The following is a 42,083-nucleotide window of genomic DNA, read 5'->3' as shown; positions in this document are numbered from 1 at the left end:
GGCATCAGCGGCACCAACGCCCACCTCATCCTCGAAGAACCACCCCCCACCACCAGCACGAACACCGAACCGGCGGCTCCTGACCGCCCCATGCCGTTCGTCCTGTCCGCCAAGACCCCCGAAGCCCTGCGGGCCCAGGCCACCCGGCTGCTCGGCGTGCTGGACCGCGAGCCCGACCCCGCCGCGCTCGCCTTGTCGCTGGCCACCACCAGGACCGTCTTCGAGCACCGCGCCACCGTCGTCGCCTCCGACCTGGACGAGCTGCGCGACGGCCTGGCCGCGGTGGCCGCGGGCGAGATCGCGGACTCGTCCGCCGGCGCCGGAGCGCCCGTGTTCATGTTCACCGGCCAGGGCAGCCAGCGCGCCGGGATGGGCAGCGGGCTGTACCAGGCGCACCCGGCCTTCGCCGAGGCCTTCGACGAGGTCTGCGCCCACCTGGACCCCTATCTCGACCGGCCGTTGCGCGAGGTGGTGCACGCCGAGGCCGGCACGCGGGACGCCGAGTTGCTGCACGAGACCCGCTACACGCAGGCCGCGCTCTTCGCGCTGCAGACGGCCATGTTCCGGCTGGTCACCCAGCTCGGGGTGACCCCGGCCACGCTGATCGGCCACTCCATCGGCGAGGTCAGCGCCGCGCACGCGGCCGGGGTGCTCTCGCTCGCCGACGCCTGCGCCCTGGTCGCGGCGCGCGGCCGGCTGATGCAGGCGGCGCCGGCCGGCGGGGCGATGATCGCGGTGCGCGCCGCGGAATCGACGGTGCGGCCTCTCCTCGACGCGTACGCGGGCCGCCTCGACCTGGCCGCGGTGAACGGCGCGCGGGCCGTGGTGATCTCCGGCGACGCCGACGCGGCGGAGGAGGTGGCCGAGCGCCTGCGCGCGGACGGCGTCAAGACCCGCGGGCTCAAGGTCAGCCACGCCTTCCACTCGCCGCACATGGACGGCGTGCTCGCCGAGTTCGAACGGGAGCTGGCCGGACTGACCTTCCACGAGCCGGCCATCCCCCTGGTCTCCAACGTCACGGGCCGCCTCGCGGAACCGGGCGAGCTGACCTCGCCGGCCTACTGGGCCGGGCACATCCGCGCGGCCGTGCGCTTCCACGACGGCATCACGGCCCTGCGCGAGCAGGGCGCCGGGGTCTTTCTCGAACTGGGTCCTGACCCGGTGCTCGCGGCGCTGGTCAGGGGCGATGAGGGCGAGGTCACGGCCGAGTCGGTGCTGCGCGCCGGCCATCAGGAGAACCGCACGCTGTCGTCGGCGCTGTCGCTGGTGCGGGTGGGCGAGGCGTTCGACTGGTCCGAGCTGGGCCGGCGCGAGTTCGTCGAGCTGCCGACGTACCCCTTCCAGCGCGCCCACTACTGGCTCGATCCCGTCGCGTCCGCGGCCGACGTCGAGTCCGCAGGCCAGGAGACCGCCGAGCACCCGCTGCTCGGCGCGGCGGTCGAGCTGCCGGACGGCGAGGGCGTGCTGTTCACGGGCCGGCTCTCGACCGCCGACCACCCCTGGCTCGCCGATCACACGGTGTCCGGCGCCGTGGTCCTGCCGGGGACGGCGCTGGCGGAGCTGGCCACCTGGGCGGGCGGGCGTCTCGGCTGTCCCAGGATCGACGAGCTGACCCTGCACGAGCCCGTCGTGCTCGCCGACACCGGCGCGCTCCAGCTCAGGCTCGCCGTCAGGCACGACGCCGACCGGCACACGTTCACCGTGCACAGCCGCCGCGACCCGGACTCGCCGTGGGTCCGGCACGCCACCGGCCTGCTGACCCCCGCGGCGGCGCCGGAGGCGAACGACTCGGACGCGTTCTCCGTCTGGCCGCCCCAGGACGCGGAGCCGATCGACGTGGCGGCCCTGGACCAGGCGGCCGAGGCGGCCGGGCTCGGCTACGGGCCGGCCTTCCAGGGGCTGGTGGCCGCCTGGCGGCGCGGCGAGGAACTGTACGCCGAGGTGCGGGCGCCCGAGGAGGAGAGAACGGCGGGCTTCGGAATCCATCCGGCGCTGCTCGACTCGGCCCTGCGTCCGCTGGCGCTCGACCGGGACGGCGGCGCGCGCATCCCGTTCTCCTGGGCCGGCGTCACCCTGCACGCCGAGGGGGTCACGCACGCCCGCGTCGCGATCACCCCGAACGCGGCGGAGGACACCGTACGGCTGCTGCTCGAAGACGCCGACGGGACTCCTGTCGCGCGGGTGGAGTCGCTGTCGCTGCGGCCCCTGCCCGCGGTTCGGCGGACGGCCGGTGGCGGGCTGTACCGGGTGGCGTGGACGCCGGTCGAAGCGTCCGCCGCGCCCGTGGGACGCGTGGCGCTGCTCGCCGGCGACGATCGGCCGGTCGGCGACTTCGGCCCGGAGGACCGTTACCCCGACCTGGCGGCGCTCACCGCGGCGGTGGAGACCGGCACGCCGGCCCCCGGCCTGCTGGTCGTCGACGCGACGGCTTACGGCGAGCCGTCTCTCCCCGGGCCGGAGGGCGCGGCGAGCCCGCCGGCGGCGGTGCGCGCGGCCGTGTCGAAGCTGCTCGGCCTGTTGCAGGACTACCTGCGGCATCCGCTGCTCGCCGAGACCCGGCTGGTGGTGCTCACGCGCGGCGGTGTCGCGGCGGTGCCGGGCGATGTGCCCGATCCGGTGAGCGCCGCCCTGTGGGGGCTGCTGCGCAGCGCCCAGGCCGAGCACGAGGACCGCATCACGCTGCTCGACCTGGACGACACCCCGCCACGCGGCCTGCCGCTGGCCGCGGACGAGGACCAGCTCGCGCTGCGCGCGGGAACGGTGCTGGCCCCCCGGCTGTCACCGGGCCCGCGCGGGCGGCAGGCCGACGGCACGCCCTCCCCCGCGACCGACACGCTCATCCCCGCGACCGGCACGCTCTTCCCCGCGACCGGCACGGTCCTGGTCACCGGCGCCACCGGCCTGCTCGGCCGCCTGGTCGCCCGTCACCTCGTCACCCGCCACGGCGTGCGCCGGCTGCTCCTGACCGGCCGCCGCGGCCCCGACGCCCCAGGGGCGCGGGAGCTGGTGGCCGAGCTGGAGGCGGCGGGCGCGGCGGTCACCCTGGCCGCCTGCGACGCCGCCGATCGGGAGGCGCTGGCCGGGCTGCTCGCCTCGGTTCCGTCCGCGCACCCGCTCACCGGCGTGGTGCACGTGGCGGGCGTGCTGGACGACGGCGTGGTCACCGCGCTCACCCCCGAGCGTTTCGACACCGTGCTCAGGCCGAAGGTCGACGCCGCGTGGAACCTGCACGAGCTGACGAGCGACCTGAGCGCGTTCGTGCTGTTCTCCTCCGTCGCCGCCACCGTCGGCACGGCCGGCCAGGCGAACTACGCCGCGGGCAACGCCTTCCTCGACGCGCTGGCCGGCCTGCGTCACGCCCGCGGCCTGCCCGCCCTGTCGCTCGGCTGGGGCCTGTGGGACGACGCGGACGGCATGGCCGGCACGTTGTCCGCCGCCGATCTGCAGCGGCTGGCCAGGTCCGGCATCGCCCCGCTGACCGCCGAGGACGGGCTCGAACTCTTCGACGAGGCGCTGGGCGCGGGAGAGGCGGCGGTGCTGCCCGTACGGTGGGACCTGCCCGCCCTGCGCGCCCGCGACGCCGAGGCCAGTGGTCCCCTGCGCGGCCCCCTGCGCGGTCTCCTGCCGGCCCGGCCGAGGCGGGCCGGCGCCCAGGCGGGGCCGGCGACGCTGGTGGCACGGCTGGCCGGGCTGTCGCCGGAGGCGCGGACCGGCGCACTGCGCGAGCTGGTACGCGACGCGGTGGCCGGGGTCCTGGGGCACGCCGACGCGCGGGCGATCGACGACCAGCGGAGCCTGGAGTCCATGGGCTTCGACTCGCTCACCGCGATCGACCTGCGCAACCGGCTCAACACGGGCACGGGTCTGAAGCTGGCCGCGACGATCGTGTTCGACCACCCCACGGTCGCCGCGCTGACCGAGCATCTGCGGGACGCGCTGGTGCCCGAGCACGATCCGGCCGCCGCCGAGCTGGACCGGCTGAACGGGCTGTTCTCGGCCGCCGACGAAGGCCGCCGCGCCGAGCTGGCCGCCCGGCTGGAGTCGCTGCTGCGCGGCTGGCGACCGGCGCACCGCGACGCGGAAACGGACGACCTGGCCGCCATCAGCGACGAGGAGCTGTTCGAAGCCCTGGACGGAGAGCTGGGCGCGCACAGCCCACGCTGACCACACTGACCGGCCGTGGGGGCAAGCGCCGCATAAGACCGGCCTTAGACCCGCCTGTGAGCCTTCGACAAAGAACCATTTCAACCAACGGGAGTTCCGGATGGCCGATCATTTCGACGACAGCCATGACAGGCTCGCGGAGATCTACGACCAGTGGGTCGTCGGCCTGCAGGACGACGCCGACCAGGTCGTCGCGTTCCTGGCCGAGCTGGCCGACCGCGTCGCCCCCGGCCGGGGCCGGCCTCGCCTGCTCGAACTGGGCGTGGGCAGCGGGCGCATCGCGCTGCCGCTGTCGGCCAAGGGGTTCGACGTGACGGGGGTGGACGCGTCGGAGCCGATGCTGGCTCTGCTGCGGGCCAAGGAGGGCGCCGACCGGATCAAGGTGTTCCTCGGCGACTTCGCCGACCTGGCCGTGCCCGGCGCCTACGACGTCGCGTTCGTCGTCTACAACACGCTGTACTGCCTGGCGACCCAGGAGGCCCAGGTGCGCTGCCTGCGCAAGGTCGCCAGGCGGCTGCGGCCGGGCGGAGCGCTGGTCGTGCAGGCGTTCGTGCCCGACATCGCGCGTTTCGACCGGGGCGCGCAGAGCGACAGGCGCAGGGACCTGGCCCAGTCGGGCGGCAGTGTGCTGCGGCTGGGCATCAGCGCGCACGACCGGGTCCGCCAGTTGCTCGCCACCGAATACGAGCTGGCCGAGGAGAGCGGCGACCGGTCCTACGACTTCACCTTCCGCTACATCTGGCCGTCCGAGCTGGATCTGATGGCCAAGCTGGCCCACCTGCGGCTCGACGAGCGCTGGGCGGGGTGGCAGGGCGAGCCGTTCGGCGAGTCGAGCGGCCAGCACGTCTCGGTCTTCCGCAAGGACACGTGAGTCTGGAGAACCACCCATGAAACTCGACAACATCTTCATCGCCGGCATCGGCACCTATCTGCCCGAACGCGTCACCACCGCGGACGCGGTCGCCAACGGCTGGTACGGCGCCGCCGAACGCGAGGCCGGCCGCATGATCTCGGTGGCGGTGGGCGGTGACGTGCCCGCGCCCGACATGGCCAGGTTCGCCGCCGAGGAGGCGCTGAAGCGGTCGGAGCACGATCCCGACGACTTCGACCGGCTGATCCACAGCATCGTGCACCACCAGGGCCCCGACGGCTGGTCGGCCCCGCACTACATACTCAGGCACACGGTCAACCGCCCGATCCCGGCGCTGGAGGTCAGGCACGGCTGCCTGGGCATCCTGTCCTCGATGGAGCTGGCCTCGGCCGCCCTGCTGGCGCGTAACGGCCCCGGTGCCGCCCTGCTGACGGCCGCCGACAACTACGGCACCCCGTACCTGGACCGGTGGCGTTCCGGCGGGGTGTTCCTCATGGCCGACGGCGGTTCGGCCGTGGTGCTGTCCAGCAGGGGCGGCTTCGCCCGGCTGCTGGCCGTGGGAACACTGTCGGACCCGGAGATGGAGCAGGTGCACCGCGGCGGCGAGCAGCTCTTCCCGCCCGGCATCACCCAGGGCGTCTCGCTGAACCTGGACCGGCGCATGGCGTACTGGCGTGAACAGTGGGCGCAGGGCGTCACCCCGCCGATGAGCCACGCGGGGGACGTCGTCACCGAGGTCGTCTCCCGCACGCTCGGCGAGGCCGGGCTGACCATGGCGGACATCACCCGCGTCGCACACCCCGGGGTGAACTGGGACCTGCTCAAGCACGGCTTCCTCGACCCGCTGGGCGTGAGCGAGGAGCAGGGCACCTGGGAGTTCACCCGCAGGCTCGGCCACGCGGGGGCGACCGACCAGATCGCCGGCCTGGAGCATCTGCTGCGCTCGGGCGAGGTCGGCCCCGGCGACCACGTGCTGCTGCTCAGCAAGACCTCCGGCATGGAGGCCGGCGCCGCGGTGGTGCGCATCGAGGGCGCACTGTGAGCGGGCTGCTCGACGGCGTGGTGCCGTGGCCGGACTCCTTCGCCCTCGTCTATCGCCGGCTCGGCTACTGGCGAGGGCAGGATCTCGGCTCGCTGCTGCGCGACTGGGCGCGCTCGTACGGCGACAGGACCGCGCTGGTCGGCCTCGACCGGCGCGTCTCCTACGCCGAGCTGGACGCGTGGGCCGACCGGCTGGCGGCCGGGTTCATCGCCAGGGGCGTCCAGCCCGGCGACAGGATCGTGCTGCAACTGCCGAACGTGCCCGAGTTCGTCGCCGTGTTCTTCGCTCTGACCAGGGCGGGCGCGCACCCGGTGTTCGCGCTGCCCGCGCACCGCGACACCGAGTTGCGCCATCTCGTGACCGCGTCGGAGGCCGTGGGCTACGTGGTGGCGCAGTCGCGGGACGGCTTCGACTACCCGGCGCTGGCCCGCCGGATGGCCGGCGAGCACGACTGCCTGCGCCTGCTGTTCGTGCACGGCCGCGCCGACGGCCTGGTCTCGCTGCGGGACGTCGCCGCCGATCCTGCGCCGGTCACGCTGCCCGAGCTCGACCCGTCGAACGTGGCGTTCTTCCTGCTGTCCGGGGGCACGACCGCGCTGCCCAAACTCGTCCCGCGCACCCACGACGACTACGCCTACCAGTTGCGCGCGGGCGTCTCCGCGTGCGGGGTGACGGCCGACGATGTGTATCTGGCCGTGCTGCCGGTGGAGTTCAACCTGTCCCTCGGCTGCCCCGGCGTGCTGGGCACGCTGCACGCCGGCGGCACGGTGGTGCTGGCCGAGGACCCGGTGGCGGAAGACTGCCTGCGGCTGGTCGAGCAGGAGCGGGTGACGTTCACCGCGCTGGTTCCGACCATCCTGCGGCTGTGGCTGGACGAGCTGCCCTATCTGGACAACGACCTGTCGTCGCTGCGTTTCGTGCTGGTCGGCGGGGCTCCGCTGCCGCCCGAGCTGGCCGCCCGGGTACGCCCGGAGCTGGGCTGCGCGCTCACCCAGTCCTTCGGCATGGCGGAGGGCATGCTGCTGTACTCCGGCCTCAGGGACGACGAGCACACGCGTGTCACCACCCAGGGACGGCCGCTGTCACCGACCGACGAGGTGCGGATCCTGGACGACCTCGGCCACCCGGTGCCCCCGGGCGAGCCCGGCCACCTGCTGGTGCGGGGGCCGTACACGATCCGCGGGTACTTCCGCGCGCCCGAGCACAACGCCACGGCCTTCACCCCCGACGGCTTCTACCGCACCGGCGACATCGTGCGGCGTACCCCGGACGGGTCGCTGGTGGTGGAGGGGCGGGCCAAGGACGTCATCATCCGCGGCGGTGACAAGATCTCGCCGGCCGAGATCGAGGCGCATCTGCTCGAACACGCGGGGGTGCGGGAGACGGCCGTGATCGGCGTGCCCGACGAGTTCCTCGGCGAGCGCAGCTGCGCGTTCGTCGTGCCCCGAGGGGCGCCGCCGACGGCCGTGGAACTCAAGCGCATGCTGCACGCCAAGGGTGTGGCCGACTACAAACTGCCCGACCGGGTCGAGATCGTCGAGTCCCTGCCGCTCACGCCGCTGGGGAAGGTCGACAGGAAGGCCCTGGCCGGCTACGTGAGCAGGGACAGGGAGAGGACATGATGCGGCCGAGTGCGCGGACGACCGGACTGCCGGCTTCCGAGGCGGCGGGCCTGACCAGGGACGAGGTGCGGCTGGCCGTGGCTGGCTGCCTGGGGCTGGCCGCCGACGACCTGAACGCCGACGACAATCTGGTGGTGCTGGGCCTGAGCTCGCTGGAGGTGATGCAACTGGTGAACCGGTGGAAGCGGCAGGGCATCCGCGCGGACTTCCGGGTGCTGGCCGCCAGGCCCACCTTGAGCGGCTGGTGGGAGCATCTGTCGCCCTGACCCCCGCGGTGAAGTCAGAAGCCCGGCGGCGCGCAGGCGCCGCCGGGCTTCGGGTTTCACCCCGTGGATCGAGGGACGAGGCGGGCCGCGACCAGCGCGGCGACGGCGGCCCAGTCCTCGGACAGGAAGAAGTGCCCGCCGTCGAACACGCGCAGCTCGAAGTCCCCGCTCGTGTGCTCGCCCCACAGCGCCACGTCATCGACCTTGACCCGGGGGTCTTCCGCCCCCGCCATGGCCGTGACGGGACACGTCAGGCCGGGTCCACCGGCCCATCGATAGGTCTCGATCGCCCGGTAGTCGGCACGCAGTGCCGGCAGGACCAGCCGCACCATCTCCGCGTCGGCCAGCACGCGCAGGTCCGTCCCGCTCAGCTCACGCACCTCGGCCAGCAGCCCGTCGTCGGAGCGCAGGTGGACGCGCTCGGCGCGCGGCACGCTGGGCGCCGAACGGCCCGAGCAGAACAGCCGTGTCACCGGCCCGTCCAGCCGCCGTGCCACCTCGTAGGCGATGGTGGCCCCCATGCTGTGCCCGAACAGGGCCAACGGCTCTCCGGCCCAGGGCGCGAGCACGTCCGCGATCCGATCGGCCAGCTCCCCGAGGTCGTGGAGCGGCTCTTCGAGGTGGCGGTCCTGCCTGCCCGGGTACTGCACGCAGTACGTCTCGATCTCCGGTGGCAAGGCCGCCGACAGCGGGCGGAAGAACGGGGCCGAGCCGCCGGCGTGCGGCAGGCAGACCAGACGTACCGTGCCCGGCGAGCCCCCGTGGAACCGCCGGAACCAGACGCCCGCCTCGGTGTCCGTCATCGTCATCTCACACCGCCACCGTGGTTTCGTCGTTCAGTATGCGCTGGTGCAGCTCCTGCAGGGAGCGGCACGGCTCGATGCCGATCTCGTCCCTGAGCCGCCGCCGCGCCAGGCGATAGATCTCCAGCGCCTCCGCCCTGCGGTCGGACCGGTGCAGGGCGGTCATCAGGTACTGGTAGAAGGTCTCGCGCAGGGCGTGCTCGTTCGTCAGCGCCGACAGCCGGCCGATGATCTCCCGGTGTCTGCCGAACAGCAGCTCCGTCTCCATCAGCAGCTCCAGGCAGTCCAGCCGGCTCTCCTCCAGCATGGTGGCGTAGGAGTAGACGATGGGAGAGTCGACCACCCCGCCGAACGCCGGGCCGCGCCACAACTTCAGCGCGCTGTTCATGGCCGCGGCGGCCGGGCCGTAACTGCGGGTCCTGTGCAGCTCCTGCGCGTGCTTGAACAGCGAGACGAAGCGCTCGGCGTCGAGCTCGCCCGGTTCCACCCGCAGCGTGTAGCCGCGCGGCCGGGTCTCTATGGGATTGTCGCCGCTGGCCGGATCGTGCAGCAGCTTGCGGAGCTGGGAGATGTAGACGTACAGGGCGGCGTTGGCCCGCTTGGGCGGGGCGTCACCCCAGATCGCGTTCACGAGCTGGTCGGTGGTCAGCAGCTGGCCGGCCTTGGCCAGCAGTATGACCAGCAGGTCCTCGACCTTCTTGGCCCGGAGCGCGCACCTGCCGCCCGCCCCGGTCACCCTGATCTCACCCAGAATCTCGTACTTCATTCGATCCTCCAGAACGTACGTGTGCCGGCTCAGGCTCCATTCGCGTCCTCCGATAGGTGAGTGCCATGGCCGCCGTGCCCAGGAGCGCGGCGGCGGTGAAGGTCAAGAAAGGCGGGCCGAAGCCGCCCTGGTGCACGGCCGCCGCGAGCGGCCCGGCGAGCAGCGCGGAGCAGGTGATGCTGCCCAGGTAGCGGGCCGTGGCGCCCACTCCGCCCGCCATGCCGGTCTCCGCCGGGTCCACGGCCCTGATCGAGACGAGCTGCAGCGCCGGGTTGGCCAGGCCGAGCCCGATGCCGCAGGCCGCCAGGCAGAGGCTGAGCTGCAGCGGCGTCAGCGCGGCCCCGGCGAAGCAGATCGGCGCCAGGCTCGCACCGGCCACGACGAAACCCGCCGTGGCCATCAGGCGCGGCTCGAAGCGGTCGACCAGCCAGCCGCCGAGCGGAGTCAGCAGCGCCACCGCGGCCAGCATCGCCGACAGCACGGCTCCGGTCGTGGTGGGCGCCCAGCGCTGGGCCATCAGCGACGGCAGCGCGAGCAGGGCGCCGTACATGACGACGTTGCTGAGCAGGGTGCCGATCGAGGCGGCGGTGAAGCCCGGACTGCGGAACAGCCGCGGCGCGACGACGGGATCGGGGTGGCGGTGCACCCTGATCAGGAACAACGTCAGCGTCACCGCGAACGCGACCGCCCAGCCGGCGACGGCCAGGCCGGAGCCCGGCAGTCCGAGCAGTTCGGTGAAGGTCACCAGCACCCCGCACAGCAGCAGCGAGCCGAGCGCGTCGAAGCCGCCCACGGCCCGGCGTGGCGCGCCGCGCGGCAGGATCAGCCATCCGGCCGCCACGGGCACCAGCAGCAGCACCAGGTTCACCCCGAACACCCCGCGCCAGCCGGTGAGCCCCAGGAGCATGCTGCCCAGGGTCGGCCCGGCCGCCGCCGCCAGCGGCGCGGACACGCCCACCAGGCCGAGCGTCTTGCCCAGCCGCTCCGGCGGTACGACGTCGCGCAGCAGCGCCATGCCGTTGGGCAGCAGCAGCGCGCCACCGGCCGCCTGCAGCGCGCGGAAGGCGACGAGCAGGGGCAGGTTGCCGGCGATCGTCCCGCCCAGCGAGGCGAGGAAGAACAGCGCGAGTCCGGCCAGTATGGTCTGCCTGCGGCCGTAGCGGTCGCCCAGCTTCCCCGCGATGGGCAGCAGGCACGACATGGCGATCAGATAGACGGTGACCAGCGCGTTCTCGCCACCGTACGGCAGGTGCAGGTCGTGCGAAACGGCGGGCAGCGCCACGGCGATCATGGTGGAGTTGAGTGGGCCGATGAGGATGGCCAGCATGACGCTGGCCATGATCAACGGCAGGCGCGCCACGCCTGCACCGGTCACGTCTCCTCCAGCAGCCTCACGATGCCGGTGCCGCCGTCGAGCTCCACCAGCTGGCCGTCCTTGATGGTCTGCGTCGCTCCCGCGGCGCCGACCACGGTGGGCACTCCGTACTCCCTGGCGACGACCGCGCAGTGCGACAGCACGCCGCCGGTGTCGGTGATGACGCCGCCGGCGATGGCGAACAACGGCGTCCACGGGGGCGCGGTGGTCGGCGCGACCAGGATCTCTCCCGGGCCGAGCCGGCCGGACTCCTCCAGGGTGTGCACGATCCGCGCGATCCCGCGCACCACTCCCGCGGCGCCCGCGGTCCCGCGCAGGGTGCCGGGCTCGGCGGCCACGGCCATCCAGGGCGGCGGCGCGGCCATCCCCGCCAGGCTGCCCATGAAGACCATGAACGCGGGGGTGATCTGCGGCGGCGCGTCCGAGCCGATCACGGGCTCCGGGGTGATGCCGGCGAACCTGCGCATCTCGGCGGCGTTCCCGGCGGCCACCGCGCGCGCGTCCAGGCCGTCCCGTGCGGTCAGCGCCGCGCGCAGATCGCCGGAGCCGAGCAGGAACACGTCCGCGACCTCGTCCAGGGCGCCGGCCGCGACCAGCCGCCCGCCCATTTCCAGGATGATGCGGCGGATCTGGTAGACGCCGCCGTAGTCGATGTAGAACGTGTGGTCCTCGGTCAGCACGCTGCCCGCCTGGGCGGCGGCCAGCAGCTGCTCGAACAGCTCGGCGACCGGCCGGGGATACCCGGCGAGCCGTTCACGCGCCTCGGCCACGGCCAGTTCGCGCTCCGCGGCCGCGACGCCCTGGGTGTGCTCGGGGGAGGCGCTGTCGGGCCGCCGCAGGTAGACGCTGAGGTTGCGGACGACGCCGACGGGGTTCTCCACCCAGCTCTCCGCGGTCAGGCTGCACATGTCGCCGCGCTGCCCGTACCTGTTCAGGAACGCGCGCAGCTCGTCCAGGAAGCCCTTGGCGGCCTCGATCCTCTCCAGCGCCGCGACGACCTGCTCGGCCGGCGCGCTCTCCAGCACCGCGCGCACCTCGGGCACGCCGCCGGCCACCCGGCTCAGCCGCCACAGCTCCCTGCCCGCCTCGACGGTCTTGTTCGGCAGGCCGCTGAGCAGCCGGTACGGCGCCAGCGGGTCCTCCTCCCCGAACAGCTCCCGGTAGGTGCGGTCGTACTCGTTGACCGCCGCCGCGGCGGGAAAGAGGATCATGAAGTGCAGTTCCCACAGCCGGGTGAGCCGATCGGTCGCCCGGTCGTACAGCGACACCAGCTCGGCGTCGGACAGGCCAGTCACGTCGATGCCGCTGAAGTCGTCGAGGAACGCCTGTAGCTGCGGCAGGTAGTCCTCGGCCCAGGCCCGTGCCAGGTCGTCCACGCCGGCCCGCAGCGCACGCAGCGCCGCCGCTCCCGCGGGGTCTTCCGGCGCGTCGGGGCGGGCCGGGCCCATGGCGCGGTAGACGTAGGTGTTGACGCGCCGGGCGAGCGTCTCCTGGAAGGAGCCCTTGAGCTCGGTGAACGCGTAGTCGGCGCCGCTCATGATGCGCCGGACGAGCACGTCGAACTCCAGCGGCGGCACCTGGTTGGGGAAGCTCTGGGTGAAGAAGCGCCACTGCAGCGCCTCGTCTCCGGGTTCGGACCAGACGACGGGGAAGTCGTTCTGCCCGAGCTCCTGGCCCTGGTCGATGCTCATGCTCCCGCCTCGCTCTCGTTCTTCGCGCCGACGCCGCCGGCCGGGGTGTCCAACGTCGTGATGGGACGGCACTGCAGGAGGTGGAGCCGGCCGCCGGCCCAGGCGAACTCGATGTCCACCGGGTGGCCGCAGGTCTTCTCCAGCTCCAGTGCCAGCCGCGCGGTCGTCTCCGCCTGAGCCGTGCTCAGCACGGGCGCCTCGCGCAGCCGCGGGGGCACGCCGACCTCGGCGGTGCCGCCCGCCACGGCGACGGTCATGCGCTGCTTGTCGGCCGGGGACACGGAGACGTCCCCGGTGCCGACGTCGTAGGCGTAGGTGTCGGGGGTGACGGTGCCGCCGACGACGCTCTCGCCCAGACCCCAGCTCGCGTTGATGACGACCTGGCCGCGCGAGCCGCTGACCGGGTCGACGCTGAACGCCACGCCGGACACGTCGGCGATCACGAGTTCCTGGACGAGGACCGCGTACTGGCCGGAACCTCCGTCGAGACCGTGCTGCCTGCGGTAGTCGAGCGCGCGCTCGGAACCGAAGGAGGCGACGCAGGCGCGTACGGCGGCGACGACCGCCTCGGCGCCGCGCACGTTGAGGTACGTCTCGTTCTGCCCCGCGAACGACGCCTGGGCCCCGTCCTCGTCGATGGCCGACGAGCGGACCGCCACGGGCACCGCCTCCTGGCCGCGCAGCCGTGAGAGCCGCGCGTAGGCGGCCGCGATGTCGTGCTCGTCCGGCTCGGACTCGCCGGACTCTCCCACGACGCCGAAGCCGGGCGGCACGTCGAATCCGGCCGCCAGACGGCTCAGAGTGGCCGCCTTGCCACCTACGACCGACGGGTCCTGTGCGGGTCCCGCCTCGCCGAGCCAGTGGATACCGGCTCTGTAGCTGAGTTTCACGATGGTTCAGCCCTCCTCGGGCATGGTTGCCCGAAATCGCGAAATGCACGAATATGCACTTGAGTTCGTACCATGCAGCTAAATGGCGGCTCAATGTCTCAGCGATTCTTTAGGGGGCGAGCACCCGCACTAGGGGGCAATAGGGGTGCAGCTGATATTTCGCCCGGCGTATCGTCGCGAATTATCGCGAATACCGCAGAGGAAGGCGATGATGAGCCGATGCGCATTCTTCATGAGCGCCCCACGACGGCCGATCTCGACCAGGCGCGGCCGCTGTTCACCACGCCGGAGGGCATCGAGGTCACGGGCGTGCCGCTGACCGGCCTGCCCGCCGCCGAGCGGCGCCGCGCGGTCCTGGCGGCGCGGTCCGTCACGTCGTGCTGGCCGGTGCTGATCGATCAGTCGTTCCCGGCCCAGCTCGAGTTCCACTGGACGCTGCCGGACATCACCATGCCGCTGCACGAGACGCTCCGGCGCGCGGCGCGGCTGTGCGACGGCGACCCGGATGGCACCCGGCCGGATTTCCCCGGCCCGCCCGTTCGGGACGTCCAGGATCCGCCGGTCGCCGGCGTTCCGTCGCGGCCGGACGGGTTCGAACCGCTCGCGCCCACGCTGCTGGGCGGCGTCAGCCGGGCCTACCTGGCGCTGATGCCGGTCGATGCGGGCTGGCAGGTGCCCGCGCTGCTCAACTACGGCGGCTGGAACCGCTACCCGAGCCCCGTGGAGCACACCGTGGTGCTGCGCCGCCTGTACGAGCGCTACGGCGCAGAACTGGTGGCCATGACCGACTGCAGCGCCGAGTTCATCGTCCGGCGTCCCCCGCTGACCAGGCCCGACGCCTGGCATCTGGCCTGGGAGCTGATCGGCTACAGCGACGTGGTGCGTGACCGGTCACCCGAGTCCGCCGTCCGGTTCGCGGCCGACTTGCTGGGGGCCGACCACTGGGTGGCCTCTTGGAGATGACCCGGCCGGCGACCGGCGGCCCTGACGATGGCGGTCGCCAGCAGGCCCCGCCTGGCCAGCCAGCGCCCGGTGAAGCTCTTGAGCACCTGTCCCTCCACCATGGCGCCGGGGACGAGCAGGCGGGCGGAGAACGTCCCCGCGGGATCCAGCGTGACCAGCGCGTTCTCGAAGCTCAGCCAGCGGTTGGTCAGCGGGAACCACGCCTTGTACACCGCTTCCTTCGCGCAGAACAGCAACCGGTCCCAGCACACCTCGGGATGCGCCGCCCGCAGCCGGTCGACCTGGGCCAGTTCGGCCGGCAGCGCGATGGCCTCCAGCACCCCGAACGGCAGTTCCTCGTCCGGCTCGGCGTCGATGCCGATCGTGACGACGCCGGTGGACTCGCCGAGCACCACGCCGCGGTAGCCCGCGCAGTGCGTGATGCTGCCGACCACGCCCATCGGCCAGCGGGGCTCGCCCCGCGGCCCGGGCAGGATCGGCGCCGGCGGCCTGCCGAGCAGGCCGAGCGCTCTGCGGGCGCACGCCCGCGCGGTGATGAACTCCTTGCGGCGTTTCTCCACCGATCGCTCGATCACCACTTCTTCTTCGGGGAACAGCATCGCGTGGGGAATGTCGTCGAAAGTGTCGACGGCGACCACTGAGGACGGCAGAATTTCCTTGATCACGTCAGCTCCTCGGTCCGATTCCCGAAAAAAAGCGTAGGCATGCGGCGCACACCGGGAAAAGGCACGGGAGCCGGATTAAGGGGAATAGGGGTTGCCCGGCAGATCGTCGATCTCCTTGCGCAGCCGCCGCCCCGCCCGCGGCCCCAGCTTCTCCAGCAGCGGCGCCGCCAGCTCCCGCGCCTCACGGGCCGCCGTCTCCGCCCCCAGCGCCCGATGCGCCTCGCCGAGCAGGAGCAGCACGCGTGCCTCGTGCGGCGGCACGTCCAGCCGGCGGAAGAACGCCAGCGCCCGCCGCAGGTGGGTGACCGCCTCTTCCGGCCGTTCGTCATACAGCGCCAGCTTGGCCAGGCCGACCAGGATGCGAGCCTCGGCGTAGCAGGCGTTGGCGGCGACGGAGAGGTCCAGCGCCTCGCGCAGCGCGGCCCCCGCCGCGGCGGGCTCGCCGAGCCGCAGCCGCGCCTCGCCGAGGCCGTGCAGGGCGTAGGCCTGGCCGACCAGGTCGCCGATGGCGCGCGTGACGGCCAGGGCGGCCTCGAAGCTCTCCTCCGCCCGGGCCGGGGCGGCCGCCGCCAGCATGGCCTGCCCCATGCGGTGCAGGAGCTTGGCCTCCACCCGCCGGTTCCCGGTGTCCCTGCTCAGCCGCAGCGCCTCGGCCAGCAGGCTCTGCGCCCGGCCCGTGTCCCCTGCCTCCAGCTCCAGCTCCGCGACCCCGTGCAGCACCTGGGCGACGGCGACCCGGTCACCGAGTTCGCTGAAGATCTCCAGCGCCCACTCGTAGTGCCGGACGGCTTCCTCCAGCCGTCCGGCCAGCCGGTGCACCAGGCCGAGGTTCCTGACGACGAGCGCCATGCCCTGGTCGTCACCCACCTCGCCGAACAGCGCGGCGGCGGACTCGAACGCGCGCCTGGCGTCGTCGAAGCGCCGCTCGGTCAGGTGCAGCGAACCCGTCGAGTAGAGGATGGCGGCCTGTCCGCGCCGGTCGTCGGCCTGCCGTGTCACCGCCAGCGCGATCCGGTGGGTCTCCCGCCAGTCGTCGAGGTAGACGCTGGACTCGAACAGGGTCACCGCGCTGATCGCCAGCCCCCAGCAGAGCTCGACGAATCCGGCCTGGGCCGCCTGCCTGATCCCGGAGATCAGTGTCGGGCGTTCCCGCTCGTACCAGGACATCGGCGCGGCGACGAGTTCCTCCACCAGGTCGTCGGGCAGCCGCCACGGCAGGACGGGGCCGCTGATCCTGGCTTCGCCGGTGTCCTGGTGCCTGCGTGCCGCGTCCGCCAGGCACAGCAGGCCGCCGAGGACCCTGGCCAGGGCGTCGGCCCGCTCGCCCGGGGGCTCGTCGGCGGCCAGATGCTCGCGGGCGAAGACCCGGACGAGGTCGTGGAAGCGGTACCGGGGGTGCGAGCCGGTGCCGACGCGCTCCACGAGTTGCGCGTCCATCAGGTCGTCGAGCAGTTCCCGCGCCTCGGCGAAGGGCAGGTCCATCAGCGCGGCGGCGATCCAGGCGGAGAAGACCTGGGTGTCCAGGATGGCCAGGCGGCGGAAGAGGCGGCGGGCGCCTTCGCTGACCGACTCGTACATGAGCGAGATGCTCGGCCTGATGCCCATGTCGCCGTGCTTGAGCTCGTCCAGCCTGCGGGTCTCGTCCTGCAGCCGGTCCGCGAGCTGCCCGATCGTCCAGTGGGGGCGGGCGGCCAGCCTGACCCCGGCGATGCGCAGCGCCAGCGGGAGCTGCCCGCACAGTTCGGCCAGCTCCTCCGCCCGCCCCGGCTCGGCGATCATGCGGCTGGTGCCCGCGATCCTGGCCAGAAGCTCCACCGACTGGTGGGGTTTGAAGGAGTCGAGCGAGAGATGGACCACCCCGGGCAGCCCGGTCAGGCGGCTGCGGCTGGTGATGATGACGGCCGAGCCCGGGTCGACCGGCAGCAGCGGCAGGATCTGGCTCTCGCTGCTCACGTCGTCCAGCAGCATCAGCATTCTGCGGTCGCCCAGCAGCGCGCGGAACATCTCGGCCCGCGCGTCCAGGCTGTCGGGCTGCGCGGTGCCGCGCACGCCCATCACGCGCAGGAAGCGTTCGAGCACCCGCATGGGGCTGATCGGACGGGAGACGCCGCCCCGCAGGTCCGCGAAGAGCTGGCCGTCGGGGAAGCGCGCGGCGACCGTGTGCGAGGCGTGGACCGCGGCGCACGTCTTGCCGATGCCCGGCGGGCCGAGCACGGCGATGATGGGCACCCCCGGGCCGTCGCCGTCGAGCACGTGCCGCCGGATGCGCTCCACCTCCCCCTCGCGGCCGGTGAAGTCGGCGATGTCGGTCGGCAACATCCGCGGCGCGGCGGGCACTCTGGCCGACGAGGAGAGCACGGCGGCGGAGCGCAGGTCGAGGCCGGGATCGGCGCCCCGGATCGCGCTTTCGAGCTGTCTCAGCCGGGCGTTGGGCTCGATGCCGAGCTCGTCGATCATCGTGCGTTCCGCGTCGGTGAACACGCGTAGCGCCTCGTCCCGCCGGCCGGAGCGGTAGAGGGCCAGCATGAGCTGGCCGCGCAGGCGCTCGCGCAAGGGGTGCTCGGCCACCAGCCCGGTCAGCTCCGCCACCAGCTCGTGATGCCGCCCGGCGGCCAGCTCCAGCTCCAGGCACTCCTCGTTCGCGGTGATGCGCGACTCCGTGAGCCTGCTCACCGCCGAGCGCACGAGCCTGCTGTCGATGCCTTCGAGCGCGGGCCCGCGCCACAGCCCGAGCGCGGCCCGGTAGTGCGCGATCGCCCGCTCGCCGCGCCCGCTGTCCCTCGCGTGCCCGGCCTGGGCGAGCAGGCTCTCGAACCGGTGGCAGTCGATCCGCTCGTACGGCACCTGCAGCGTGTAGCCCTGCGATTGGGTCGAGATGAGATCCGCCAGGCCGTGGACGGCGAACATCCGGCGCAACGCGGACACGCAGATCTGCACCTGAGATCGCGCGGTCGGCGGCGGACTGTCGCCGTACAGTGATTCGACCAGCCGTCCCATGCTCGCCGTTCGCGTCGGCGCGAGCAGGAGCGCGGCGAGGATGGTCTGCTGCCTGACTCCCCCGAGAGCCACGCTTCGCCCGTCGAGCACGGCCTCCAACATTCCCAGCACAAAGAAATCCACGTGGACGTCCCCCAGGCCATCACAAGGAAGTTCTTCTCCGTCCGTTCTCATGCTGGGGGCAATGTTTGATTAGGACAAGCACAAAAAGAACCGCATTGAGGTCACGAATTGTTTGCCGGTGAATATTGTTCCGTGAATGTTAAATCGATCTGGAGGTCCAGGAGCGGGGTGAGGCGTAGCCGGGCGCCGGACGTCCGTGCCGCGCCCGTCCGGCCCGCCTCGCGGCCGCCACCAGGCGCAACGCCCGTACGAGTGCTTCCAGTTCCTCCTCTGTCGGATCTCCCGCGATCACCAGGGGTGCTTCGTCCGCCAGGGTCATCTCCGTCCTCCTCCTTCGCCGTCACATCGGCGGGTTGCCGTGCTTGCGCCCCACCACGGGCGCGTGTTTGGCGCGCAGCAGCCGCAGCGCGCGTACCAGCGTCCATCGGGTCTCCGCCGGGTCGATGACGTCGTCGACCAGTCCGCGTTCTGCCGCGTAGAAGGGATGCATGAGGGTGCGGCGGTAGTCGTCCACGCGCAGCGCCCGCTGCGCCACCGGGTCGTCCGCGGCGGCGATCTCCTTGCGGAAGACGATGTTCGCGGCCCCTTCCGCGCCCATGACCGCGATCTCGTTCGTCGGCCAGGCGTAGGACAGGTCCGCGCCGATGGAGCGTGAGTCCATGACGATGTACGCCCCGCCGTACGCCTTCCTGACGATCACCTGGACGCGCGGCACGGTCGCGGCGCAGTAGGCGTACAGCAACTTGGCTCCGTGCCTGATGATCCCCCCGTGCTCCTGATCGGCCCCGGGCAGGAAGCCGGGCACGTCCACCAGGCTCACCAGCGGGATGTTGAACGCATCGCACATCTGGATGAAGCGGGCGCCCTTCTCCGAGGCGTGGATGTCCAGCACCCCGGCCAGCCGGGCGGGCTGGTTGGCCACGATCCCCGTCACCTGGCCGTCGAACGTGGCCAGCCCGCAGATCAGGTTCTGCGCCCACCCGGCGTGGAACTCGAAGAACTCGCCGTCGTCGACGATCTCCGCGATCAGCCGGGCCATGTCGTAGGAGCGGGAGGGGTCGGCGGGGACGAGGTCGAGCAGGGACTCGCAGCGCCGCCGCGCCGGGTCGGCGGTGGCCACCACCGGTGGCAGCTCCCGGTTGTTCGCGGGCAGCAGGGCCAGCAGGTAACGCACGTCCTCAAGGCACGACACCTCGTCCGGATAGACGAAGCCCGCCACGCCGGACAGCGTGCCGTGCACGCGAGCGCCGCCCAGGTCGTCCTGGCTGATGTCCTCGCCCGTGACGGCCCGCACCACGTCGGGCCCGGTGATGAACATCTGCGCCGTGCCCTGCACCATGAAGACGAAGTCCGTCAGCGCCGGCGAGTAGGCCGCGCCGCCCGCGCAGGGCCCGAGTATGACGCTGACCTGCGGGACCGCCCCCGACATGCGGACGTTGCGCTGGAAGATGCCGCCATAGCCGGCCAGGGCGGTGACGCCTTCCTGGATGCGCGCGCCCGCGCCGTCGCAGAGCCCGATCAGCGGCACCCCGGCGGACTCCGCCAGGTCCATGACCTTGTGGATCTTCTCAGCGTGCGCCTCGCCGAGCGAGCCGCCGAAGATGCGGAAGTCGTGGGCGTACACCATCACCTCACGTCCGTGGACGAGCCCCCAGCCGGCGACCACGCCGTCGGTGTGCGGGCGGCGATGTTCCAGCCCGAATCCGGTGGCGCGGTGCCTGCGGAACGTCTCGATCTCGGCGAAGGTGCCCTGGTCCAGCAGGATGTCCAGGCGTTCGCGCGGGGTGAGCTTGCCCTTGGCGTGCTGCCTGGCGGTGGCCTGCGGGTCGAGCCCCTGCTGCGCGCACTCCCGGACCAGCGCCAGCTCCTCCACCCGGCCTCGCATGGTCTCCGGCGGCAGGTCCGCCGCCGAAGGGGCGGTGAGATCGTCCGTCCTGTTCATGTGCCCTCCTCAGCGGAGCGGGTTTCCGGCACGGCACGGTCGCCGCGCCGCGGCCCTCGCCCCTGGCGGGCTCCCGCGCCACCGGAATCGGCGGCACGCGGCGGCCTCAGGTCGAGGGTGGCGGGCAACTCGACCCGCCGGGCGATGCCGAGCTTGCGGTAGGTGCGGGTCAGGTGCTGCTCGACGGTGCTCACCGTGAGGTAGAGCCTGGCCGCGATCTCCTGGTTGGTGTGGCCTGTCGCGGCCAGCACGGCCACCCGCTGTTCGGCCTCGCTCAGCAGTTCGGCGGCCCGGCCGTGGACGCCTGTCTCCGTGCCGTGCGGCCGGGCCGCGACGTCGTCCGCCGAGAGCGCCGCCAGCAGGGGCGCGGCCGCGCAGCCGTGGGCCACGGACTGCGCCCACACCGTGATCATGCCGGCCCGGCGGAACTCGCCCAGCTCGCGGTAGGCGGTGGCCAGGTCCGCCAGCACTCTGGCCAGCTCGTAGCCGTCTCCCGCGCGCTGGAGCAGGTCGACGGCCCGGCGCAGCAACATCGGCCGGTGCCGCGGCTCACCGACGGCGGCGAGCACGCGCATTGCCATGCCGTGCGCCCTGGGCGTCGCCGGGGTGCAGCGCCTGAGCTGGTCGGCGATGAGCCTGGCGGCCTCCTCCTCGCGATCCAGGCGCAGGCAGGCCTCGGCGGCCTCGACCCGCCAGGGCAGGAAGCCCGGCACGTCCAGCCCCCACTCACCCATCAACTCCCCGCAGCGCCCCAGGTCGCGCAGCGCCAGCGCCGGATGGCCGGTGGCCAGGCAGAACCGGCCGCGCGCGTACAGGTACGCCAGCCCGTACCTGGTGTCGAACATCGAGGTGAGCACCACCTGGTCGAGCTGGTCGTGGACCACGTCGTACTCGCCCATGGCCGTGGCCGCCTGGATGAGGCTGCTCAGCGGGCCGCCCGCGGTGACGCCCCAGCTCGTCAGGGGCATGGCGGCCAGAGCCGCGCGGGCGTGCCGCAGGGCGGTGGGCATGTCGCCCTGGCGAACCGCGATCTCCGACCTGATGGCCGCCAGCCTGGCCTGACGGCTGGGCGCGTTCCTGGTCGAGGCCTCCTCGATGAAGGCCTCGCACCAGGGGGCCGCCCGGTCAGGGCGTTCGCCGAAGGTGAGGGCGAGCAGGGCGCTCTCCACGGTGTCCATGGACATCTCGTCCAGGTGGCTGCCGCGCAGGATCTGCTCGACGGCTCTGACGGTGGGCTCCGCCGGCCCTTCCGACAGGACGTGGGCCAGCATGAGCGTGGCCTTCAGCCGGCGGTCGGCCGACACCGACGGCACCTCCGTCACGGGCAGGTCCGGCACGCGCACCTCGGGATGGGTGACCCGCAGCCATGGGGAGATGACCAGGAGCTCGGCGGCCGTCTCCGGGTCCGTCCCGACGTCGCGGCCGGCGTGCTGGAGCACGTCCTGGGCCTCGTCGGTCCGCCCGTGCCACAACAGCGCCCGGGCCAGCACCACGGCGTCGCCGCCGCGCAGGTATCCGCGCTGGAGCGCGTCGGTGAGCTCGGCCAGCCGTTCCGCGGGAGCCGACGGGTTGATCCGCCACTCGGCCCTGACCAGCATGGTGGCGATCTTGGTGCGTTCGTGCTCGTCGGCGCACTCGTCCCAGGCCAGTCTCAGGCACGACACGGCCTGATCCACCTTGCCTTCGCGCAGCGCGTGCCTGGCCGTGTCCTCCAGGACGGAGACCACCCAGGGCGCGTCGACCCGGTCGGCCCGGAGCAGATGGGCGGCCACCTCCGCCGGGGGCGCGCCCCGCTCGTAGACCAGCAGCGCCGCCTGGTGGTGCAGCCGCATCCGCTCCTCGTCGCTCATCGCGGCCAGGATCGCCGCGCCCGCCGTCTCCGTCCTGAGCCGGCCGTCCACGACCAGTCCCGCCTCGGTCAGCCCCGCCAGGGCGGCGGCCACGTCCTCCTGACCGGCGCCGAGCAGCCGGTCGAGCTGGTCGGCGCCGCCGAGCACGGCCAGGCCGCGGGCGGCGGGCAGCAGGCGCGGCTCACCCCGGCGCAGGCACGACAGGACGGCCCTGCCGTACCAGCCCTCGGGGATCAGCGAGGTGGCCGTCTTCTGGGCGCGCCGCGCCTGATGGTCCTGGATCAGCGCGGTCAGCAGCAGCGGGTTGCCGCCGGTGAGCGCGTGCCATTCCGCGGAGAACCGTTCGGCGGTGCGCCGGCCGAACGCGTCGACGGCCATGGCCAGCGCGCCCTCCTCCGACAGGGTGGTCAGGTGGACCCGGCGGGAGTGCTGCTGGCGCAGCAGTTCGCTCTCCAGCAGGCGCTCGCCGCCGCCGCCGTGGTCGTTCTGCCCGAAGACGGCGGCGACGCGGGCGAACCTGGCCCGCCGCGCCAGATACGCCAGGCAGACCAGGGAGGCGCGGTCGGCGTGTTGCACGTCGTCCACGATCAGGGCCACCGGGCAGCGCTCCGACAGCTGCAGCAGCACCGAGCCCAAGGCGTGCACGAGGTGGGCGTCGATCGGCTCCCCCGGCTCCTCCCCGCCCTCGGCCAGCAGCGCCATGGCGCGGCCGAGCTCCTCCTCCGTCAGCGGGGCGTCCTGGATCAGCTGGCCCATGACGCCGAGCCGCAGGTCGCTCTCCAGCCGTGAGCAGGTCGCGATGACCGCGACCGCACCCAGTTCCACCACCTGCTCGGCGAACTCGGACAGCAGGGCGCTCTTGCCCACGCCGACCGCGCCGCTCACCAGGGCCACCCGGCCCCGTCCCGACCGTGCGTCGGCGAGATGCCCCCGGAGGACGTCCAGCGCCTCGTCTCGTTCCCTCAGCATCATCGGTGGTGGTTCCTTCCCCTCAGTCCTGCGAGCCGCAGAAGATCGAATAGGAGTACGGCGAGATCAGGACATGGATCCGGTAGGAGTCACCTTCGTCGCAGATGCGAAACAACACGTTGATCTCGGGATAGGCGGCGGTCAGGCCCAGGCCGGCGAAATAGTGGTCGCTGTCGAAGACGACGCGGTACAGGCCACGCGGCAGCCGGTGCGCGTCCCACTCGCGGACGCTCCCCCTCCGGTCCGTCTTGGCCTTGGCGACGATCGACCAGCTCTGGTCACGTACTTCCAGCCCCACCCGCATTCCGGCAACGGACCTGCCGTGGATGCTGTCCAGGGCTTGCACGTTGATCCCCATCAAACCGACGCCCATCTGCCAGGCCCGCCGTCGCGGACGCACTCCATCTGATGTCCAGCGTGTCCAAGGCCGTTATCGGTTCGCCATTGGCCGCTTATCGGTGCTCCCGTGGGCCGGAAAAGCCGCGCCGCCAGGACATTTCCTGGCGGCGCGGCATTGTGGCCCGCTACAACGGCACAGGCCCGGGAAGCCAGGCGCTGAAGCGGCGATGGCCATACATGAGAGGAACATCGGAAACGAGATCTATGTCGGTTATCTGGCCGAAAACAACTACGTGGTCGCCTGCGGTGCGCACGCTTTCCACCACGCATTCCGCGACGGCGAACGCGTCCTCCACCAGCCACGGCGCCCCCACCATGCCCGACGGCCGCCACGGGATCCGGGTGAACCTGTCGGGAGTCCTGGACGCGAACAGTTCGGCGGCGCGCTGGCCTCGGGCGTGCAGCAGGTTCACCGCGAAGCTGCCCGCGGATTCGATCGCCGACAGCGTGCCGCTGCGTGCGTCCAGGCACACCAGCAGCATGGGCGGTTCGAGGCTCACGCTGGTGAGCGAGGTGCAGGTCAGCCCCTTCGGCACGCCGTCAGCGCCGATCGCCGTGACCACGGTGACCCCGGTCGGGAAGGAGCTCATCAACGTCCGGAAGCTCGCCTGCGCCACCTGCGGGGTGACGGTCGTCGCGTCCAGCATGATTACGCCTTCGCGTGGATCGTGGCCAGATAGTCCTCACAGCTGGGCAGGGCCGCGACCAGCCGTTCCGCGTTGCGACGCACACCGGCGAACTCCTCGAGCGCCCGCTTCGGATCGAGGTGCGCCAGCGCGGGCCGAGGTCCGGCCGGCTCCATGCCGAGCCCGAGCAGCATCGTGTTCCACGAGTACGTCTCGAAGCCGTGGTAGGCGGGGTAGATGGTGGCGTCGTCCAGCAGCGTCGTGGCCGCCACGGCCAGGCGTTCCTGGAGCCCGTCCGGCATCCGCCGGATCTTGGCCTCCTTCCAGTACGGCGTGTCGTCGCGGCCCGCGGCCCGGTAGTGCAGGACGAGGAACTCCTTGACCCCGTCCACCGCGTGCGCGACCCGGTTGTTGTAGCAGTCGCTCAGCACCGGGTCCCAGCGCTGGTCGGGGAAGTACTTCACCAGCTGCTCGATGCCGTGCTGGATGAAGAAGATGCCGGTCGACTCCAGCGGCTCGACGAAGGCGCTCGACAGGCCGATCGCCACGCAGTTGGCCACCCACGAGCGGCGGTTGCGGCCGATGCGCATCCTGATGTGGTTGGCCTCCAGGTCCTCCATCCCCGGGGCGGCGAACTCGCGCAGCGTGCGCTCGGCCTCCTCCGGCGTGCAGAACTCGTCGGAGTAGACGTAACCGGTGCCGTCGCGCTCGCTCAGCGGAATCGTCCAGATCCACCCGGCCCCCTGAGCCGTGGCCTTCGTGTACGGGTTCACCCCGGCGCCCGGGGCCCGCGGCACGCGTAACGAGACGGCCCGGTTGTTCGGCAGCACGTCCTGGAAGGACTCGAACGGCTCGCCCAGCGTCTTGTTGATGAGCATGCCGCGGAAGCCCGTGCAGTCGACGAACAGCTCGCCCGCCAGGTCCCCGTGCTCCTTCGTGCGCACGTGCGTGATCCAGCCGCGCTCGTCCTGGCCGACGTCGACCACGTCGTCCACGATGTGGGTGACGCCGCGGGCGGTGCCGTACTCGGCCAGGAACTTGGCCAGCAGATCGGCGTCGAAGTGGTAGGCGTAGGGGAACTGGTCGCGCTGTTCGGCGAGCGTGGAGCGGCCCAGCGAGCCGTCCAGGCCCCCGGCGAAGAGCGAGCCGTCGAGCAGGCGCGGCGAGCGCTGCGCCTCGCACAGCCACGGCGTGATGTAGCACTGCTTGTCGAACCTGTCGTCACGGACGCCGGCCTGCAGCCACCAGTCCGCCAGCGTGAAGCCGTCGGCGACCGGCAGGCGCTCGAAGGGGTGGTAGAAATGGTGGCCGATCCGACGCCAGTCCTGGAAGCGGATGGCGAGCTTGAACGAGGCCGAACAACGCGGCATCCACTCCCGCTCCTCCAGCCCCAGGTAGTCGAAGAAGTGGCGGACGGTGCTGAACGTGGCCTCCCCGACGCCGATGGTCGAGACCCGGTCCGACTCCACCAGGGTCACCGCCACCCTGTCTCCGAAGGCGGCCTTGAGGTAGGTGGCGCTCATCCATCCGGCGGTCCCGCCGCCGACGATGACAACCGATTTGATCATATTCCGCTCCTTGTTGGTTGTTTGCCGGACGTCTTGAGTGGGGCCGAGCCGGCGAGTCTCACCTGTTCCAGCGCGTTGTGCTCGACCCTGGCCATCGCCACCCGCAGCAACGGCGGGGCCATCAGCGACGTGATCACCGCGACGAGCACGATGATCGTGTAGGTCTCGGCCGTCAGCACGCCGAGTCGCAGCCCGGCCATGGCCACGATCACCTCGATCACGCCGCGGGCGTTCATCGCGGCGCCGAGCGCGAGCCCTTCCCAGTGGCCCATGCGACTCAGGCGGGCGCCGAGGTAGGCGCCGGCGAACTTGCCGACGATGGCGATCGCGAGCACGAGCAGCGCCAGCCCCAGCACGTCCAGGCGGGTCAGCGCGGTCAGGTCCATGCGCAGGCCGGCGGTGGCGAAGAAGATGGGGGCGAACACGCCCAGCACGACCGTGCGCAGCGGCGCCAGGGCGGCGGGGTCGGGCTTGCCGTACTCGCTGATCAGGATGCCGCACAGGAAGGCGCCGAAGATCGCCTCCAGGCCCAGCGCGTGCGTGCCCGCCGCGGCCAGCAGGATCAGTGTCACGGTGACCGGGATCGGCAACTCCGGCGTGCGCCCGGCGACCCGGTAGATCCCCCGGCTGAGCGGGCGGCCCACCACGATCGCGAACACGATCACGGCGCCCATGACCGCCAGCGAGGCGACCACGGACCCGGTACGCAGCCCCGAGGTGGCCATGGCCGAGACGATCGAGAGCATGAACCAGCCGAAGGCGTCGTCCACCATGCCCGCGGCCAGCGTGAGCTGACCGATGTCGCGGTGCATGAAATTCATGTCGAACAGCGTCTTGGCGATGACCGGGATGGCGCTGACGCACATGGCGACACCGAGGAACAGCGCGAACACGACCGGGTCCGAGCCGCCCGCGGCCAGCGAGGGCGGCAGCAGCAGCCCGGTCCCGATGCCCAGCCCCAGCGGGATGACCAGCCCGAAGAAGCTGATCGCCGCCGATCTGCCGCCGTGCCGACGCACCAGCCCGAAGTCCAGGTGCAGCCCGGTGATGCCGACCAGCAGCAACACGCCCACCTGGCCCACCGCGTCCAGCAGATGGAACTGCGCGGGATCAGGGGGGAAGAGCCCGCTGGCCAGTTCCGGCCAGGCGTGACTGAGCACCGACGGCCCCAGCAGCACGCCCGTGCACAGTTCACCGACCACGGCGGGCATCCCGAAGCGCTTGGCCACCCGTCCGAGCAGGATGGCCACCAGCAGGAGCACGCCGATCTGCAACAGGAAGATCATGAGGGGATGCGCGGGGATGGGCGGGACTGGAACGCTGGTCGGCATCGGGACGGCCTCCATTTCGGTCGCTCGTCCGAGCGTGAAGGCGTGGTCTTAAGCGCCGCCAAAGCCGATGCAGCGGCGGTCGCGCCCGCTGCGGCGGCGCGGATCGCCGCGGTGCGCGGGCAACAAAAAAACCGCCCCTGACCCGTCGATGTCTCGACAGGTCAGAGGCGGTCTTGAACTGGTGGAGGTGGCGGGAATCGAACCCGCGTCCTTCAACCCCAAGTCAGGGCTTCTCCGGGCGCAGCCTGCTGTGTTTTTCTCGGCCCCGGCGATCACGCAGGCGAGTCGCCGACGGGCTCAGCCACTGTTGGATTTCCCGATCTCCCCCGTGGCCGGGTAGATCGGTTGAGCCTTCTAGCGATGCCAGACACCGGGCCGAAGGCACTCCCGGGCTGACAGTGGTTTCGCTACTTAGGCAGCGAGCGCCAGGGAACCCTGGCTAGCCACAGTGCTCTTAGAATTGGCACTTGTTGTTCGCGGTCACAGGATTAACGAGGTTATGTCCGCAGTCCTCGGCCCGCTTCACCTGGCTTGCAAGATCGAAGTCGAAGCCAGTCACCCCCTGTGCAGTTGTCAACACACCCCGCGCGGCGAGGTGAGCAACATGAATGTACATGGGATAACACCCCCAACGCCAACTTAATTCCGGCGTGGCGAAACCCCCGGGAACGCGGCACAGCAGCACGCGTTCCCGGGGGCCGACCGGCAGGGTCGAGCCGGTCCGGACGGCAGGACTTCCCCCGAGATGAAGTCCTGATCTCATCACGGCGACTGGATCCGCAACCCCCCGAGCGGGCCCAGTCATTGAGTAAGACGCGACGAGGCCCGCCGATGGTTGCTCCGCGTCGCGACTATTTCACTGGGTGTTGCCGAGGGCGGAGAAGAAGCCGCCGGCCACCGCCGAGGCGTCGTAGTTCTTGGTCAGCACGGCGATCGCCACGTCACCCTGCCAGCCGACGAACCAGGTCATCCCGCCGCCCGCGGTGGCCTTGATGCCGTACACCTTGGCCCGGCCCGCCTGCGCGGGGGTGTTCAGCGCGCCGGCCCGCATCATCGCGGTGAGCGCCTGCTTGACCTTGGGGTCGACGGCGACGGGCTGCGGCGGCGGTGCGGGCTCGCTGTCCGCGCTCGGCGCGGGCGGCTTGGGGTCGGTCACCAGCACCGGCGGACGCCAGGTGCCCGAGGCGGCCGCCCCGGCCATCAGCGCCATCGTCAGCGGGCTCACCTGGACGCTCTCCCCGGCGATGGCCCTGGCCTTGTCGGCGTCGGAGGCCAGGGACGGCATCGAGCCGCTGAACGACTTCAGCGGCAGCCGCCACTGCTCCCCCACGCCGAACGCCTTCGCGCTGTCGGTCAGGTCGGCGGCGCTGACGCGGCGGGCGAGCGAGGCCAGCGCGGTCACGCAGCCCCTGGCGAACAGGTCCTGGAAGGTGGCCGAAGGGACCGGGCTGGCGTGCACGAACTTGGCCCCGCCCACCGTGCGCTCCGACGGGCAGGCCAGCCGCTGCTTGACGTTGAACTTGCCCTTGATCAGCGCGTCGGCGGCCACGATCGAGAACGCCGTGCCCGCGGGGAACTTCCCGGCCAGTGCGTCTTTCTCCTGGTGCAGCCCGCGGGTGGAGACCGCGCGGATCTCCCCGGTGGACGCCTGGACCGCGACCAGCGCGCTGGTGCTCGTCTCGGACACCGCCCGCTCGGCCGCGGCCTGCATGGCGCTGTCGATGGTGGTGGTCACCGAGACGTTCTGGCGGCCCGGCCACTCCTGCAGCAACGCGGCCTGCTTGCCGGTCTTGAGATCGAGGGTGATCACCCTGGTCTCGGTGGAACCGGTCAGATAGTCCTGGTAGGCGCGCTGCAGGCCGCTCTGCCCGATGGAGTCGCCGGCCCGCTGGGGGCCGCCGAGCTTCTGCTCGCTCTGCGGCGTGAGCGCGCTGACCTTGCCGACGATCTGCTTGGGGTCGGCCGGGTCGAGCGGCTGCGGCACCATGTCGGTCTTGATCAGTGGGATCTCCGCCAGGCGCGACTTCATCGAGTCGTACTTGGACTGGCCGAACGTGACCAGTTGCACGAACTTGTCGGGCGGCGACGACCTGATGCGGCTCAGCAGCCGGTCTTGCGCGTAGCCGGTGACCTCGGAGAGCTTCGCGACGACTTCTTCGACCTGGTCGCCCAGCTTGGCCGGGAACACGCCGACCACGTACAGGTAGGCCTCGCTCTGCAGCGGGTCGTTGTTCCTGTCGACGACCGGCCGGCGCGGGTTCGGCTCAGGGTCGACCGCGAACCGCTGACCCTCCTTGAGCTGGGGATGCAGCACGGACGGCGACCAGCGCACCTTCCACCTGCCGTCGACCAGGTGCAGCGGCAGCGCGCTGTGGTACACCCACAGCGGGTTGTTCTCCCCCAGGTCGACCTCGGCGCGGAAGTCGGCCTTGGACTCCGCGCCGTTCACGGTGACCCGCTGGATCTTGAAGCGGAACGAGGCCGCGTCGAGCTCCAGCTTGGCGTCGGACAGGGCCTTGCGCACGGTCGCGTGATCGCCGTCGGTGCGGCCGGCGGCCAGGTCGTAGTCCTCCGACTGCCAGCCCACCAGGAAGTCGCGAATCGCGTCGTGCGGCGAGGACTCCTCGAAGCACGCGGTCAGCGTCGTGCTCGCGACCGCCAGGGTGACGGTCGCGGCAACGGTACGGCGCACCCTGTGCGACGGTTTCCAGCTCATCGGCTTCCGGTTCACCTGTTGGCGTGCCGCAACGCCCGAGCCATCTCCCGCTTGGCCTGCTGCTCGGCCAGCGACTGCCGCTTGTCCCAGTCTTTCTTGCCCCGGGCGATGCCGATCTCGACCTTGGCCCGGCCGTCCTTGAAGTACAGCGACAACGGCACGATCGTCAGCCCGCCCTCCTTGATCTTGGCGGCGAGCTTGACGATCTCCTTGCGGTGCAGCAGCAGCTTGCGCTTGCGACGGGCCGCGTGGTTCGTCCACGTCCCCTGGGCGTATTCGGGGATGTACACGTTGAGCAGCCACGCTTCGTCGTCGTCGATGGTGGCGTAGCCGTCGACGAGCGAGGCGCGGCCCTCGCGTAGCGACTTCACCTCGGTGCCCTGCAGCACGAGACCCGCCTCGAAGGTGTCCTCGACGTGGTAGTCGTGCCGAGCACGCTTGTTCTGGGCGATGACCTTCCGCCCGGTCTCACGTGGCATGCTTCGACCTTACCGGCCCATGGAGCGGAGCGATTCGATCGAGCACGCGCTACACCCTGAGGTAGCGGCGCAGCGTCACGAACGAGGCCAGCACACAGATGAGCACGCCGATGATCATCGTGTACGTGATCGACTCGGCCACCGCGTCCCACCCGAGCTGGGCGCCCGTCGCCCCACCGGTGTACTTGGCCAGCTCCTCGAAGAGGAAGACCTTGGTCACGATCAGCATGATCGCCGAGAAGACGCCGCCGATCAGGCCGGCGATGACGCCTTCCATGACGAACGGGAGCTGGATGTACAGGTTGGACGCGCCGACCAGCCGCATGATGCCGGTCTCCCTGCGCCGGTTGAACGCCGACAGCCGGACCGTGTTGCCGATCAGCAGCGCCGCCGCCAGCACTAGGATCACCGCGACGACCACCGCGGCCGTCCGCAGCAGGTCGAGCAGGTCGAAGAACTTCGACAGCAGGTTGCGCTGGTCGATGACCTCGGAGACGCCCGGCTGGCCCTGGATCGCCTGGATGACCGGCTGGTAGTTCTCCGGGTCGGTCAGCTTGACCCGGTACGACTCCGGCATGTCCTCGACCTTGGCCACCTTGACCAGGCCCTGGTCGGCGCCGTAGGTGTCCTGGAAGTTCTTGTACGCGGTCGCCTGGTCCTCGTAGAAGACCTCCTGGACCCCGTTGACGCCTTCGATGTGGGCCTTGAGTGCGTTCCGCTGCGCGGGCGAGATCTCCTTCCCCTTGCAGGACGGCATCGTCGCGTTCTTCCCGCACATGAAGACCGAGATCTCGACCTTGTCGTACCAGAAGCCCTTCATCAGCGAGACCTGAGTGTTGATCAGCAAGCCCACGCCGAGCATGGCCATGCCGACCGCGACGGTGATGATGACCGCGATGGTCATGGTGAGGTTGCGACGGAGGCCGATCCAGACCTCGGAGAAGATGAAATTCGCCCGCATGTTCTGTCTGCCGCTCCTGTCAGTACGCCTGGCCGTAAACGCCACGCGACTGGTCACGGACGATCTTGCCGTCTTCGAGCTCCACGACACGCTTGCGCATGGAGTCGACGATGGCCGCGTCGTGCGTGGCCATGACAACCGTGGTGCCAGTCCTGTTGATACGGTCGAGCACCTTCATGATGCCGATGCTCGTCGCCGGGTCGATGTTTCCCGTCGGCTCGTCGGCCAGCAGGATCATCGGCCGGTTGACGAACGCGCGGGCCATGGCGACGCGCTGCTGCTCGCCGCCGGACAGCTCGTCGGGCATCCGGTGGGCCTTGCCCTCCAGGCCGACCAGCTCGATGACCTCGGGCACCACCTTGCGGATGAACCGCCGGGGCTTGCCGATGACCTCGAGCGCGAACGCCACGTTCTCGTAGACGTTCTTGTTCGGCAGGAGCCTGAAGTCCTGGAAGACGCAGCCGATACGGCGGCGCAGGTGCGGCACCTTGAAGTTGGAGAGGCGGGCCAGATCCTTGCCTGCGACGTGAATCGCACCGGAGTTGGGCCGCTCCTCCTTCAGGATCAGACGCAGGAACGTGGACTTGCCTGATCCCGAGGGACCGACGAGGAACACGAACTCGCCCTTGTCCACGTCGACGGAGACGTGGTCGAGAGCGGGCCGGTTCTGGTTCGCGTAGACCTTGGTGACATTATCGAAATGGATCACGAGAGCATCACGGCATGCCAGTCTAGGGGTCAGGACGGAAGCGAGGGTGGCACATGCCCACTTCCCGCCGCTGGCCGACCGGGGGCGTCGTCTTTACTGATGATCGACGTTCCGATTGGCCAGAGCACAGTCTAGGGGGAAGACTGGCATGGAACGTCCATAACGGAAACAAAACGATTGTGCGGCTAGACTTGGGGCTGTCATGAGTTGCGAACACCTCGTATGCGCGCAGTGCGCCCACCCCGTCATCGAGGGACGTTGCGCCCTCTGCCGCGCCAACAGGGAGCGGATGCACAACCACGGCTTCGCCGGGCTCTCACCCGCGCTCATCGTGGTCGTGCTGACCGCCCTGTTCTTCGCCACGCTGGTGCTGCGGCACCTACTCGCCGCCTGACTCCTGGCGCCGCATCCAGCGGATCTCCGCCTCGATGAAGCCGTCGAGGTCGCCGTCGAGCACGGCCGACGGGTTGCCCGCCTCCGTGCCCGTGCGCAGGTCCTTCACGATCTGGTACGGGTGCAGCACGTAGTTGCGGATCTGCGTGCCCCACGACGTGGTCGTGGCCCCGCGCAGCTCCGACATCTTCTCGGCCTCCTCCTGCCGCTTGCGCTCCAGCAGCTTGGCCTGCAGGACGTTCATCGCCGACGCCCGGTTCTGCAGCTGCGAACGCTCGTTCTGGCAGGAGACCACGATGCCGGTGGGCAGGTGGGTGATGCGCACCGCCGAGTCGGTGGTGTTGACGCCCTGGCCGCCGGGGCCCGAGGACCGGTAGACGTCGATGCGCAGGTCGTCCTCGTTGATGTCGATGTGGTCGGTCTGCTCGACGACCGGCACGACGTCTACGCCGGCGAACGACGTCTGGCGGCGGCCCTGGTTGTCGAACGGGCTGATGCGCACCAGGCGGTGGGTGCCGTGCTCGCCGCGCAGCGTGCCGTAGGCGTAGGGGGCCTTGATGGCGAAGGTGGCGGACTTGATGCCCGCCTCTTCGGCGTAGGAGGTGTCGTAGACCTCGGTGCCGAAGCCCTTGCGCTCGGCCCAGCGCAGGTACATGCGCAGCAGCATCTCGGCCCAGTCGGCCGCGTCGACGCCGCCGGCCTGGGAGTTGATCGTGACGAGGGCCTCGCGGGCGTCGTACTCGCCGTTCAGGAGGGTGCGTACCTCCATGGCGCCGATGTCGGACCTGAGCGAGTCGAGTTCCTTGTCGGCCTCGGCCCGGGTGTCGTCGTCGCCTTCCTCGGCGGCCAGCTCGTAGAGGACCGTCAGGTCGTCGAGGCGGCGCGCCAGACCTTCGACGCGGTTGAGCTCACCCTGCATGTGCGAGAGCTTGCTGGTGACCTTCTGCGCCTTGTCGGGGTCATCCCACAGGTCGGGTGCGGCAACCTGCGCCTCCAGCTCCTCGATCTGCTTGCGCATTGCGTCGAGGTCGAGCACGTCCTGGATGCTGCGGAGCGTGTTCGCGAGCTCGTTGATCTCTTCTGCCGGATCGATGCCTGCCACGTCTCCCTAGGGTACGCGACCCTCGCGGGCCCGAATAACATGGCGAGGTGCGTGGATTCGGTCAGCGGGGGAGGGTGCTGGCGCTCACCGCCGGCCTGCTGGCCGCGGCGACCGCCTGCACGAGCGCGCCCGCACCCACTCCGACCAGGTCCGCGGCCCAGCCGAGCACGCCGGCCGCGCGGAGTTCCGCGGCCGCCGAGCCGCTGGTCACGCCGAAGCTGGCCGCCAAGATCTTCGCCGAGGTCACGCTTCCCGGCAACGATCTGGCGCTGGCCACCACGGCCCCGGCGTTCGAGAACCGGGTGCGCATGGCCGTGGAACTGGTCCGCGACGGGCAGCTCGACCTGACGAAGGCCGCCTACGCGACCAGCGGCTCCCGGCCGCCGCAGCGCGTGTGGGGCCGGCCGACGTTCCTCATCCCCAGGTTCGCGCCCGGGGAGAAGGCGCCCTGGTTCAGCGCGCTGGTCACCCGCGACGGGCAGCAGACCCTGCTGACGTTCCGCGGTCCCGCCTGGGCGCTCAGCTCGGCGGCCCAGCTCCTGCCCGGCGCTCAGTTCCCGCAGGTCAAGCTCGACGACGAGGGATACGCCACCGCGCTGCCGCCCGACGACAAGTCGATCACCATCTCGCCCCGCTACATGGGCCCGGTGCACGCCGCCGTGGCCGAGGCCGGGGCCAAGGGGCCGACGGCCGGGCTGATCAGCGAGGGGCCGTACACCACGGAGATCGCCGGCCAGATCACCGATGCACGCGACGCCGCGAAGCTGGCGATGTGGAGCTACGACTCGATCTTCAGCCCCGACACCTATCCGGCCTTCGCGCTGCGGACCACGGACGGCGGCGCGCTGATCCAGTACTCGCTGTCGCGCAGAACGACCATGGAGAACAGGACCGACAGCTCGTACCACCCCAGGCCCGTGCCCGAGTCCGCCCGCTGGGCGGTCGGGGCCGCGTGGGCGACCAGGGGATACAAGTTCACCGAGGTGCACCAGTACGCCGTGGCGGTCCCGCCGTCCACCGCCCCGCGTCCGGCCGACCTCATCGCCCACGACGGCGGTGTGACCCAGGGCAGCAAGGTATAGGACCTCGTGGGCGGGCCGGGAAGGCCCGCCCACGGCCGGCTCCTACGCCTCCGTGCGCGGCAGGCTGCTGGCCGCCACCAGCGTGCGGATGGCCCGCAGCGCCACCGACAGCGTGGCCAGGTCGAAGTTGTCGCTCTCCCAGATCTCCGACAGCGTCTGCCTGGCCCGCGCCACCGCCGCCGTGTTGGCCTGCGACCACCTGGCCAGGCGCTCCTCCGGCGGCAGCCCCGGCGCGCTGTGCGACAGGACGTCCTGGGTGAGCGAGGCGTGCGCGGCGTACAGGTCGTCGCGCAGCGCCGAGCGGGCCATGGAGTTCCACCGGTTGTCGCGGGGCAGCGCGATGATGCGCTCCCTGATCCTGGCCAGCTGCAGGCGGTCGGCCAGGTCGAAGTAGACCTCGGCCACCTCGTTGACCGGCCGGCCCGTCAGCGACGAGATCTCCACCAGGTCCAGCGTCGAGTACGCCGGGACCATGGTGGCGACCCGCTCGGCCGGCTCGACCGGCACGCCGCGGGCGATGAACGAGTCACGCCGCTCCTCGTAGGCGTGCAGGTCGGGCCCGGTCAGCAGCTTGGGGATGTGCGTGGCCAGACCGTTGACGCCCTTGACGAAGAAGCTCACCGAGCCGGCCAGGTCGAGCGGCGGCCGCCGGTTGACCAGCAGCCAGCGGGTGCCGCGTTCGGCCAGCTTGCGCGCCTCCAGCAGCATGGCCAGCTGGGTGGCGGTGTCGACCTCGTTGTCCAGCGACTCCACCGCCCGGTAGAAGCCGGCCAGGTCGAACACCTCGCGGGCGACCAGGTAGGCCCGCACGATGTCCGGGGTGGAGGCGCCCGTCTCCTCGCCGAGCCGGAACATGAACGTGGTGCCCATGGAGTTGACCAGCTCGTTCACCACGCAGGTGGTGATGATCTCGCGGCGCAGCGGGTGCGCGTCCATGTACGACCTGAACCGCTCGCGCAGCGCCGACGGGAAGTACGACACCAGCCACGAGGCCAGGTACGGGTCGTCGGGCAGGTCGGAGCCGAGCAGCTCGGCGTCGACCACGAGCTTGGTGTAGGCCAGCAGCACCGAGAACTCGGGCGCGGTCAGGCCGAGCCTGGCCTGGCGGCGCTCGGCCAGCGTCTTGTCGGACGGCAGGAACTCCAGCTCCCGGTTGACCAGCCCGTCGCGCTCCAGCTTGCGCAGGTAGCGGGCGTGGATGTGGAGCATGTCGACCGACTGCGCGCGGGTCGCGGCCAGCACCACGTTCTGCGCGTAGTTGTCGCGCAGCACCAGGTCGGCGACCTCGTCGGTCATCGAGGTGAAGACCTGGTTGCGCTGCTGGTCGGTCAGCTCGCCGTCGCGGACGACCTGGTCGAGCAGGATCTTGATGTTGACCTCGTGGTCGGAGGTGTCGACCCCGGCCGAGTTGTCGATGAAGTCGGTGTTGACCAGGCCGCCGTTCAGCGCGAACTCGATGCGGGCGAGCTGGGTGAAGCCCAGGTTGCCGCCCTCGCCGATGACCTTGCAGCGCAGGTCGGCCGCGTTGACCCGGAGCGCGTCGTTGGCCTTGTCGCCGACGTCGGAATTCGGCTCCGTGTTGGCCTTGACGTAGGTGCCGATGCCGCCGTTCCACAGCAGGTCGACCGGGGCCTTGAGGATGGCGCTGATCAGGTCGTTGGGCGCGAGCGAGGCGACGCCCTGGTCGATGCCGAGCGCCTCGCGCATCTGCGGGGTGATCTGGATCGACTTGGCGGTGCGCGGGAACACGCCGCCGCCGGCGGAGATCAGCCGCGCGTCGTAGTCCTCCCAGGAGCTGCGGGGCAGCGCGAACAGGCGCTGCCGCTCGGCGAACGAGCGGGCCGAGTCCGGCGACGGGTCGACGAAGATGTGCCGGTGGTCGAAGGCGGCCACCAGCCGGATGTGCTGCGACAGCAGCATGCCGTTGCCGAACACGTCGCCCGACATGTCGCCGATGCCGGCCACGGTGAAGTCGGTGGTCTGCACGTCCACGCCGGTGGTGCGGAAGTGGTACTTGACCGACTCCCAGGCGCCGCGGGCGGTGATGCCCATGGCCTTGTGGTCGTAGCCGATGGAGCCGCCGGAGGCGAACGCGTCGCCCAGCCAGAAGCCGTACTCCTTGGCCACGCTGTTGGCGATGTCGGAGAACGTGGCGGTGCCCTTGTCGGCGGCGACCACCAGGTAGGTGTCGTCGCCGTCGTGCCTGACGACGTCCGGCGGCGGCACGACCTTGCCGTCGACCAGGTTGTCGGTGACGTCGAGCAGGCCGGAGATGAACATCCGGTAGCAGGCCACGCCCTCGGCGAGCACGTCCTCCCTGGTGCCGGACACCGGCGGACGCTTCACCACGAATCCGCCCTTGGAGCCCGTGGGCACGATGACGGTGTTCTTCACCATCTGCGCCTTGACCAGGCCGAGGATCTCGGTGCGGAAGTCCTCCATCCGGTCCGACCAGCGCAGGCCGCCGCGGGCCACCTTGCCGAAGCGCAGGTGCACGCCCTCCACGCGCGGCGAGTACACGAAGATCTCGTACTTCGGCCGCGGCAGCGGCAGCACGCTGATCGCCTGCGGGTCGAACTTCAGCGAGATGTACGGCTTGCGCTCGCCGTCGACGGTCTGGAAGTAGTTCGTGCGCAGGGTCGCCTGGATCATCTCCAGGTACGCCCGCAGGATCCGGTCCTCGTCGAGCGAGGCCACCTCGTCGAGCGCGCCCAGGATCTCCTCGCTGAGCGCCTCGACCAGGTCGATGCGCACGTCGTCGGAGCGCCTGGGGTCGAGCCTGGCCTCGAACAGCCGCACCAGCAGCCTGGCCAGGCGCACGTTGCCTTCGAGCACCCGCTCCATGTACCGCTGCGAGAACGTGCTGCCGGCCTGGCGCAGGTATTTGGCGTACACGCGCAGGATCTGGGCCTGCTCCCAGGTCAGCCCGGCGCGCAGGACCAGCGCGTTGAAGTTGTCGGCCTGGACCTGGCCCTTCCACAGGGCGGTCAGCGCGTCCTGGAACAGCCGCTTGAAGTCGTTCCTGTCCACCTCGTCGGACGGCTGGTAACGCACGCCGAAGTCGTAGATCCAGGCGTTCTTGGTGTGCGGGTCGTTGTCGCGGTCGATCTCGTAGGGACGCTCGTCCACGACCTCGACGCCGAGCCGCTGGATCAGGGGCAGCGCGTGGGACAGCGAGATGGGCGAGCCGACCTTATAGATCTTCAGCCGCCGCTCCCCCTCGGCCGCGTCGTACGGCTCGTAGAGGTTGATGCCGACTTCCTCGTCGTCGCCGCCGGCCACGAGCTGCTCCAGGCGGCGCAGGTCGACCACGGCCACCTTGGGCGGGAAGTCCGCCTTGTAACCCTCGGGGAAGGCCGCCTGGTAGCGCCTGGTCAGCGCCGGGGCCTCCTCCTCGGAGGTCATCTCGCTCAGCGCGGAGGCCAGGTCGTCCTCCCAGGAGCGGGTCAGCGCGGCCAGGCGCGACTCCAGCTCCTCCACGTCCACCTTGGGCGGCGGGAGCTGCTTGCCGCGCTCGCCGCGCACCACCACGTGCAACCGGGCCAGCACGGACTCGCCGATCATCGCGCTGTAGTCGAGCGCGGTGCCGCCCAGGGCCTTGAGCAGCAGCTCCTGCATCTTCAGCCGCACCTTGGTGGTGTAGCGGTCACGCGGCAGGTAGATCAGGCAGGAGATGTAGCGGCCGTAGTCGTCGCGCCGCAGGAACAGCTTGACCTGCTTGCGCTCGCGCAGCCGCAGCACGCCCATGGCGATCGGCAGCAGCTGCTCGGCGGAGGTCTGGAAGAGCTCGTCGCGCGGGAACGTCTCCAGGATCTCGATCAGGTCCTTGCCGTCGTGGCTGTCGGGCGACAGCCCGGCGTGGTCGAGCACCTCGGCCAGCTTGCGGCGCAGCACCGGGATCCTGGAGATCGACTCGTTGTACGCCACGTGCGTGAACAGGCCGAGGAAGCGGCGCTCGCCGATGACCTCGCCCTCGGGCGAGAACAGCTTGACCCCGATGTAGTCGAGGTAGGCCGCGCGGTGCACGGTGGCGCGGGAGTTGGCCTTGGTGATGATCAGCAGCTGCTTCTCGCGGGCCTTGGCGCGCACCTCGGCGGGCAGCGCGGAGAAGCTCTCCGAGCCGACCTTGTCGTCGCGCAGGATGCCCAGCGCCGCGCCCGGCATCGCGCGCAGCGTCTCGCCCTCGTCGGTGTGCTCCAGGCGGTACTCGCGGTAGCCGAGGAAGGTGAAATGCCCGTCGGCGAGCCAGCGCAGCAGGTCGAGGCTGTCCTCGACCTCCGCGGGCTCCAGCGGCGGCGGGTTCATGCTCAGGTCTTCGGCGGTCTGCACGGCCAGCGCGCGCATCTTGGCGAAGTCCTCGACCGCGTGCCGCACGTCGGACAGCACCCGCTGGAGATCGGCCTCCAGCCCCTTGAGCACGTCGGGGTCGGCCTGCCTGTCGATCTCGATGTGCATCCAGGACTCGACCAGCATCTGGCCGGTGACGTCCTCCTGGCCGCGGTGCAGCATCCGGCCCGTCATGTCGCGCCGGACCCGCATCTGCGGGTGCACGACCAGGTGCATGCCGATGTCGTGCCGGTCGAGCTCCATCGTCACCGAGTCGACCAGGAACGGCATGTCGTCGGTGACCACCTCGACCACCGAGTGGCCCGGGTCCCAGCCGTTCTCCTCAAGCGTGGGGGTGTAGGCGCGCACCACCGCCCTGCCCTGTGGACGCACCTCGGCCAGCTGCCGCTGCGACATGGCCGGGCCGTACACGTCGACGGGATTGCGCTCCAGCAGGTCCTCCGGCGCCACGTGCCGGTAGTAGAACCGCAGGAAGGACAGCGCCTCCTCGGGGTTCACATGGTCACTGCCGGCCGCGCAGCTTTCCGCGGCTCTCTGGAGCAGCTCATCCTTGGCCTCGTCGAGCGGCATTTCGCTCTCACTCCTTTGTGAGGGTTTGCCATAGCTGTTCATAGCCAGGCCCTTAGTTCCCACAACAGTGGGAAATAGTGCAGGCGCGTCCTGCTTCGCAGGTAGGGCGCGCCGGTCGAACCGCCGGTGCCCGACTTGGTGCCGATCTGGCGTTCGACCATCTGGACGTGACGGGTCCGCCACTGGGCGGCCGTCTCGTCGTGGGTGAGCAGGTCTTCTGCCAGTTGCCACAGGTCGTCGTGGGAGCGGCGGTCCCTGGCCACCGTCAGCAGCGACTCCATGATCTCGGCGTCGGAGACCGGCAGGCCGCGCAGGGAGAGCGCGGCCAGGTAGGCGTCCCACAGGGTGGGCTCGGTCAGGCGGCGGCGCAGCCGGTCGAGCTCGGCGTCGCCGGCGTTCCTGAAGCTCGTCAGGTACCGGTCGTTCTTCAGTCCCGAAAGGAACTCCAGCTCGCGGAACTGCACGGACTGGAAGCCGCTGGCGGGGGCCAGCTCGGCGCGGAACTCCAGGAAGTCCTGGGGCGTCATCGTCTCCAGGACCTCCACCTGCTCCACCAGCACCCGCTCCACCGCGTGCACGCGCTGGAACTGGTGCCTGGCCAGCCAGAGCTCGCCGGCGAACATGGCCTCGCGCGCCACCTCCAGCTCGTGGAGCAGCAGCTTGAACCACAGCTCGTAGACCTGGTGGACGGTGATGAACAGCAGCTCGTCCGGAGCCTGTGACTGGGGCTGCTGTTGCGCGAGCAACTCGGGCAGGCGGAGGTAGCCGCCGTACGACAGCCGGCCGCCTTCCTCGCCGAACCGCCGGTGCGGAGGGACGGGCGCATCACCGTCGATGCCCACCGAACACCTCCCCCTGAATCGCCCGGCCTTGTTCACCGAGCGTGTGCCTCGCCGTAACCGATACCACCCGAAAAGGGCACAGACGTCAACGCGACATCGACATCGGGGGGTCGTCGCCCGAAGCGGAGGATATGTGCTTCAGCTCGTCGAGCTGTTCGGGCAGTTCAGCCAGCTCGACCAGCTCCGCCTGGCACTTCTCGCACGTTTCGAGGTGGCGCTCGAACTCCTCCAGCTCCTCTTCGTCGAGGACGCCGAGGACGTAGGCGGCCACCCCGTCGTGCATCAGCCGGCTACCCCCTTGTCCCGGAGCAGTTCGCGGAGAGCCCGGATCCCGTAGTAGAGCCGGGACTTCACCGTGCCAGGCGGGATCCCCAGAATCTCCGCCGCTTCACTTATCGTACGGTCTCGGAGGTAGGTGTGTTCAATGACTTCGCGGTGTTCTTCGGACAGCCTGCGGAGCGCGTCGGCGACGACGATCGCCGACAACGCCCTGTCTGAGCTGTCGGGCACCGCGAGCATGTCGACTTCCGGCGGCTCGACCTCGTGAGGCCTGACGCTCTTGCGCCGCCGTCCGTCGATCACGATGCGGCGGGCCACTGTCAGCAGCCACGCCCATATCAGGCTTGGTTCCCATTGCAGTCTTGCCGAGTTTCTCCAGGCCCTGACGAGCGTCTCCTGCACAACGTCTTCGGCCCATTGAAGATCGTTACCGGTCGACTTGCGTACGTGGCGCAGCAGAGGGCCGCCGAACTCCTGGTAGAGCACCGCGATGCGATGTTCCGCCTCGGCATCCGCACTCTCGAACCTGCCGTCGAGGTGACCTAGCACGGGCACATCTTTACACCTTCGTTATCACTCTGATGGCCACTCCGATAACTCCAGTCATTTCTAACTATCTCCGGCGATGAGTGAACCGGTCGTAGTAAGTACGCGTACCTCCGACCATGCACAGGCTTTTGCGCGGCGAGGTGCTGATGTTCGCCGGCTTCGCCGTGGCGGCCGCGGTCACGATCCTGCTGGTGATGCCGCCAGGAGTGGCGCCCGTCGCCAGCGTGCTCTGGACGCAGTCGCCGTCAGGACCGCTCGGGCCGGCCGACCGTGACCTGCTGGTGAAGGTACGCCAGGCCGGCCTCTGGGAGATGCCCGTCGGCGAATGGGCCGAGGAACGCGCCGAGTCGCAAAGGGTCAGAGAGGTCGGCCGGATCCTCATGGAGGACCACATGAAACTCGACGCCATCACCGTCAAGCTGGCGGCCAAGCTGGACGTTCCGCTCCCCGACCAGCCCAACGCCGACCAGCAGCGGTGGATGGCCCAACTGGGCGCCGAGAGCGGCGCCGCCTTCGACGAGGACTTCGCGAACCTGCTGAGAGCCGCGCACGGCAAGGTCTTCGCGACCATCGCGAGCGTCCGCGCCGGGACGCGCAACAACGAGATCAGGAAGTTCGCCACCACCTCGAACAGCTTCGTGCTCAAGCACATGACGCTCCTGGAGTCCACCGGTCTCGTCGACTACGGCGACCTTCCCGAACCCCCGACACCCTCACCCGCTCCACCCGTCGCCTCGGCGGCGGTCGATCCAAGGAGACAACATGAGGAGATCTAGACGCATGGCCGCGGCCGTGTCGGCATTAGCCCTGATGGCCGGTGGGCTGGTGGCGACGTCCGCCGTCGGCGCGGCACCGGCCGCCGCGGAGATCTGCGACCCGGCGCAGCAGGGCAGGCAGACGCCGCGCCCAGGCAACCGCCAGGCTCCCGACCAGCAGAACCGCGACCAGGGCGACCAGAACGACCTGAACCCCGACCAGCAGGGCGAGGACGACCCCGGTCAGGACGACTTCGGCCAGGACGACTTCGCGCAGGGCGGTGGCCGGGCCGTGCTCGACCCCGAGCAGTCGCCGGAGCCGTCGCCCGAGTCGTCGCAGAGCCAGGCCCCCAGGCGCGGCCGCACGACCCCGACC

General features: G+C 70.9%; 33 protein-coding genes and 1 other RNA gene. 10 read left to right on the top strand and 24 right to left on the bottom strand.

Annotated features, from left to right (window positions below):
* The 5 genes from HII36_RS25575 to HII36_RS25555 form a co-directional block, all read left to right on the top strand.
* A partial coding sequence (locus tag HII36_RS25575) for a type I polyketide synthase (RefSeq protein WP_173525777.1) occupies positions 1-4,164 on the top strand: 4,164 nt, incomplete at its 5' end.
* A gap of 100 nt (positions 4,165-4,264) precedes the next feature.
* A complete protein-coding gene (locus tag HII36_RS25570) occupies positions 4,265-5,035 on the top strand; it encodes a class I SAM-dependent methyltransferase (RefSeq protein WP_173525776.1) in 771 nt (256 codons plus the stop codon).
* A 16-nt stretch (positions 5,036-5,051) separates the two neighbouring features.
* Positions 5,052-6,077: a ketoacyl-ACP synthase III family protein gene (locus HII36_RS25565; RefSeq protein WP_173525775.1), complete on the top strand. Its 1,026-nt coding sequence runs from the start codon at positions 5,052-5,054 to the stop codon at positions 6,075-6,077.
* Complete coding sequence (locus HII36_RS25560) at positions 6,074-7,699, top strand: (2,3-dihydroxybenzoyl)adenylate synthase (RefSeq protein ID WP_328807885.1); 1,626 nt, start codon at positions 6,074-6,076, stop codon at positions 7,697-7,699. The genes HII36_RS25565 and HII36_RS25560 overlap by 4 nt, the downstream gene beginning before the upstream one ends.
* On the top strand, positions 7,696-7,965 hold the full coding sequence (locus HII36_RS25555; protein ID WP_217369951.1) for a phosphopantetheine-binding protein: 270 nt from the start codon (positions 7,696-7,698) through the stop codon (positions 7,963-7,965). The genes HII36_RS25560 and HII36_RS25555 overlap by 4 nt, the downstream gene beginning before the upstream one ends.
* A 56-nt stretch (positions 7,966-8,021) precedes the next feature.
* On the opposite strand, the gene HII36_RS25550 is transcribed toward HII36_RS25555, so the two are convergent.
* From HII36_RS25550 to HII36_RS25530, 5 genes are read right to left on the bottom strand one after another with little or no spacing between them, the layout of a single operon-like run.
* Positions 8,022-8,768 carry a thioesterase II family protein gene (locus HII36_RS25550; RefSeq protein WP_217369950.1) on the bottom strand — a complete coding sequence of 249 codons (747 nt, stop codon included), beginning with the start codon at positions 8,766-8,768 and terminating at the stop codon, positions 8,022-8,024.
* A gap of 7 nt (positions 8,769-8,775) precedes the next feature.
* On the bottom strand, positions 8,776-9,534 hold the full coding sequence (locus HII36_RS25545) for an AfsR/SARP family transcriptional regulator (RefSeq protein WP_173525773.1): 759 nt from the start codon (positions 9,532-9,534) through the stop codon (positions 8,776-8,778).
* On the bottom strand, positions 9,512-10,909 hold the full coding sequence (locus HII36_RS25540; protein WP_173525772.1) for an MFS transporter: 1,398 nt from the start codon (positions 10,907-10,909) through the stop codon (positions 9,512-9,514). Before HII36_RS25540 ends, HII36_RS25545 begins: the two co-directional genes overlap by 23 nt.
* Complete coding sequence (locus HII36_RS25535; RefSeq protein ID WP_173525771.1) at positions 10,906-12,600, bottom strand: PEP-utilizing enzyme; 1,695 nt, start codon at positions 12,598-12,600, stop codon at positions 10,906-10,908. Before HII36_RS25535 ends, HII36_RS25540 begins: the two co-directional genes overlap by 4 nt.
* Positions 12,597-13,490, bottom strand: coding sequence for a PEP/pyruvate-binding domain-containing protein (locus tag HII36_RS25530; RefSeq protein ID WP_173525770.1), 894 nt, complete (start codon positions 13,488-13,490; stop codon positions 12,597-12,599). Before HII36_RS25530 ends, HII36_RS25535 begins: the two co-directional genes overlap by 4 nt.
* Positions 13,491-13,709: 219 nt before the next feature.
* Between HII36_RS25530 and HII36_RS25525 the strand changes: the two genes are divergently transcribed.
* Positions 13,710-14,453 carry a DUF4253 domain-containing protein gene (locus tag HII36_RS25525; protein ID WP_173525769.1) on the top strand — a complete coding sequence of 248 codons (744 nt, stop codon included), beginning with the start codon at positions 13,710-13,712 and terminating at the stop codon, positions 14,451-14,453.
* Here the strand turns inward: HII36_RS25525 and HII36_RS25520 are convergent.
* The 14 genes from HII36_RS25520 to ftsE form a co-directional block, all read right to left on the bottom strand.
* On the bottom strand, positions 14,357-15,118 hold the full coding sequence (locus HII36_RS25520; protein WP_328807884.1) for a 4'-phosphopantetheinyl transferase family protein: 762 nt from the start codon (positions 15,116-15,118) through the stop codon (positions 14,357-14,359). The genes HII36_RS25525 and HII36_RS25520 overlap by 97 nt on opposite strands.
* A gap of 75 nt (positions 15,119-15,193) precedes the next feature.
* A complete protein-coding gene (locus HII36_RS25515; protein WP_236003861.1) occupies positions 15,194-18,217 on the bottom strand; it encodes an AfsR/SARP family transcriptional regulator in 3,024 nt (1,007 codons plus the stop codon).
* Between the two features lie 160 nt (positions 18,218-18,377).
* Positions 18,378-18,557, bottom strand: coding sequence for an acyl-CoA carboxylase epsilon subunit (locus HII36_RS25510; RefSeq protein WP_173525767.1), 180 nt, complete (start codon positions 18,555-18,557; stop codon positions 18,378-18,380).
* Positions 18,558-18,578: 21 nt separating this feature from the next.
* Entirely contained in the window at positions 18,579-20,180 is a 1,602-nt protein-coding gene (locus HII36_RS25505) for an acyl-CoA carboxylase subunit beta (protein ID WP_173525766.1), read from the bottom strand.
* Positions 20,177-23,002: an AAA family ATPase gene (locus tag HII36_RS25500; RefSeq protein WP_173525765.1), complete on the bottom strand. Its 2,826-nt coding sequence runs from the start codon at positions 23,000-23,002 to the stop codon at positions 20,177-20,179. Before HII36_RS25500 ends, HII36_RS25505 begins: the two co-directional genes overlap by 4 nt.
* 19 nt (positions 23,003-23,021) lie before the next feature.
* The gene (locus HII36_RS25495; protein ID WP_173525764.1) at positions 23,022-23,357 is read right to left on the bottom strand and encodes a hydroxyisourate hydrolase; all 336 of its coding nucleotides are present in this window, start codon (positions 23,355-23,357) and stop codon (positions 23,022-23,024) included.
* 166 nt (positions 23,358-23,523) lie between these two features.
* The gene (locus tag HII36_RS25490) at positions 23,524-24,045 is read right to left on the bottom strand and encodes a flavin reductase family protein (RefSeq protein WP_173525763.1); all 522 of its coding nucleotides are present in this window, start codon (positions 24,043-24,045) and stop codon (positions 23,524-23,526) included.
* A 2-nt stretch (positions 24,046-24,047) separates the two neighbouring features.
* Positions 24,048-25,592: a tryptophan halogenase family protein gene (locus tag HII36_RS25485; protein ID WP_173525762.1), complete on the bottom strand. Its 1,545-nt coding sequence runs from the start codon at positions 25,590-25,592 to the stop codon at positions 24,048-24,050.
* A complete protein-coding gene (locus HII36_RS25480) occupies positions 25,589-26,923 on the bottom strand; it encodes a cation:proton antiporter (protein ID WP_173525761.1) in 1,335 nt (444 codons plus the stop codon). The genes HII36_RS25485 and HII36_RS25480 overlap by 4 nt, the downstream gene beginning before the upstream one ends.
* Before the next feature lie 179 nt (positions 26,924-27,102).
* Positions 27,103-27,486: a transfer-messenger RNA gene (gene ssrA / locus HII36_RS25475) on the bottom strand.
* A 293-nt stretch (positions 27,487-27,779) separates the two neighbouring features.
* Positions 27,780-29,615 carry a penicillin-binding transpeptidase domain-containing protein gene (locus tag HII36_RS25470; RefSeq protein WP_328807883.1) on the bottom strand — a complete coding sequence of 612 codons (1,836 nt, stop codon included), beginning with the start codon at positions 29,613-29,615 and terminating at the stop codon, positions 27,780-27,782.
* 35 nt (positions 29,616-29,650) lie between these two features.
* Entirely contained in the window at positions 29,651-30,118 is a 468-nt protein-coding gene (smpB, locus tag HII36_RS25465; RefSeq protein WP_173525759.1) for an SsrA-binding protein SmpB, read from the bottom strand.
* A gap of 49 nt (positions 30,119-30,167) precedes the next feature.
* Entirely contained in the window at positions 30,168-31,079 is a 912-nt protein-coding gene (gene ftsX / locus HII36_RS25460) for a permease-like cell division protein FtsX (protein WP_173525758.1), read from the bottom strand.
* A 19-nt stretch (positions 31,080-31,098) separates the two neighbouring features.
* Positions 31,099-31,788 carry a cell division ATP-binding protein FtsE gene (gene ftsE, locus HII36_RS25455; protein WP_091079803.1) on the bottom strand — a complete coding sequence of 230 codons (690 nt, stop codon included), beginning with the start codon at positions 31,786-31,788 and terminating at the stop codon, positions 31,099-31,101.
* 202 nt (positions 31,789-31,990) lie between these two features.
* Between ftsE and HII36_RS25450 the strand changes: the two genes are divergently transcribed.
* Positions 31,991-32,182 carry a hypothetical protein gene (locus HII36_RS25450; protein ID WP_173525757.1) on the top strand — a complete coding sequence of 64 codons (192 nt, stop codon included), beginning with the start codon at positions 31,991-31,993 and terminating at the stop codon, positions 32,180-32,182.
* Here HII36_RS25450 and prfB read toward each other — a convergent pair.
* Positions 32,168-33,283 (bottom strand): peptide chain release factor 2, encoded by a 1,116-nt coding sequence (gene prfB, locus HII36_RS25445; RefSeq protein ID WP_173525756.1) that lies wholly within the window; start codon positions 33,281-33,283, stop codon positions 32,168-32,170. The genes HII36_RS25450 and prfB overlap by 15 nt on opposite strands.
* A gap of 47 nt (positions 33,284-33,330) precedes the next feature.
* Here prfB and HII36_RS25440 point away from each other — a divergent pair, with 47 nt between their 5' ends.
* Entirely contained in the window at positions 33,331-34,365 is a 1,035-nt protein-coding gene (locus HII36_RS25440) for a hypothetical protein (RefSeq protein ID WP_173525755.1), read from the top strand.
* A gap of 42 nt (positions 34,366-34,407) precedes the next feature.
* On the opposite strand, the gene HII36_RS25435 is transcribed toward HII36_RS25440, so the two are convergent.
* From HII36_RS25435 to HII36_RS25420, 4 genes are all read right to left on the bottom strand, one after another.
* Positions 34,408-39,282: an NAD-glutamate dehydrogenase gene (locus HII36_RS25435; RefSeq protein WP_173525754.1), complete on the bottom strand. Its 4,875-nt coding sequence runs from the start codon at positions 39,280-39,282 to the stop codon at positions 34,408-34,410.
* A 38-nt stretch (positions 39,283-39,320) separates the two neighbouring features.
* The gene (locus HII36_RS58770; protein WP_217369948.1) at positions 39,321-40,124 is read right to left on the bottom strand and encodes a tryptophan 2,3-dioxygenase; all 804 of its coding nucleotides are present in this window, start codon (positions 40,122-40,124) and stop codon (positions 39,321-39,323) included.
* Positions 40,125-40,209: 85 nt separating this feature from the next.
* Complete coding sequence (locus tag HII36_RS25425) at positions 40,210-40,407, bottom strand: zf-HC2 domain-containing protein (protein WP_173525753.1); 198 nt, start codon at positions 40,405-40,407, stop codon at positions 40,210-40,212.
* The gene (locus tag HII36_RS25420) at positions 40,407-40,958 is read right to left on the bottom strand and encodes a sigma-70 family RNA polymerase sigma factor (protein ID WP_328807882.1); all 552 of its coding nucleotides are present in this window, start codon (positions 40,956-40,958) and stop codon (positions 40,407-40,409) included. The genes HII36_RS25425 and HII36_RS25420 overlap by 1 nt, the downstream gene beginning before the upstream one ends.
* A gap of 110 nt (positions 40,959-41,068) precedes the next feature.
* Between HII36_RS25420 and HII36_RS25415 the strand changes: the two genes are divergently transcribed.
* Together HII36_RS25415 and HII36_RS25410 are read left to right on the top strand one after the other, a co-directional pair.
* On the top strand, positions 41,069-41,728 hold the full coding sequence (locus HII36_RS25415) for a DUF4142 domain-containing protein (protein ID WP_173525752.1): 660 nt from the start codon (positions 41,069-41,071) through the stop codon (positions 41,726-41,728).
* The coding region (locus HII36_RS25410) for a hypothetical protein (protein WP_217369947.1) at positions 41,715-42,083 on the top strand (369 nt) is incomplete at its 3' end. The genes HII36_RS25415 and HII36_RS25410, both read left to right, overlap by 14 nt.

It is taken from the genome of Nonomuraea antri, from assembly GCF_013283785.1.
In the GTDB taxonomy this organism is placed as follows: Bacteria; Actinomycetota; Actinomycetes; order Streptosporangiales; family Streptosporangiaceae; genus Nonomuraea; species Nonomuraea antri.
The sequence above is the reverse complement of the archived record's forward strand: the minus strand, read 5'-3'. Positions and strand labels throughout refer to the sequence as shown.

Excerpts from the sequence above, each read along its gene's own strand:
- HII36_RS25485 (WP_173525762.1), bottom strand. The coding sequence starts at position 25,592 with ATGATCAAATCGGTTGTCATCGTCGGCGGCGGGACCGCCGGATGGATG.
- HII36_RS25555 (WP_217369951.1), top strand. The coding sequence starts at position 7,696 with ATGATGCGGCCGAGTGCGCGGACGACCGGACTGCCGGCTTCCGAGGCG.
- HII36_RS25415 (WP_173525752.1), top strand. The coding sequence starts at position 41,069 with ATGCACAGGCTTTTGCGCGGCGAGGTGCTGATGTTCGCCGGCTTCGCC.
- HII36_RS25480 (WP_173525761.1), bottom strand. The coding sequence starts at position 26,923 with ATGCCGACCAGCGTTCCAGTCCCGCCCATCCCCGCGCATCCCCTCATG.
- HII36_RS25550 (WP_217369950.1), bottom strand. The coding sequence starts at position 8,768 with ATGACGGACACCGAGGCGGGCGTCTGGTTCCGGCGGTTCCACGGGGGC.
- HII36_RS25525 (WP_173525769.1), top strand. The coding sequence starts at position 13,710 with ATGCGCATTCTTCATGAGCGCCCCACGACGGCCGATCTCGACCAGGCG.
- HII36_RS25535 (WP_173525771.1), bottom strand. The coding sequence starts at position 12,600 with ATGAGCATCGACCAGGGCCAGGAGCTCGGGCAGAACGACTTCCCCGTC.
- HII36_RS25500 (WP_173525765.1), bottom strand. The coding sequence starts at position 23,002 with ATGATGCTGAGGGAACGAGACGAGGCGCTGGACGTCCTCCGGGGGCAT.
- HII36_RS25450 (WP_173525757.1), top strand. The coding sequence starts at position 31,991 with ATGAGTTGCGAACACCTCGTATGCGCGCAGTGCGCCCACCCCGTCATC.
- smpB (WP_173525759.1), bottom strand. The coding sequence starts at position 30,118 with ATGCCACGTGAGACCGGGCGGAAGGTCATCGCCCAGAACAAGCGTGCT.
- ftsX (WP_173525758.1), bottom strand. The coding sequence starts at position 31,079 with ATGCGGGCGAATTTCATCTTCTCCGAGGTCTGGATCGGCCTCCGTCGC.
- HII36_RS25565 (WP_173525775.1), top strand. The coding sequence starts at position 5,052 with ATGAAACTCGACAACATCTTCATCGCCGGCATCGGCACCTATCTGCCC.
- HII36_RS25510 (WP_173525767.1), bottom strand. The coding sequence starts at position 18,557 with ATGACCCTGGCGGACGAAGCACCCCTGGTGATCGCGGGAGATCCGACA.
- HII36_RS25495 (WP_173525764.1), bottom strand. The coding sequence starts at position 23,357 with ATGGGGATCAACGTGCAAGCCCTGGACAGCATCCACGGCAGGTCCGTT.
- HII36_RS25505 (WP_173525766.1), bottom strand. The coding sequence starts at position 20,180 with ATGAACAGGACGGACGATCTCACCGCCCCTTCGGCGGCGGACCTGCCG.
- HII36_RS25515 (WP_236003861.1), bottom strand. The coding sequence starts at position 18,217 with ATGTTGGAGGCCGTGCTCGACGGGCGAAGCGTGGCTCTCGGGGGAGTC.
- HII36_RS25570 (WP_173525776.1), top strand. The coding sequence starts at position 4,265 with ATGGCCGATCATTTCGACGACAGCCATGACAGGCTCGCGGAGATCTAC.
- HII36_RS25545 (WP_173525773.1), bottom strand. The coding sequence starts at position 9,534 with ATGAAGTACGAGATTCTGGGTGAGATCAGGGTGACCGGGGCGGGCGGC.
- HII36_RS25425 (WP_173525753.1), bottom strand. The coding sequence starts at position 40,407 with ATGCACGACGGGGTGGCCGCCTACGTCCTCGGCGTCCTCGACGAAGAG.
- HII36_RS25490 (WP_173525763.1), bottom strand. The coding sequence starts at position 24,045 with ATGCTGGACGCGACGACCGTCACCCCGCAGGTGGCGCAGGCGAGCTTC.
- HII36_RS25435 (WP_173525754.1), bottom strand. The coding sequence starts at position 39,282 with ATGCCGCTCGACGAGGCCAAGGATGAGCTGCTCCAGAGAGCCGCGGAA.